This window comes from Nonomuraea solani, from assembly GCF_900108335.1.
Lineage (GTDB): Bacteria > Actinomycetota > Actinomycetes > Streptosporangiales > Streptosporangiaceae > Nonomuraea > Nonomuraea solani.
Genome location: NZ_FNVT01000018.1, coordinates 165,644 through 223,138, shown reverse-complemented (window position 1 = coordinate 223,138; position 57,495 = coordinate 165,644). Strand labels below are relative to the sequence as shown.

Annotated in this window: 49 protein-coding genes (2 of these 49 only partly in view); 24 read left to right on the top strand and 25 right to left on the bottom strand. The window is 71.0% G+C overall.

Annotation, left to right across the window (positions count from 1 at the left end):
* The 4 genes from C4V41_RS44865 to C4V41_RS44850 all read right to left on the bottom strand — a co-directional run.
* Positions 1–373, bottom strand: the start of a protein-coding gene (locus C4V41_RS44865) for a MerR family transcriptional regulator (protein WP_103962143.1). Its footprint begins 419 nt before the window's first position; only the first 373 of its 792 coding nucleotides appear in the window; its start codon is at positions 371–373; the stop codon falls past the left edge of the window.
* 4 nt (positions 374–377) lie between these two features.
* Positions 378–1,172 (bottom strand): alpha/beta fold hydrolase, encoded by a 795-nt coding sequence (locus tag C4V41_RS44860; protein WP_327537508.1) that lies wholly within the window; start codon positions 1,170–1,172, stop codon positions 378–380.
* A 63-nt stretch (positions 1,173–1,235) separates the two neighbouring features.
* Complete coding sequence (gene kynU / locus C4V41_RS44855) at positions 1,236–2,456, bottom strand: kynureninase (RefSeq protein ID WP_103962142.1); 1,221 nt, start codon at positions 2,454–2,456, stop codon at positions 1,236–1,238.
* A 14-nt stretch (positions 2,457–2,470) separates the two neighbouring features.
* Entirely contained in the window at positions 2,471–3,304 is an 834-nt protein-coding gene (locus C4V41_RS44850; protein WP_103962141.1) for a tryptophan 2,3-dioxygenase, read from the bottom strand.
* A gap of 77 nt (positions 3,305–3,381) precedes the next feature.
* Between C4V41_RS44850 and C4V41_RS44845 the strand changes: the two genes are divergently transcribed.
* Positions 3,382–3,810 carry an Lrp/AsnC family transcriptional regulator gene (locus C4V41_RS44845; protein ID WP_200824663.1) on the top strand — a complete coding sequence of 143 codons (429 nt, stop codon included), beginning with the start codon at positions 3,382–3,384 and terminating at the stop codon, positions 3,808–3,810.
* Between the two features lie 4 nt (positions 3,811–3,814).
* Here C4V41_RS44845 and C4V41_RS44840 read toward each other — a convergent pair whose 3' ends face one another.
* Positions 3,815–4,561: a class I SAM-dependent methyltransferase gene (locus C4V41_RS44840; protein WP_103962139.1), complete on the bottom strand. Its 747-nt coding sequence runs from the start codon at positions 4,559–4,561 to the stop codon at positions 3,815–3,817.
* A 100-nt stretch (positions 4,562–4,661) separates the two neighbouring features.
* On the opposite strand from C4V41_RS44840, the gene C4V41_RS44835 reads away from it, so the two are divergent.
* Positions 4,662–5,240 carry a dihydrofolate reductase family protein gene (locus C4V41_RS44835; RefSeq protein WP_103962138.1) on the top strand — a complete coding sequence of 193 codons (579 nt, stop codon included), beginning with the start codon at positions 4,662–4,664 and terminating at the stop codon, positions 5,238–5,240.
* A gap of 128 nt (positions 5,241–5,368) precedes the next feature.
* Here the strand turns inward: C4V41_RS44835 and C4V41_RS44830 are convergent, their stop codons facing one another.
* Positions 5,369–5,728: a hypothetical protein gene (locus C4V41_RS44830; protein WP_103962137.1), complete on the bottom strand. Its 360-nt coding sequence runs from the start codon at positions 5,726–5,728 to the stop codon at positions 5,369–5,371.
* A gap of 64 nt (positions 5,729–5,792) precedes the next feature.
* Between C4V41_RS44830 and C4V41_RS44825 the strand changes: the two genes are divergently transcribed.
* Positions 5,793–6,314, top strand: a complete 522-nt coding sequence (locus tag C4V41_RS44825) for a GNAT family N-acetyltransferase (RefSeq protein WP_103962136.1) — start codon at positions 5,793–5,795, stop codon at positions 6,312–6,314.
* Positions 6,311–6,871 (top strand): cysteine hydrolase, encoded by a 561-nt coding sequence (locus C4V41_RS44820; protein ID WP_103962135.1) that lies wholly within the window; start codon positions 6,311–6,313, stop codon positions 6,869–6,871. Before C4V41_RS44825 ends, C4V41_RS44820 begins: the two co-directional genes overlap by 4 nt.
* A gap of 52 nt (positions 6,872–6,923) precedes the next feature.
* On the opposite strand, the gene C4V41_RS44815 is transcribed toward C4V41_RS44820, so the two are convergent.
* Positions 6,924–8,810: a hypothetical protein gene (locus C4V41_RS44815; protein WP_200824658.1), complete on the bottom strand. Its 1,887-nt coding sequence runs from the start codon at positions 8,808–8,810 to the stop codon at positions 6,924–6,926.
* Positions 8,811–9,034: 224 nt separating this feature from the next.
* Between C4V41_RS44815 and C4V41_RS44810 the strand changes: the two genes are divergently transcribed.
* Positions 9,035–9,868: an alpha/beta fold hydrolase gene (locus C4V41_RS44810; protein ID WP_200824657.1), complete on the top strand. Its 834-nt coding sequence runs from the start codon at positions 9,035–9,037 to the stop codon at positions 9,866–9,868.
* Here C4V41_RS44810 and C4V41_RS44805 read toward each other — a convergent pair.
* The 9 genes from C4V41_RS44805 to C4V41_RS44760 all read right to left on the bottom strand — a co-directional run bounded on the left by C4V41_RS44805 (position 9,865) and on the right by C4V41_RS44760 (position 20,290).
* Positions 9,865–10,782: a 5'-nucleotidase C-terminal domain-containing protein gene (locus tag C4V41_RS44805; protein ID WP_103962134.1), complete on the bottom strand. Its 918-nt coding sequence runs from the start codon at positions 10,780–10,782 to the stop codon at positions 9,865–9,867. The genes C4V41_RS44810 and C4V41_RS44805 overlap by 4 nt on opposite strands.
* A gap of 276 nt (positions 10,783–11,058) precedes the next feature.
* Positions 11,059–11,835, bottom strand: a complete 777-nt coding sequence (locus tag C4V41_RS44800) for a MerR family transcriptional regulator (protein ID WP_103962133.1) — start codon at positions 11,833–11,835, stop codon at positions 11,059–11,061.
* A gap of 494 nt (positions 11,836–12,329) precedes the next feature.
* Positions 12,330–13,568 carry a serine hydrolase domain-containing protein gene (locus C4V41_RS44790; protein ID WP_235030772.1) on the bottom strand — a complete coding sequence of 413 codons (1,239 nt, stop codon included), beginning with the start codon at positions 13,566–13,568 and terminating at the stop codon, positions 12,330–12,332.
* A 40-nt stretch (positions 13,569–13,608) separates the two neighbouring features.
* Positions 13,609–13,980, bottom strand: coding sequence for a DUF1048 domain-containing protein (locus C4V41_RS44785; protein WP_103962131.1), 372 nt, complete (start codon positions 13,978–13,980; stop codon positions 13,609–13,611).
* 1 nt (position 13,981) lies between these two features.
* Entirely contained in the window at positions 13,982–14,311 is a 330-nt protein-coding gene (locus C4V41_RS44780; RefSeq protein WP_103962130.1) for a PadR family transcriptional regulator, read from the bottom strand.
* A 151-nt stretch (positions 14,312–14,462) separates the two neighbouring features.
* Complete coding sequence (locus C4V41_RS44775; RefSeq protein WP_103962129.1) at positions 14,463–15,083, bottom strand: L-threonylcarbamoyladenylate synthase; 621 nt, start codon at positions 15,081–15,083, stop codon at positions 14,463–14,465.
* A gap of 159 nt (positions 15,084–15,242) precedes the next feature.
* Positions 15,243–15,842: a DUF1989 domain-containing protein gene (locus tag C4V41_RS44770; RefSeq protein WP_103962128.1), complete on the bottom strand. Its 600-nt coding sequence runs from the start codon at positions 15,840–15,842 to the stop codon at positions 15,243–15,245.
* A gap of 72 nt (positions 15,843–15,914) precedes the next feature.
* The gene (locus C4V41_RS44765; protein ID WP_235030771.1) at positions 15,915–16,190 is read right to left on the bottom strand and encodes a hypothetical protein; all 276 of its coding nucleotides are present in this window, start codon (positions 16,188–16,190) and stop codon (positions 15,915–15,917) included.
* An 86-nt stretch (positions 16,191–16,276) separates the two neighbouring features.
* On the bottom strand, positions 16,277–20,290 hold the full coding sequence (locus tag C4V41_RS44760; RefSeq protein ID WP_103962127.1) for a glycosyl hydrolase 115 family protein: 4,014 nt from the start codon (positions 20,288–20,290) through the stop codon (positions 16,277–16,279).
* A 203-nt stretch (positions 20,291–20,493) separates the two neighbouring features.
* Between C4V41_RS44760 and C4V41_RS44755 the strand changes: the two genes are divergently transcribed.
* The 3 genes from C4V41_RS44755 to C4V41_RS44745 are packed head-to-tail and all read left to right on the top strand — an operon-like array spanning position 20,494 to position 23,144.
* Positions 20,494–21,504 carry a LacI family DNA-binding transcriptional regulator gene (locus C4V41_RS44755; protein WP_103962126.1) on the top strand — a complete coding sequence of 337 codons (1,011 nt, stop codon included), beginning with the start codon at positions 20,494–20,496 and terminating at the stop codon, positions 21,502–21,504.
* A 2-nt stretch (positions 21,505–21,506) separates the two neighbouring features.
* Entirely contained in the window at positions 21,507–21,842 is a 336-nt protein-coding gene (locus C4V41_RS44750; protein WP_103962125.1) for an ArsR/SmtB family transcription factor, read from the top strand.
* 12 nt (positions 21,843–21,854) lie between these two features.
* Positions 21,855–23,144 carry a GNAT family N-acetyltransferase gene (locus C4V41_RS44745; protein ID WP_103962124.1) on the top strand — a complete coding sequence of 430 codons (1,290 nt, stop codon included), beginning with the start codon at positions 21,855–21,857 and terminating at the stop codon, positions 23,142–23,144.
* A 108-nt stretch (positions 23,145–23,252) separates the two neighbouring features.
* Here C4V41_RS44745 and C4V41_RS44740 read toward each other — a convergent pair whose 3' ends face one another.
* Together C4V41_RS44740 and C4V41_RS44735 are read right to left on the bottom strand one after the other, a co-directional pair.
* Complete coding sequence (locus C4V41_RS44740) at positions 23,253–23,624, bottom strand: ArsR/SmtB family transcription factor (protein WP_103962123.1); 372 nt, start codon at positions 23,622–23,624, stop codon at positions 23,253–23,255.
* A gap of 59 nt (positions 23,625–23,683) precedes the next feature.
* Positions 23,684–25,069, bottom strand: coding sequence for an FAD-dependent oxidoreductase (locus C4V41_RS44735; RefSeq protein WP_103962122.1), 1,386 nt, complete (start codon positions 25,067–25,069; stop codon positions 23,684–23,686).
* Positions 25,070–25,324: 255 nt separating this feature from the next.
* Here C4V41_RS44735 and C4V41_RS44730 point away from each other — a divergent pair, with 255 nt between their 5' ends.
* Entirely contained in the window at positions 25,325–26,095 is a 771-nt protein-coding gene (locus C4V41_RS44730; RefSeq protein WP_103962121.1) for an enoyl-CoA hydratase-related protein, read from the top strand.
* A gap of 94 nt (positions 26,096–26,189) precedes the next feature.
* On the opposite strand, the gene C4V41_RS44720 is transcribed toward C4V41_RS44730, so the two are convergent.
* Positions 26,190–26,609, bottom strand: coding sequence for a DODA-type extradiol aromatic ring-opening family dioxygenase (locus tag C4V41_RS44720; protein ID WP_200824656.1), 420 nt, complete (start codon positions 26,607–26,609; stop codon positions 26,190–26,192).
* 98 nt (positions 26,610–26,707) lie between these two features.
* Positions 26,708–28,138 carry an FUSC family protein gene (locus C4V41_RS44715; protein ID WP_146104023.1) on the bottom strand — a complete coding sequence of 477 codons (1,431 nt, stop codon included), beginning with the start codon at positions 28,136–28,138 and terminating at the stop codon, positions 26,708–26,710.
* A gap of 72 nt (positions 28,139–28,210) precedes the next feature.
* Between C4V41_RS44715 and C4V41_RS44710 the strand changes: the two genes are divergently transcribed.
* The gene (locus tag C4V41_RS44710) at positions 28,211–28,642 is read left to right on the top strand and encodes a MarR family winged helix-turn-helix transcriptional regulator (protein ID WP_200824655.1); all 432 of its coding nucleotides are present in this window, start codon (positions 28,211–28,213) and stop codon (positions 28,640–28,642) included.
* A gap of 167 nt (positions 28,643–28,809) precedes the next feature.
* Here C4V41_RS44710 and C4V41_RS44705 read toward each other — a convergent pair whose 3' ends face one another.
* Positions 28,810–34,908 carry an RHS repeat-associated core domain-containing protein gene (locus C4V41_RS44705; protein ID WP_103962119.1) on the bottom strand — a complete coding sequence of 2,033 codons (6,099 nt, stop codon included), beginning with the start codon at positions 34,906–34,908 and terminating at the stop codon, positions 28,810–28,812.
* 87 nt (positions 34,909–34,995) lie between these two features.
* Positions 34,996–38,994, bottom strand: a complete 3,999-nt coding sequence (locus tag C4V41_RS44700) for a LamG-like jellyroll fold domain-containing protein (protein WP_146104021.1) — start codon at positions 38,992–38,994, stop codon at positions 34,996–34,998.
* Between the two features lie 276 nt (positions 38,995–39,270).
* Between C4V41_RS44700 and C4V41_RS44695 the strand changes: the two genes are divergently transcribed.
* A complete protein-coding gene (locus C4V41_RS44695) occupies positions 39,271–40,371 on the top strand; it encodes an NADH:flavin oxidoreductase/NADH oxidase (RefSeq protein WP_103962117.1) in 1,101 nt (366 codons plus the stop codon).
* A 32-nt stretch (positions 40,372–40,403) separates the two neighbouring features.
* On the opposite strand, the gene C4V41_RS44690 is transcribed toward C4V41_RS44695, so the two are convergent.
* On the bottom strand, positions 40,404–41,189 hold the full coding sequence (locus C4V41_RS44690; RefSeq protein ID WP_200824653.1) for an NAD-dependent epimerase/dehydratase family protein: 786 nt from the start codon (positions 41,187–41,189) through the stop codon (positions 40,404–40,406).
* A 157-nt stretch (positions 41,190–41,346) separates the two neighbouring features.
* Here C4V41_RS44690 and C4V41_RS44685 point away from each other — a divergent pair, with 157 nt between their 5' ends.
* Genes C4V41_RS44685 through C4V41_RS44675 form a run of 3 tightly spaced genes read left to right on the top strand, consistent with a single transcriptional unit; the run spans position 41,347 to position 44,216 of the window.
* On the top strand, positions 41,347–42,480 hold the full coding sequence (locus C4V41_RS44685) for a thiolase family protein (protein WP_103962115.1): 1,134 nt from the start codon (positions 41,347–41,349) through the stop codon (positions 42,478–42,480).
* A 35-nt stretch (positions 42,481–42,515) separates the two neighbouring features.
* Positions 42,516–43,280 (top strand): SDR family NAD(P)-dependent oxidoreductase, encoded by a 765-nt coding sequence (locus tag C4V41_RS44680; RefSeq protein ID WP_103962114.1) that lies wholly within the window; start codon positions 42,516–42,518, stop codon positions 43,278–43,280.
* Positions 43,281–43,334: 54 nt separating this feature from the next.
* Positions 43,335–44,216, top strand: a complete 882-nt coding sequence (locus C4V41_RS44675) for a LysR family transcriptional regulator (RefSeq protein ID WP_103962113.1) — start codon at positions 43,335–43,337, stop codon at positions 44,214–44,216.
* Here C4V41_RS44675 and C4V41_RS44670 read toward each other — a convergent pair.
* Positions 44,147–45,766, bottom strand: a complete 1,620-nt coding sequence (locus C4V41_RS44670; protein ID WP_235030770.1) for a long-chain-fatty-acid--CoA ligase — start codon at positions 45,764–45,766, stop codon at positions 44,147–44,149. The two genes, C4V41_RS44675 and C4V41_RS44670, sit on opposite strands and share 70 nt — an antisense overlap.
* A gap of 98 nt (positions 45,767–45,864) precedes the next feature.
* Positions 45,865–46,758, bottom strand: coding sequence for a LysR family transcriptional regulator (locus C4V41_RS44665; protein ID WP_103962111.1), 894 nt, complete (start codon positions 46,756–46,758; stop codon positions 45,865–45,867).
* Between the two features lie 147 nt (positions 46,759–46,905).
* On the opposite strand from C4V41_RS44665, the gene C4V41_RS44660 reads away from it, so the two are divergent.
* The 10 genes in view from C4V41_RS44660 to C4V41_RS44615 are tightly spaced (at most 9 nt apart) and all read left to right on the top strand, a layout consistent with a single transcriptional unit that may run on beyond the window.
* Positions 46,906–47,670, top strand: a complete 765-nt coding sequence (locus tag C4V41_RS44660) for a crotonase/enoyl-CoA hydratase family protein (RefSeq protein ID WP_103962110.1) — start codon at positions 46,906–46,908, stop codon at positions 47,668–47,670.
* Complete coding sequence (locus C4V41_RS44655; protein WP_200824652.1) at positions 47,667–48,821, top strand: CaiB/BaiF CoA transferase family protein; 1,155 nt, start codon at positions 47,667–47,669, stop codon at positions 48,819–48,821. The genes C4V41_RS44660 and C4V41_RS44655 overlap by 4 nt, the downstream gene beginning before the upstream one ends.
* On the top strand, positions 48,818–50,449 hold the full coding sequence (locus C4V41_RS44650; protein ID WP_200824651.1) for a class I adenylate-forming enzyme family protein: 1,632 nt from the start codon (positions 48,818–48,820) through the stop codon (positions 50,447–50,449). The genes C4V41_RS44655 and C4V41_RS44650 overlap by 4 nt, the downstream gene beginning before the upstream one ends.
* A 3-nt stretch (positions 50,450–50,452) precedes the next feature.
* On the top strand, positions 50,453–51,601 hold the full coding sequence (locus tag C4V41_RS44645) for an acyl-CoA dehydrogenase family protein (RefSeq protein ID WP_103962108.1): 1,149 nt from the start codon (positions 50,453–50,455) through the stop codon (positions 51,599–51,601).
* A complete protein-coding gene (locus C4V41_RS44640; protein WP_103962107.1) occupies positions 51,598–52,800 on the top strand; it encodes a CoA transferase in 1,203 nt (400 codons plus the stop codon). Before C4V41_RS44645 ends, C4V41_RS44640 begins: the two co-directional genes overlap by 4 nt.
* Positions 52,797–53,615 (top strand): HpcH/HpaI aldolase/citrate lyase family protein, encoded by an 819-nt coding sequence (locus tag C4V41_RS44635; protein WP_103962106.1) that lies wholly within the window; start codon positions 52,797–52,799, stop codon positions 53,613–53,615. The genes C4V41_RS44640 and C4V41_RS44635 overlap by 4 nt, the downstream gene beginning before the upstream one ends.
* Entirely contained in the window at positions 53,612–54,766 is a 1,155-nt protein-coding gene (locus C4V41_RS44630) for an acyl-CoA dehydrogenase family protein (protein ID WP_103962105.1), read from the top strand. The genes C4V41_RS44635 and C4V41_RS44630 overlap by 4 nt, the downstream gene beginning before the upstream one ends.
* A 9-nt stretch (positions 54,767–54,775) precedes the next feature.
* Positions 54,776–55,504, top strand: a complete 729-nt coding sequence (gene fabG, locus C4V41_RS44625; RefSeq protein ID WP_103962104.1) for a 3-oxoacyl-ACP reductase FabG — start codon at positions 54,776–54,778, stop codon at positions 55,502–55,504.
* Positions 55,501–56,361: an FAS1-like dehydratase domain-containing protein gene (locus C4V41_RS44620; RefSeq protein WP_103962103.1), complete on the top strand. Its 861-nt coding sequence runs from the start codon at positions 55,501–55,503 to the stop codon at positions 56,359–56,361. The genes fabG and C4V41_RS44620 overlap by 4 nt, the downstream gene beginning before the upstream one ends.
* Positions 56,354–57,495: the 5' portion of an acetyl-CoA C-acetyltransferase gene (locus C4V41_RS44615; protein WP_103962102.1), read on the top strand. The gene runs 46 nt beyond the window's last position; the window shows 1,142 of its 1,188 coding nt (coding positions 1–1,142); its start codon is at positions 56,354–56,356; its stop codon lies beyond the right edge, outside the window. Before C4V41_RS44620 ends, C4V41_RS44615 begins: the two co-directional genes overlap by 8 nt.

Sequence of the window (57,495 nt, the reverse complement as noted above, 5' to 3'; positions counted from 1 at the left end):
CCTCGTCCAGTTTCGTGAGAACGCGGTCGGGCAGCAGGGCCCGGTCGCCGCCGGCGAGCCGGCGCAGCATGTCACGCCGCGCGATCAGGTCGTCGATCCGATCATTGAGACGCCGTTCGACGTCCACGAGCGCGGTGGCGAACCGGCCGGGATCGGCGTCGACCATCGCCCCGATCTCGGCCAGCGGCACACCGGCGGCGGCCAGCGTCCTGATCTGGACCAGCCGCAGCAGGTCGGCCGATCCGTAGCGCCGGTAGCCGGATTTGTCGCGCCGTGGCTCGTCGATCAGCCCCCGCTTGTGGTAGTGCCGCACGGTCTTCACCGTGACGCCGGCGAAGGCCGCCGCCTGCCCGATCGTGACTCCGCCCGTCATCCGCTCAGCCGACCTCCTGGTCGCGCGCGGTGCCGGCCAGCTCGCGAACCGCGTCCGCGACGGCACGGAAGTCCTTGCGCAGCATGTTGCCGTGGTTGCCGGCGACCGTCGCGCTCACCTTGATGTTCGGGTTGCGGGCGAGCACCGGGCCGAGGGTGGCGCGCATCTCTTCCATCTCCTCCCGGCTGCCTCCGAGGTTGGCGCCCGTGGCGACGACGTACCGGACCGGGTAGGTCACAGCGTCCAGGACCGGGCCGAGGGCCCCGCAGATCTCGACGAGCTCGATGTTGCTCCGGGCATGCTCCTCGACGGACATCTTCGCGCACAAGTGCAGCGGGCGCAGCACCGGAAACAGCCAGCCCCACCGGCGGAACAGCACCCTGATCCGCTCCGGGGTGACGGTGGCGGTCCACCCCCACGGGTAGGCGCCGTCCACGGACACCACCCCCAGGACGCGGCCCGGGTTCCGGCCGGCCCAGTGCAGCGCGACCGGCGCGCCGTAGGACCAGCCGACCAGCAGCGGCCGGTCCACGCCTCTCGCCGCGAGCACGGCGCCGACGTCACGGACGTTCGCCTCGAACGAATAGTCCGCCGAACGCCTCGACCGGCCGCGGGCCCGCATGTCGTACGTGATGTGCCGGAACTCATCGCCGAGCTCGGCGATGACGCGTCGCCAGTACGTCTGAGTGGCGAACTGGCCATTGAGGTAGACCACGCAACGACCGGGCCCGCCGGTGTCGGTCACGGCCAGCGCGGTGTCGTCGACCGGAACCATGCCGGTCCAGGCGGAGTTGGTCACGCATCCAGCCTGCGCCCTGACCCAAGGTCAAGGTCAACCCCTTGGTTCGAATGCGAACGTGATCTACAATGTAAAGGCGGTCGCCAGTGCTTGAGCGGCACGCCAGCAGTCGTGATACGTCGAATAAAGCGGAACCGGCGTCAGCCGCAGGATGTCGGGCTCGCGCGCGTCCGCGATCACACCGTGCTCGACGCGCAACCGCCTGGCCAGGTCGCCCGCGCCGCCGGTGACCCGGACCGAGAGCTGGCAGCCGCGCCTTTCCGGATCGCGCGGGGAGATGTGACCGGTGCCCGCCTCGTCCAGCAGGGATTCCAGGTAGCCGGTCAACCGGATGCTGCGGGCGCGCAGCCGTTCCATGCCGATCTGGTCGAAGAGTTCCAGCGACGTACGGACCGGGCCCATGGCGAAGATCGGCGGATTGGAGATCTGCCACGCCTCCGCCGTGCCGGGGGGAGTGGCGACGGGGCGCATCAGGAAACGGGTGGTCGCCTCGGTGCTCCACCAGCCCTCGAACCGCGGCCGGTCGGTGTCCAGGTGGCGCTCGTGGACGAACACGCCGCCGAGGGCGCCAGGCCCGGAGTTGAGGTACTTGTAGGAGCACCAGGCGGCGAAGTCCGGGCCCCATTCGTGCAGGCGAAGGGGGATATTTCCGGCGGCGTGCGCTAAATCCCACCCCACGGTCGCGCCCGCCGCGTGCCCGGCCGCGGTGATGGCGGGGATGTCCAGCAGTTCGCCGGTGAGGTAGTTGACCCCGCCGAGCAGCACCAGCGCGATCCGGTCGCCGTGCCGCTCGATGTCGGCCAAGGGGTCGGCCGTCCTGATCACCGTTTCGTCCGGGTCGAGGCCGTGGAATCGGGCCTGGCTGCGTACGGCGTAGCTGTCGGAGGGGAACGCGTGCTCTTCGATCAGGATGCGGGTGCGGCCGCCGCCCGGCCGGTAGAAGGAGACCATGAGCAGGTGCAGGTTGACCGTGAGCGAGTTCATCACCACGGTCTCCTGGGGGAGCGCGCCCACGAGCCGGGCGGCCGGTTCGGTGAGCAGCGCGTGATAGGGCAGCCAGGGCCGGTCGGCGTCCAGGTGGCCCTCGACGCCGAGGCGCGCCCAGCCGTCGAGGTCGGCCAGCAGTTCGTCGCGAGTGGCCCTGGGCTGCAGCCCGAGTGAGTTGCCGGCCAGGTAGGCGGTCTCCGGGTAGGCGCCGCCCTCGGCCGGCGGGATCAGGAAGAGGTCGCGGTGCCCGGGGTCCTCCCGGTCCCTGCGTCTGGCGTCGTCCTGCGAGGTCTTCACGAGGGGCGCTCCCTTCACATGTGCGTGCGTGCCGACCACAGCTCGGGGAAGACGACCTGGGCCATGCTGCGTTCCAGCCAGGCCAGGCCGCTCGAACCGCCGCTGCCCGGTTTGTGGCCCATCGCCCGGCGGACCGCGGCCACGTGCTGGTAGCGCCACTCGCCGAACTGTTCGGCCACCTCGCTGAGCGCGTCGCCCAGCAGCCGCGTCTCCCGGTCTTCCGAGGCGTAGATCGCCACCCAGGCGCGCTCGACCGCCGCCGGATCGCAGACGTCGTGCCCCCGGCGGCCGAGCAGCGCGCCGGCCTCGTCCCAGACGCTCGGTTCGTCCAGCGCCGCGGCCAGCTCGCCGTACGTTCCGGCCTTGCGCTTGAACGGCCGGATCAGTGCCGGGTTCTTCAACCCGAGCAGAAACTCCACCCGCCGGTACATCGCCGACTGCAGCCCGCTCGCCTCGCCCAGCCGCGTGCGGAACCGGTTGAACTCCGCCGGCGTCATCCAGCGCAGCCCGCGCCAGCTCGCGTTCAGCCCTTCCAGGTGGAGTGCCGTACGGCGCAGCGTGCCCACCGCGCCCCACACGTCGTCGGCGCGGAGCCGCTCCCTGGCGCCGCGCAGCTCGAAGGCGATGAGCTTGAAGTAGAGCTCCATGACCTGGGTGATCATCAGGAAGGACATTTCGCCGGGGTCCTCGCTGAGGGGGTGTTGCAGGTCGTGCAGGGTGTCGGTCCGTACGTAGGTGTCGTAGGGGACCTGGGTGTCGAAGTCGATGGTGAAAGGTGATTCTCTGACGTCCACCAGGACATGGTGGTACGGCATGACCGGCCGAAGGAATGCCAGATCAACGGCCATGCCCGAATATGATGTGGCGATCATTACCCATCTCCCGCATATCACTTTATGAAGGAAAGGAAGCCCTGGTGGACACCATGGACTGGGCGCTGCTGCGCGAGTTGCAGGACAACGCCAGGCTCTCGTTCAACGAGCTCTCCCGGCGGGTCCACCTGTCGCCGCCCGCGGTGGCCGAGCGGGTGCGCCGGTTGGAGGAGACCGGCGTGATCACGGGCTATCACGCGGCGGTCGACCTGGGGCGGGCGGGGTGGGGGGTGTCGGCGTTCGTGCAGCTCACCTGCTATGGGCCCAGCTGTGTGCTGCGCGACCCGGAGGTGCAGGGCTGGCCGGAGATCAGGGAGATCCATCGGGTCACCGGCGACGTGTGCAGCATCCTCAAGGTGGCGGTGCCGTCCATGGCCGCCTTCGAGGTGCTCATCGACCGGCTCGCCGTGTACGGCAAACCGTCCAGCACGATGATCTTCTCGACTCCCGTACAGAACCTGCCCGTCACCGCCGTGCCGTAGGGGTTCAGGTGATCAGCAGGCGGAGGCCGAGCTCTGCCGCGTCGAGATCGGCGAGATCCCGGTTGCGTTCGGCCCACCGGCCGGAGGCGAGGTCGTCACGGAGGCCGCTCACGGCGCGCCGCTCGGCGTCCGCCCCGACCCTGGCCCAGACCGACACCCCGCGACGGACGTCCTCGTCCAGGTACGCCTCGGGCCGGCGCCAGTGGGCCTCGAAGAAGCCGTCGGCGCAGTCCCACGGGATGGGCACCGGTTCCGTCCGGGCGCCGATCGCGCCGGCCAGCTCGGTCAGCGACGGCCGGCCGGCGAGGAGGCCCGCGACCTCGGGCAGGTAGTCGCGCGTCAGCCAGAACCGATGAAGCCAACCGGCGTCATCGGTGTCGTGCGTGAACACCACCACGCGGCGAGCCACCCGCCGCATCTCCCGCAGCCCGGCGATCGGGTCCGGCCAGTGATGAACGGAGGCGATGGCCATCGCGGCGTCGAAGGACCGGTCGTCGAACGGCAGGCTCTCCGCGGATCCCACCAGGCACGGCGCCGCGTCCGGGGGGCGCTGCGAGCGCATGAGCGCCGACGGTTCCACCGCGAGGACGTATCGGTCGGAGGGCTCGTAGGAGCCGGTGCCCGCCCCGACGTTCAGCACGGTCCGGGCGTTGCCGAGCGCGGCCCAGATCTGCGCGGCGATGCGCGGTTCGGTGCGCCGCGTCACGGTGTAGGTGGCTCCGATGGTGTCGTACAACTGCGCGCTGGACATGGACGCTGCCTCTCGACTCCGCTGTTTTCATCGATCTTGCCCACGGCGATGAGTTTCGTCGAGGATCGCGGTCTGTATCGGTACACCCGAGGAGGACACCATGACCGCTACCTACACCTTCGACGTCTTCACCAGCCTCGACGGCTTCGGCGCCGCCGGTGGCGACTGGACCGGCTACTGGGGCAAGCAGGGCCCCGAACTGCTCGGCCACCGGCTCGCCCTGTACGATCAGGAGCAGCGGATGGTCTTCGGGGCTAGCACGTATCGGGCGTTCGCGGGGATGCTGGCCGAGAGCACCGAGGAGTCCGACGTCCGTGACCCGTGGGTCACCCGGATGCGGAACCTGCCGGCGACGGTGGTGTCGAGCACCCTCGAAGCGCCCCTCGACTGGCCGGACGCGACCGTCGTGAGCGGCGACGCCGTCGACGTCGTCGCCCGGCTCAAGGAGGAGTCCGATGTGCCGTTGCGTTCGCACGGCAGCCTGTCGCTGAACCGGGCGCTGATGGCCGCCGGCCTGGTCGACCGGGTCCAGGTGACGCTCTTCCCGGTGATCACCGGTCGGACCGGGATGGACCCGATCTTCCGGGGTGGCGCCGACTTCGACCTCGAACTGATCGAGAGCCGTACGCTCGACGGCCGCACCCAGGAGCTCGTCTACCGGCCCACCCTGCACGTCTGAGTTCGGGCGAGGAGGAGGCGCCCGGTCGGGTAGCGGCGGCCGTTCCGCATACCGGCCGGAGATCTCCAGCAGCCATGATGGCCCCGGCCGCGATCATCAGGGGAATGCCCGCCAGGAAGACGAAGGTCTCAAGATCGAAACTTATCCTCGGCATCATCCGGGTGAATGAGCCTCCCCGAGGCGAAAAGCGCGTTCTCCGGCCGCCATCCCGGGTGATGGCCGGGGTCGTCGGCGAACCGCAGCGTCAGGCGCAGGACATGCGCGCACGGCCATGCTTCGACGTTGAAGCCTCCTTCGGGAATGCGCGAGCACGTGCGGCACCCCGTGAACATCAGTCCTCGCTGCTCCACGCGGCCGCCGCCCGAGAAGATGTAGGGGGCGTACATTCGCCGGGGCTCATGGACGAGGAGGCGCTCGAACCCCGCCTCGTCCAGCCGCTTCAGCAGAAAGTCGAGCAGTTCCTCCACGTACGGCTCAAAGCGCGTCACCTCGGCATCATCCCAGCGGCATATCGGTTGACCAAGTGCGAAGAACTCCGGTAGGTATGGCCGGATGATCGAGTTGCGTGCGTTCGAGCCGGCCGATGCCCCCAAGGTGGTCTCGTGGATCGACAGTGCCGAAGCATTGGTCATGTGGTCGGGGAACTCCGGGTTCACCTGGCCTTTCGAACCTGGCCGGCTTGTCGCCTTCTACGCCTCCGATCCCAGCCGTCGTGCCCATCTCGCCATCGACGGCGACGGAGTACCGGTGGGTCATTTCATGCTGCGATCCGAGCCGTCCGGCCGCTCGGTGCGACTCGGCATGGTTGTGGTGTCGCCTGCGGCACGAGGGCACGGATATGGACGGGCCATGCTGGAGGCCGCCCTCGAAACGGCCTTTGCCGACCCGGCCATTGACGAGGTCAGCCTCGGCGTCTACGTACGGAACACCGGGGCGACGCGTCTCTACGAACGGCTCGGATTCCGTCATGGGCGCGTCGAGCCGGAAGCCACCCAGGTCGCCGGGGAATGGTGGGCGTCCATCACGATGAACGCGCAACGAGATGGCTCGCGTACAGACAAGGAAAACCTATGACCACCACCGCGCTCATCGTCGGCGACCTGCAGGCGGGCATCGTCGATAATTATCCCTTCGCGGCCGGCGTGATTCCCGTCATGGAGAAGGTCATTCCCGCGGCCCGTGCCGCCGGAATTCCCGTGATCTTCATTCGTTTCGGGCTCCGGGCCTCGGCCCTTGACGTGGCGGCGGGAAACCAGTTGATCAGCACCTTGCACGGGGCGGGGACGCTGTTCCACGAAGATTCCCCCGAGACGCTCGTGCACTCGCGCATCGCGCCGCTGCCGGGCGAGGCCGTCGTGCTCAAGCGCCGCGCCAGCGCGTTCGCGGGCACCGACCTCGATCGGATCCTGGGCGCGCAGCGCGTCGACTCGCTCGTGCTGACCGGTGTCGCGACCGCGGCGATGGTGGCCGCCACGCTCTACGACGCCTTCGACCGCGACTACCGCCTGACCGTGCTCAGCGACGCCTGCGCCGACGGGGAACCGGACGTGCACGACTTCCTGATCAACCGTGTCTTCCCGGCCAGGGGCGCTGAGGTCCTCACGAGCCGGGAGTGGATCGCCCGCCTGTGACCAGCACACTCCGCCGGCCGTGCTGGACGGCCGGCGGAGCTCGTCGGGCGTGTCAGCCCATGATGACCGTGAGGTCGAACGTGCCCTGGTGCGGGATGCGGAGGGCGTGGAAGCGGCGGGAGCCGTCGCGGAAATACTGCACGCTGCCGGCCGCGACCGTCGCCTGCAGGGGAGTGCCCCAGCGCAAGCGGATCGTGACGCGGCCCCGGCGCACGTCGAAGCCGTCGGCGGTGGCCGTGGTCGTGCCGCCGAACGTGGCCCGGGTGCCGTCGGTGAAGGTGAGGACGTCGCCGGGCTGGAGGATGAGGGGGATCTGCTCGATGGCGGCGGCGTTCGCCTTGACGGTACGCCGGATCGCCTGCTGGGTGATCAGGACGTCCGTGGTGACGTTCGCGTTGCCGTACCGGATGCCGAAGGCTTCGGGGGCCTGGCCGCCGGTCCACTCGTTGCCGCCGGGGGCGCCGCGGAAGTAGGTGGCCTGAAGGGGGCCGTTGGAGTCGGGGACCTGGCCGGGGAAGACGGTGGACCAGCAGGCGTGGTTGTTGTCGTTGAGCCCGCAGATGATCGTGCCGGCCGCGGGATGCCAGACGAAGGTGAGGCCGGTACGGCTCCGGGAGGCGCGGTCGCCGAAGTAGCCGCCCACGTACAGGCTGGGCTTGCGGACGTACAGGAAGTCCTGGCCCCTGTCCCTGCGCAGTTCGACGAAGTCGCGCGAGCGCAGGTAGGGCAGGCTGGAGATGGCGGCGGCCCGCGACTGCCTGTCGGGGAAGCGCTCGCCGTGCAGGCCGTGGGTGAGGATACGCGGCGAGGTGTCCTGTTTGGCGAGCGCCGTCACCGGCTCGGTGGACGCGGTCCAGGCGGCGCGGGCCTCGGTCAGGTCCTCGCGGGCGGTCATGAACGCCCCCAGCAGCGGCACCTGGCGGATGAACGTCCAGTTGAGCGCGGTCCGGTCGGGGTCGGGCCTGACCTCGTCGTACCAGCGGGTGCTGGTGCGGGTGGAGGGCGCGACGTTGACCAGGTAGCCGGAGCCGTCCGGCTCGCGCAGCAGGTTGTACGACAGGAAACCGGTGAACCTGTGGGCCATGTCCACCAGGTGCGAGTTCGGGTTGTAGTAGTGGGCGTCGGCCAGCTCCGGCAGCATGACCTCGAAGTTGTAGTTCATGTCGTGGCCGCCCTCCTCGTGGAAGAAGCCGGCGGAGCTCACACCGGTCGCGGAGATCCTGGCGAACGCCTCGGTCAGGCTTTTGGCGAGCGCGGGATCGGGGTCGAGCCTGAGCGCGAGCGAGGCCCCGGCCAGGCCGGAGGCGGTCTGGTTGGCGTAGCTGAGCGGCTCCTGCCAGACCGTGCGGTTGGCGGGGTTGAGGAACCACGTCACGGCCGTCCGCAGGGCGGCGCTGACCTGGGACTGCCGGGTGGGCAGTGCCCCGGTCGCGCGCAGGATCTGCAGGGTCTTGGCGAGGTAGCCGATGCCGAATCCGGTGGGTGCCAGGCCGTGCTCGTTGCGGCTGTACTCGGGCCAGGAGCCGTCGGCGTGCTGGAGCGACAGGTAGTGGCCGAGCGCCGCGTCGAGCGCGGCCAGCAGGTTCGCGCTCCCGGTGTACGGGTTCCACGGGCGGGCGTTGGCGTGGAACCAGGCCAGCGTGAAGACGTGTTCCTGCACACGGGCGTTGTACGGCGCTGCCGGCTTGCGCCACCAGCCACCGGCGAAGAAACCGGTGTCGTCCATGTCGTTGACCATGGGCGCCAGGGTGGCCAGGTACGGCGCGAAGCGCTGCTCCTGCGGGGCGAACAACGTGCGGTTCACGGCGGGCGGCGGCGGCAGGTCGGGGAGGGCGGCCGTGAGCGAACGGGTGGTGGCGGAGGCGGTGCCGGGCACGAGCAGGGGCGTGGCCGCGGGGAGCAGGGCGGCGGCGCGCAGGAGGGTACGGCGGGGGAGCATGGTCAGCCTTTCACACTAAACATCCGGAACAGCGGGAAGCGGCAGCACGGCCAGGAGGAGCACGCTCCGGCACGGTGCGCATCACCCGTCACGGTTGGTAATGCGTATTAGTCGGCCATTGTGCGACCCGTCGCGCGGGGGGGTCAAGAAGTAATCACTGAACTAATCCGTATTAGCAGCCTTGGGAGGTGTTGTCGCGAGGAGCCGGCGCTACGCTCACGTTCGTGATCGAGTTGGATGACGGCGCACGGCTCCGCACCTGGACCACGGGCTCGGGCCGCCCCGTGGTCATGCTGCACGGCGGCCCAGGACTCCCCGACTATCTCGCCCCGGTCGCCGGCATCATCGACGACCTGTGCCTGGTCCACCGCTACGACCAGCGCGGCACCGGCGGATCGGCCTGGCAGGGAGAGCACACCATCGGCCGCCACGTTCGCGACCTGGCGCTCCTGCTCGACGCGTGGGGACACGACCGGGTCGTCCTGGTGGGGCACTCGTACGGCACCAATCTGGCCGGCTACTTCTTGCTGGCCCATCCCGAACGCGTGGCCGGGCTGATCCAGATCGCCGGGCCCTTCCTGGAGCCCTGGCGGGAAGCCGACCGGGCGGCACAGCGGGCGCGGCGGACGGACGAGCAGCAGGCCAGGCTCGACGAACTGGAGGCGATCGGACGGCGTACGGACGCCGAGGAGATCGAGTTCCTCACGCTGAAGTGGTTCACCGACCACGCCGACCGGAGCCGGGCGTGGGATTGGGCGCTGGCCTCGGCCCGTATGCTGCGGCCCGTCAACTACGTGATGAACGCCCGGCTCAACGCGGCGGCGAAGGCCGACCCGCTCGAAGCGCGCGTGGCCGAACTTCGCGAGCGCCTGCCGCCCGGCGCGGTGATCATCGGCGGGGCCGGCGACAGCCGCCCCGCCGATGCCTTGCGACGTCTGGGACGACGCCTCGACTGTGAGGTCGTCATCATCCAGGACGCGGGGCATTTCCCCTGGCTGGAAGCACCAGACCAGTTCGCTACGGTGCTCCGCGCCGCAGTGGAGAGACGGCCCGGCTAGCGGACGGTGACGCGGTCGCCCGCCGGTGCCCGCACCGGGGAGTGGGCGACCAGGTACGTCGCGAGCGCCCCGGTGTCGTCGGGACCGCTCAGGTAGGTGGTCGTGCCCTCCCAGCGCGGCCAACCGTCGAAACCGGCGATGAGGCTCCAGCCGCCCGCGACCTTGATCTGCTGCGTGTCGGCCACCGGAACCCCGTTGAGCGTCATCGACACGACGTTCCCACCGGCGAGCGTGTAGCGCAGCCCGGCCGACGGGGTCAGCACCCAGCCCGCCTGGTTGGGTGTGGCCAGCAGCTTCTTCAGCTGGGCGCCGGTCATCGTCTGCACGTTGATGGCCAGACCGGCGGGCTGCGCGGACCACACCTGCTCGTAGCTGATCGGTCCGGCAGCCAGGTCCGCCTTGACGTCGTACCTGTTGACGAGCGCGGCCTGCGCGCCGGACCGGGCCCGCACCGACGCCAGTTGCGCGTCGGCGGCCAGTTCGGCCATCGGGCCGCCGCTCGCCGTGCGGGTGATGTCCTCGGCGGCGACACCGAACGTCTCACCGGACGGCGGACCGCCGCACTTGAAGTAGTAGAGGGTGTTGGACCGCAGGCCGCCGGCCTGGTTGACCTCGATCTGGACCGAGTAGTCGGACGAGTCAGGCGTCCATTCCCAGGAGACGGTCTCGAGGACGGCGTGATGGACGAGGTCGCGTTCGGCGGGCACGGTGAGCGTCTTCCACTCCTGGGCGCCGACGAGCCGGTATTCGATCGTCTGCGCGCCCTCGGGCAGCCCTCTGAAGTAGCCGTGGATGTCGAAGGTGACCGGGCACTTCGAGGCCGTGGTCCGCTCGAAGGCGATGTCCAGCCTGCTCACCGTGGTGGCCTGCGCCCCGGTGGCGATGCCGCCGAGAGCCAGGGCGACGACGGCCACCAGGCTCCCGAGGCGACGTCCTGCCGAAGTCCATAAACCCACAGGGATTCCTCTCATGCGAAAAGTGAGCACCTACTCGGTGCCCGATGATGTGATCAGCCTAATAATCGAACACTATATCGAGATCATTCTTGCCCGCCAGCCCTGCCGGCGATCAGATCGCGTACGGTGATAGCGGATCAAGCCACCGAAGCGTCGGGCATGATGAGGTCGACACCGAGACCACGTTGAGAAACGAGCTCCGGGGCCTGCGTACCGTCTGCCGAACCGGCGCCGTCACGGACGCGGGACGTCGATGCCGGCCGCGCGCAACTTCGCCTCGATCAGCGCGTTCAACCGGGCGATGGACGGCTCCTGGTCCTCCCGGTGGTGGTTGACCAGTCCGTAGCGCGCGGCTTTGTCGGACCGGTTGCCGAACCCGGCCGGCATCGCCAGCTCCGTACGGTCGGCCAGCAGCTTGCCGGCCAGCGCGGTGGCCAACTGCTCGATCCGTGGGTCGTCCGGGTCCCAGGAGCTCGCGTCCAGGCCGCGCTTGGTCAGCTCGACGTGCTCGGGGTCGTCCAGTGAGCGTTCGAGCCGGGTCAGGAAGCCGTCGAAGATCTCCGGGATCAGCGCCCGAGTCAGCACCAGGGCCTCCCGTTGGGCGGCCACGTAGCCGGCGTCGAAGCCGAGCTCGGCGAGCCGGTCGAGGACCGCGCAGGCCCGGTCGGGGAGCAGGACCCGGTCGCCGTGGGCGAGCCGGTGCAGCGTGTCGCGGCGCGCGCTAAGGTCCTCGATGCGTTCGGTGAGCCGGCGACGGACGTCGTCCAGCGCGGCCGCGAACGGTTCGGGATCGGCGTCGAGCAGGTCACCGATCTCGGCCAGCGGCACGCCGGCCCCGGCCAGGGTGCGGACCTGGACCAGCCGGAGCAGGTCGGCCGACCGGTAGCGCCGGTAACCGGAACCGTCGCGCTCCGGCTCGGTGACCAGGCCGAGCCGGTGATAGTGCCGCACCGTCTTGATCGTGACGCCGACGAACGCCGCCGCCTGCCCGATCGTGAGCCCGTCCGCCATCGGCTCAGCGCACCTCCACCCCGTCGGCGATCACAGGGGCGAGGATAGCGCGGGCTCGTCGCCCTGGTCGGCAGGGACGGGCAGGCGCACGTTGAGGCGATGGGGACGATGCGTCACGACGGTGGCGCGCCGTGCGCCGGGACGCGATCTTCCGGATGGCGTCCACGTCCAAGCCGGTCACGAAGGTCCTGGTGCCGGAGGTCGTTCGGCACTGCTGTGAAAGCCGTGCGGACGGTGTGCTTGGCCCGACACGGAGAAAGGGGGCCATCATGGCCGCCACCGTCAGCGGGCCCGTCAGGGAGACCGGCGCCGCCCCGTCGACTACGTCTGGGCGGTCGGCATCCGCATCGGCCTCGCCCTCGCCGGGGCCGGAGGCACGTGGGGACTCGGCGACCTGCCGATCGTCCGGCGCACTCCCTGGCCGAAGTAGTGCGATCGGCCAGGCGCCCACCTCCGGCAGCCGGGGGTGGGCGTCGGCTTGAGAGAAAGGCGGGTCAGTCGATCGCCTGGTAGAGGGTGGTCCAGAAGTCGTTGATGGCCCCCGCCGAGTCGGGGGTGGACATTCCGGTCTGGGTGAGCAGGATGCCGACGAGTCGGTTGTGCGGGTCGGCGTAGGTCGTGGTGCCGGCTCCGCCGTCCCAGCCGAACTGGCCGACGGGCGCGTAGTCGCCACGTTGCGCGCGTACCGCCATCCCGAAACCCCACCCGCCCTGCTGGCCCGTGCCGTGGGACAGATGGACGACGCTGCGGGCCCAGGTCTGCAGGGCGGCCGTCTGCTCGGGCGTGAGGCGGTTGGTGGTCATCAGCTCGACGGCGGGCCGGGACAGGATCCGCTCGCCCCGGTGCGTCCCGCCGTTCAGCAGCATCTGGAAGTAGGCGTGATAGTCGTCGGCGGTCGAGTCCAGCCCGCCGCCGCCCGACTGGAACGCCGGAGGCTTGCTGTGGTGTCCGCCTTCGGCCTCGTCCTCCACGTTGAACGCGCCGGTCTGCCAGTCGGGGGAGTACAGAGGCGGCAGCCGGTCGATCTTGCCGTCGGGCACGTGGAAACCGGTGTCCTTCATTCCGAGCGGGTCGAAGATGCGCTCACGCAGGAACTCCTCGAACGATCGGCCGCTGACCCGGGCCACCAGCACGCCGAGCACGTCGTCGCTGACGTTGTACAGCCACCGTTCGCCGGGCTGGTACATCAGCGGGAGCGTGCTCAGGCGGCGCATCCACTCATCCGGTTCCGGTTCGGGCAACATCCAGCCGTCCGCCTGGCCGTACACGCCCTGCTCGAAGAACGCGCTCATCATCGGAGCGGTCTTCGCCGTCATGTCCAGTCCGAGGCCGCAGGTGGAGGTGAGCAGGTCTCGCACGGTGATCGGCCGACGGGCCGGCACGGTGTCGTCCAGGGGACCGTCGGCCCGCTTCAGCACCTTCCGGCCGGCCAGTTCGGGCAGCCACGGGTCGACCGGGTCGTCCAGGCGCAACCGGCACTCGTCCAGCAGGACCATCGTGGCCGCCGCCGCGACCGGCTTGGTCGTCGAGGCCATCCGGAAGATCGTGTCACGGCGCATCGGCGCGCCGCCGTCATGGCGCATCGTCCCCATCGCCTCGACGTGGGTCTCACCGTCCCGGCTGACCAGGGCGACCAGCCCGGGGATCTTCCCGGACTCGACATGCCGGGCCAATACCTCACGCAGTCTGCGCAACCCCGCTTCGGAAAAACCGCTGGTGCTCTGTTCCATCATCAATCTCCTTGCACATACGAGGGTGGGGGAGGGGTGCTGGTCAGACCGTCTGTTCGCCGGCGGCGCGCGCGATGGCGTCGCTCAGCCGCTTCCGCTCACGGGCCGGGACGTAGCCACCGTCCGTGTAGTTCTTGACGAACGCCTCGGCGAACTCCACCGGGTCCGCCCCGACGATCTCGCGAATCGGCGTACCGTCCGCCACGGCCTGTTCGACCAGGTCGGCGAGGTCTTCGAACATCGACGCGGTGCTGTCACCGTCGTTCGGCACGAAGTGCGTCAGGTACCGCTCGATCGCCTCGGTCGCCGTACGGTAGTTCGGCGGAAGTTGTTTCACCCGCGCCTGATAGTCCCGCCACCGCCGCTTGGGGCCGATCACCTTGGCGAGGAAGCCACCGTTTTCAGCGTCGAACATGTCAGTTGCCTCCTTCGCGGAGCTGTTCGAGCCGTTCTGCGAGGAAGCTCCACGTCCTCCAGAATTCTTCGAGATATTCCCGTCCCTGCGCGTTCAGGGAGTACACCTTGCGCGGCGGCCCCTTGTCCGACGGGACCTTCTCCACGTCGACCAGGCCGTTCCGCTCGATCCTGACGAGCAGTGCGTAGACCGTGCCCTCGGCAATGTCGGAAAAGCCCTGATCGCGCAACCACGCCGTGATCTCATAGCCGTACGCGGGCCGGTCCGACAGGATCGCCAGGACGATGCCCTCCAGCGTTCCCTTGAGCATCTCCGTCATCTGCTTGCCCATGGAACACCCCCTTTCTGCTACTCGGTGCTGCTAGCTACCGGTACAAAGTAGCACTGACTACCGGTACTTAGCAACAACGAATAGCAACCCGTCGATGGAACGGTCCAAAATGCGGCCGCGCCACCGGCGCTGGGATGGCCGGACGGGTCGTCTACTCGAAAAGGGACGGGTCTCCCGTGCCCCGGCGGAGGATCTCGGGCTCGTCCTGGGAGAGGTCGATGACGGTCGTCGGGGTGGCGCCGCACTCGCCGGCGTCGATGACGGCGTCCACCACGTAGTCGAGCCTCTCCTTGATCTCCCAGCCCTGCGTCAGGGCCTCGCTCTCGTCGGGCAGCAGCAGCGTGCTCGACAGGAGCGGCTCGCCGAGCTCGGCCAGCAGGGCCTGCGTCACGACATGATCAGGGATCCGTACGCCGACCGTCTTCTTCCGGGGGTGCATCAACCGCCGCGGCACCTCCTTGGTCGCGGGCAGGATGAACGTGTAACCGCCGGGAGTCGCCGCCTTGATCGAGCGGAACAGCGCGTTGTTCACGTGGACGAACTGGCCGAACTGCGCGAAGTCCCTGCAGACCAGGGTGAAGTGATGGTCGCTGCCGAGGCTGCGGATCTCCCTGATCCGGTCGATGCCGTCCTTGTTGCCCAGCCGGCACCCCAGGGCATAGCCCGAGTCCGTCGGGTACGCGATCAGCCCGTCGCCGTGCAGGATCTCGACCACCTGGCCGATCAGGCGCGGCTGAGGGTTGTCCGGATGTAGATCGAAGTACTTGGCCACCCTCGGATCTTAGACGCGGACCACCTCGCCACATGCCACTGGAGATGACCCATCTGGCCGATCCGCTGGTGGGGGTGTGGCTGGGCAACACGCTCGGGGCGCACCTCGGTTCGCTGGCCGTGCTGGCCGCTCTGGCCCTGTTCGGCCTGGCAGGTGTGATCAGGGCAGGACGTCGATCGCCAGCGACGTCGGCTCGCCGCCGTTGATCTCCACGAGGTCCTGCGGGCAGGCGGACACCACGACCACGCAGTCCGTCTCCGCCCGGAAAGTGATCGCGTCGCCCGGACGGCCGGCGGCCGGCAGCCATGGGAGCCGCCCGTCGTCCTGTACGGGGATGCGCATGAACACGTTCACCGGCTGGGGAGTGAACGCGGCGGACAGCCCCATCGCGGCGAGGGCCCGGTCCAGATTGTCCGCGCAGGAGGCGTGGCCGCCCTTCACTCCCAGCGCGGCGTAGCGGGCCTGGTCGCAGGCCGGGATCAGCATGTCGTGCCAGCCGGGGGAGGTGTCGGAGACCAGGGTGAGGATGGGACGGCGGCGGTCGGTGACGAACTGCTGCCCCACCTCGGGGAAGAGCCGGTTCGTGGCGGCTCGGGTGTGGGCGGCGCTCAAATGTTCGGAGGCGGACGTGGAAACGAAGGCGAAGACGTCGCCGACCTGGCCGCCCTCCAGATCGACGACGCTGACGCGCTGCCCGGCGGTCACTCGTACGGCACGGGCTTCGCGGGCGGGCACGATCGTGCGCTTTCCGGATCTCATGACGTCAGAAGACCATCGCGGACCCCGTCCAGACCATGGATGATCGCCCAGTGAACGGGCCGATCGCTGGCGCTATCTCCAAGGGGCGAAGGCCGCGCCGGCGGCATGAGCCTGCACCAGTTCCTCCTGCACGGTCGTCCACCCGGCCGATGCGCGTAGCTCGGCGAACTCCCGCGTCAGGGTGGTCGCCGAGGTGGTGCGCGTATCGGTGCTGATGGTGATCGTCAGCCCGCCGGCCAGGAGCCGGGCCGCCGGATGTGCCGCCAGGCCGGGAACCGCGCGGGCGCCCCTGGTCATCAGACGGGGCTGCGGCTGCGGGCCACCGCGGTGCGGGGCGTTCGCCGCCACTTCGTCAGCCTGCGCGAGGCGGTCCCGTACATTCTGGCCTTCGCGTCCGGATCTGAGGAGAGCGCCTCAAACTGAGGCGCTCGCCGTCAGGGCGTCACGCTCGCTTTGCGGTCGCTCGGGGTCTGGAAGCCGGTGAGGCCGGGTGTGTCGTCCGTGGTCAGGACGATCTGGTTGAGCACCAGCCCGGCCTCGCGAGGCGCCAGCGAGATCGTGTGCTCGCCCGGCCCGAGCGCCAGCGCGGCCGCCGCGACGCTCGTGCTGCCGTACCAGGTCTCGAACCCGGTCTCCGGCCCGGACTTGCTCGACGGGTATCGCCACTGCCCGTCGACGAGCACATGGTAGGAGTCGGCGTCGGCGTTCGGGTTGCTGGTGTTGGCGAACAGGTAGTACGTGCCGCCGGTCCGGATATCGACGGTGAAGTCGAGGCGCGGTGGTGTTCCCGCCGCGGAGCCGCCGTTGACCTTCTCCGTCGGGCCCGCCTTGAACAGCGCCTCGGCCTGGGCCGCCGTGGTCGCCGGCCACTGTGCCTTCGCGCTGGCGTCGGCCGGCGGCACGGCCTGGAGCCCGTTGCGGGCCAGCGCCCAGTCGTGCGTGCCGTTGTTGCTGCCGATCGCGTTGGCGGAGGTGCTCTTCTCCAGCGCGTCGGCCGCGTCGAAGACGACCGAACCGTCCCGTTCCAGATAGGCGCCGGTCGGCGCCCCGGCGGCGCGGCCCACCGTGACGGGCGCGACCCAGGCGTCGCCGCCGGCGGTGATGGAGAGTTCGGCTTTCCCGGCCCGGTGTCCGGTGACCCGTACCTGGCCGTCCTTCACCTCGACCGACGCGGCCGTCTCGTTGTCGGACTCCGCGGCCGTCACATCCCGTACGCCCTCGATCGTGCTCGTCGCGCCCGCCGACGCCTGGATCGCGGGCAGCCGCCGGAGCTTCGGCATCGTGTCAGGACCGGGTGCCACGGTGGCCCTCTGGGGTGCGGCGATGTTGTTCGGGCTCTCCGGCGGGCCGGTCAGGCCGTCACCGGCCGCGCCCGCGCGGGTCTCGATGATGATCCGGTCGAAGAGGATCGCCGCGTCCGAGCGGTAGACCACGAGGTCGTGCCATCCCGGTGTGGTCACGTCGATGGTGAAGGTCAGGGGTTCGATCCCGCGCATGACGTTGAATCCCCACGGGCTGGTGCTCGTACCGGCGACGGAGTTGCCGCGCAGCAGGCCGGGGGCCTGGCCGTCGAGCCCGATCGCCGTGCGCGCGGTTCGCGGCGTGCCGTCGTCCTCCGTGCCCTCGTTCAGCGTCGGGATGCGGTAGAAGGTCCCGGTGAACTTCCCGGTGGAGGTGAAGTGGACCCGGTATTTCAGGCGGGCGGTCGTCTCGAAGCCGGAGTCGACCCGGGGCGCGATCTCCGGGAAGGCGCCCATCGAGGCACCACGCTGGCCGACGGCCTGGAGGGGGGCCCAGCGGCTGCCGTCGGCGCCGGGCAGGTTCTCGGAGAAGTGCTCGGCCTCGACGGCCACGTATCCGTTCGCCTCCAGGTGCGACGGCTCGGTGACACGGCTCAGCTCCACGGCCGCCCGCTTGGCGTCGACCGTGAACGTCGCGACCGGGTCGCCGGTCTTGACGCCGCCGGCGGCGTTGTAGACCCGGATCGTGCCGGTCGCGGCCGGGTGGTTCTTGGCCACCGTCACCGTGACGCGCTGCTCTGTCGCGGTCGTGCCCGACCGCTGCGAAAGGGTGATCCAGCGGGCGTCCGCCTCGGCGGCCCATTCCTGCGGCCTGGCCACGTCGTCGCGGGAGAACACGTCGAAGAAGCGCTGGTCATCGGGCGCGGCCGAGTCGAACGTCAGCGTGCCGCGGCCCGGCTCCTTGCTCCCTTCGGCGGCGGCGCCCACCGCGTCGGCCGGTGTGGCCACCCGGGCGTACCGGTCGTTGGTGAGCATGACGGCGCCCTCGTTCGGGAAGCCTTCGGGATGGCTGTGGCCGATGGCGTCGGCCCACTTGCCGCCGCTGATCGTGTTCCAGTGGTCCTCGTCGGTGTGGATGCGCTCGCGGGCCCGCTTGGAGAGCAGTTCGTAGCTTCCCGCGGCGGCGTAGCGGCCCTGGGCGGCGGCGAGCCGGTTCTTCCAGTAGTAGCCGATCTGCTCCGCCATGTTGCGGTAGGACTGGATGCGGTGGAGCGCCTGCTGGTGGAACGCGGAGCGATAGCGCGGGTCGAGCTTGGCGGAAACGCCCTGGAGAATCGTGACCAGCTCGTTGGCCTCGTTGATGTGGCGCTGGAGCTCATCGCCGTCCGAGGTGGCGCTGAACGGGAAGACCTGTCCGTTGTGAACGCGTCCCGAGTTCGCGTTGGAGGAGTTGATCTCGCCCCAGAACTCGGCGCGCTTGGTGTTCTCGAGCACGTCGAACCTTTTCAGCGCGCCGGCGACCACGGCGGCGTTTCTGCCGCTCAGCCGGAAGTCCCGCCGTACGTGCTCGGTGAGGAAATCGTCATGGTCTTCGACGTCCCACGCGAGTTTCGCGAACAGGTCGAGCTTGATCTCGCCGGGCTTGATGTCCCCGACATTGAGCACCCAGTAGCGTCCCGCGCCGGAATTCCACGCCCGCCGCAACTGCTGCACCATCAACGACATCGGCGTCGAGTTCAGCCACAGATAACTCTTCGGCTCGCCCCAGTAGGAGATGTGGTAGTAGACGCCGTTCCCGCCGGGCCGGGCGGCCTCGGCCCGGGTCGGCACCTGGCGCAGGTAGCCCTGGTTGTCCTCGGCCCACATCAGGTTCACGTCGGCGGGGATGTGGTTCTTCAGCCCGGCGTTGTAGAGGTCGTTCATCTCCTTGTAGGGAATGAACACCTGCGGCACGGCGTCGGTGCTGCCGTAGACCTCCGCGATCACCTTGCGCTGCTCGCGAATGACGTCGGCCAGCATGTCGACCTTGTCCTTGAACCCGTACGGATTGCCGGGGGTGAACAGCGGATCGCTGTCGTGCACCCCGCGGATGCCCAGGGCGAGAATGTTCTCGAAGGCGGCGTTGGCGACCACCCGCTGACGCCAATACTCCAGGATCGCGGGCTTGTTGATCGAATAGTTGAAGGCCGCCACGGCGTCCGGGCCCTTGATGTCGAGCGCGTCCTTGTTGCGGGCGTACCATTGCCGCCATTCGCCCTCGTTGTTGCGCAGCATCAGCTCCGCGTGCGAGGAGGAGGCCACCACGCCGTACGCCGACGCCTCGCGGGCGTTGACCGGTGTCCCGTTGTCGTACGTCCCGGTGTCGGTGACCGCGTTGAACGCCCTCGACGCCAAATGCATCGCCGGCCATAACGTGTTCAGCCTGAGCCGCAGCATCAGCTCATAAACGTGCCGGTAATAGTTGACGTCGGGCGTGCCGTCGCCGGTGGGGAACTTCTTCTTCGCCCACACGACGGTGCGTTCTTCGTCATTGATGAAGATTCCGCGGTATTTGACGTCCGGCCCGTCGTCGATTCGGGTCTTGCCTTCGACCTCGATGGAGCCGCGCCGCTCGATCGGCACGTCGCTGTACCAGTACCACGGCGAGACGCCGATCTCCTCGGAGATCGAGTAGAGGCCGTAGATCGTGCCGCGGGCGTCGCTGCCCGCGATCACCAGTGCGCTGCCGACCCCCGGGAGCGGGTTCTTGACGACCTTGGTCGCGTACGCCTCCCACCGGCCCTTGATCCCGGTGGCCTCGTCGAACTTGCCGGCGGCGACGATCCGGTCGATCAGCCGGCTCTGCCCGACCTGGCCGACGATGATCGCGCTGTTCTGGCCCGCGGCCTCGGTCAGCAGGGCCGGCAGCCTGCGCTGGTCGGCCTTCGCCAGCCGCGCCTCCTTGGCCGGCTCGTCGTCGGCGAACAGGCTCTGCACCTGACCGGCATCGATCGCCCCGGTCACCATGGCGACGTCCTGGCGCAGGTCCTGGACCGCCCGGCGTACCTGCTTGTAGTCCCGATCGCCGTGATCGCCGCCATAGGACGGGTCGATCAGGATCGGAGCGGTCGTACGACCGTTGAAAACGGTGAAACCGGCCGATGACGCCCGCGCCGGCGTCACTCCCACCGACGTCAGCAACCCGGCCAGCAGAACGCCGGTCGTCACAGCCGCGGACCATCGCCTGGCACGGCCCCGCGATATCGCTCTCGTCGTGCTGCTCATCTGGACCTCTTTATCCGGGCTGCGACACCCTTCGCCCCTCTCGCCCGACACGTCATCGTGTGGCCGGCATGATCGCAAAGTAGGTATGTCACGACAACTTCTGCAAGAGGTTGCCAAAATTTCCATTTTCGTGGCTAGATGCGTTCGTGGAGCCCCCCACCATTTTTGATGTCGCGTACGCCGCCGGTGTGGCCGCGTCGACGGTCTCCCGGGCGTTCAACAAGCCCGGCCGGGTCAACGAGGCGACGCGGCAGCGGATCGTCGCCGCCGCCGCGAAGCTCGGCTACCAGCACCGGCCGCAGAACCGCGCCCTTGCCGGTCTGCGCCACCGCACCATCGCGATGGTGCTCTCCGACATCACCAATCCGCACTTCTTCGAGCTGATCCGCGGCGCTGAGCAGCGCGCGAAGGCGTCCGACGCCACCCTGGTGATCGTCAACGCCGAGGAGTCCCGGCGCATCGAGGAGAACCAGATTCGCGACCTGGCCACCGGCGTGGACGGGTTCGTGCTGGCCTCCAGCCGGCTCGACGACGAGGTGCTGCGCGACCTGGCCAGAGCGCACCGGATCGTCCTGTTCAACCGGGAGCTGGCCGGGCTGACCAGCGTGACGTTCGACGCCGTCGCCGGCTGCCGGCAGATCCTGGAACACCTGGCCTCGCTCGGGCACCAGGGCTTCACCTACTGCGCCGGGCCGCCGAACTCCTGGATGGGGGCGGCGCGCTGGGCGGCGCTGAGCTCCGGCGCCGAGGCACGCGGCCTGACGGCGCACCGGATCGGCCCGTACGTCCCCAACGTCACAGGCGGCGGGGCCGCCGCCGACGGGGCGCTGCGTACCGGGGTGACGGCGGTCGTGGCGCACAACGACCTCCTGGCGATCGGCATCATCCGGCGTCTCGCGCAGCGCGGTGTCCGCGTCCCGGAGGACATCAGCGTGATCGGGTTCGACGACATCTTCGCCGCCGACTTCGTCCATCCCTCGCTGACCACGCTGGCCGGGCCCGGCTCGCACGCCGGCCGGCTGGCGGTGGAGCTGCTGATCGAGCGGCTCGGCGCCCGATCGCCGCGCGAGGGGGAGGCGATCCGCCTGCCCACCGAGCTGGTGCTGCGCGAGTCGTCCGGCTTCCGTCCCGCCACTTCATCGACTATCGTCGATTGACGATGAACGATGAGAAGGGGCCGCTGCCGCGCGTGGCGGCCGAAGAGTACGCGAGCTGGTTCAAGGCCTTGGCGGACGCGACGCGGATCCAGATCGTGTCGCTGCTGGCCCGGCGGCGCGCGCCGATGAGCGTGGGCGAGATCGTGACCGCCTCCGGCGTGGGCCAGTCCACGGTCTCGCACCACCTGAAGATCCTGGCCGAGGTGCGGTTCGTGCTGGTCGACAAGCAGGGCACCTCCAGCCTGTACCGGATCAACGAGAACTGCGTGAGCTGTTTCCCGACCGCCGCCGACGTGGTCATGGGCAACCCCGCGCCGCTCGCGCCCACCTGCGAGTGAGGGAGCTTCGCCATGGCGTACGACGAGATCATCGACCACTACTCGGCCCTGGCCCGCGCGGCGGGCGCCGGCCGGGTCGTCGCGGACTGCGGGCAGGACGCGTTCGAGCGGGGCGGCTTCGGCGCGGCCGGTTATGACGAGCTCGATGTGCTGCCCGAAGACGCGGTACGGGCCAGCCTGGGGTGCGGCAACCCGGTGGCCGTCGCCGAACTGCGCGACGGTGAGACCGTCCTGGATCTGGGCTCGGGCGGCGGCATCGACGTGCTGCTGTCGGCACGCCGGGTCGGCCCGGCCGGAAAGGCGTACGGGCTGGACGCCAGCGCGGACATGCTGGCGCTGGCCCGGCGCAACGCCGAGCAGGCGGGCGCGACCAACGTCGAGTTCCTGCACGGGCGCATCGAGCGGGTGCCGCTACCGGACCGGTCGGTGGACGTGGTCATCTCCAACTGCGTGATCAACCTGTCCGGGGACAAGGCGGCGGTGCTGGCCGAGGCGTTCCGGGTGCTGCGGCCGGGCGGCCGCTTCGGCGTCGGCGACGTCGTGGTCGACGGCGAGGTCGACAGCCTGATCGACGGCGTGGTCGACGGCGTGGTCGACGGCGTGGTCGACGGCGAGGTCGACGGCGAGCCGGACATGGCGCGGCGGGCGTCGGCCGAGCAGCGGATCGGCTGCGTGGCCGGGGCCCTGCCGGTGGCCGAGTACCGCGAGTCGCTGGCGGCGGCCGGGTTCACCGGGGTGCGCGTCACGCTGACCGCCGATCACGGCGACGGGGTGCACTCGGCGATCGTCCAGGCCGCCAAGCCCGCCGCCGGGCCCGGGGTGGAGGTCCGGCCGATGCGCCCGGACGACGCCGATCAGGTGCTGGCCATCTACCAGGCCGGGCTGGACACCGGCCAGGCCGGCTTCGAGACCGTCGCCCCGATTTGGGAGGGCTTCGACGCGGCCAGGCTGCCGCACCTGCGTTACGTCGCCTGCGACACCGGCACCGGCCAGGTGCTCGGCTGGGTGGCCGCCTCGGCGGTGTCGGCCCGGCCGGTCTACGCCGGGGTCGTCGAGCACAGCATCTACGTCCACCCCGGCTGCCAGGCCCAGGGCATCGGCCGGGCCCTGCTGGCGGCGTTCATCGCCGCCGCCGAGGACGCCGGCGTCTGGACGATCCAGTCCGGCGTCTTCGGCGAGAACACCGCCAGCCTGGCCCTGCACCAGGCGCTCGGTTTCCGGGTGGTCGGCACCCGCGAGCGCATCGGCCGCCATCACGGCCTCTGGCGGGACGTGCTGCTCATCGAGCGGCGGGCGGAATGATGGAGATGACCCGCGAGCCGCTGGGGTGGCGCGCGGGTTCAAGGCGCTGGGCGATCCGTACGCCTGCGCCCGCTCAGTGAGCTGCCGCCCGGCTGAAAGGCCCGTGCCTCATCCGGTGGCCAGCGGGGTGAACAGCGCGCCGAGCCTGGCCACCTGCGCGGGGATGACCCAGTAGTAGACCCAGGTGCCGCGCCGTTCGCTGCCGATCAGCCCGGCGGTGCGCAGCACCTTCAGGTGGTGGCTGATGGTGGGTGCGGTCAGGTCGAAGGCGTCGGTCAGGTCGCACACGCACGCCTCGCCGCCGGCGTGGGAGCCGATCATGGACAGCAGCCGCAGCCGTACCGGGTCGGCCACCGCCTTCAGCAGCGCGGCCAGTTCGGCAGCCTCGCTTTCGCCGAGCGGCTGGCGGGCGATCGGCGCGCAGCAGACCGCATCCTGCGCGTCCTTGCCTTTCGGGACGAGGGGCAGGGTGGTGGTCATGCGGGTGCCTCCGGACCTGGCTGGTGCTTCGATGCCTGTCTAAATGATAGGCGCTCAGGTCAGCAGCATGGAGAGGCCCCGGCGGTCGCCGGCGGCAGCGGGGTGGTCAGCAGGCCGCCGCTGATCCCGGTGGCCAGGCCGACTCGTTGTTCCTGGGCTTCGGCCAGGCCGGAGGAGCACACGCCGGTCTCGGGCAGGTCCAGCCGTACGTCGCGGGCGGCCTCCCAGTCGCCGGCCAGGGCGGCCACGACCGAGCGGGCCTGCTCGTAGCCGGTGGCCAGCAGGAACGTGGGGGCGCGGCCGTAGCTCTTGACGCCGATCGCGTAGTAGCCGGGTTCGGGGTGGGCCAGCTCGTCGGCGCCGTGCGGCGGGACGGTGCCGCAGGAGTGCGCGTTGGGGTCGATCAGCGGCGCGAGCGTACGGGTGGAGCCCAGGATCGGGTCGAGGTCGAGGCGCAGTTCGCCGGCGATGGCGTGGTCGGGACGGTAGCCGGTGGCGGCCACGATGCGCTCGGCCGTGATGGTCTGCTCGGCGCCGGACGGGTCGCGGCTGATCACGCGTATCTGATCGCCGTCGCGTTCGATGGCGTGGGTGAAGAAGCCGGTCACCAGGCGGATGCGGCCGCTTTCGACGTGGGCGTGCAGACGGGTGCCGAGCGCGCCGCGAGCGGGCAGCGCGTCGGCCTCGCCACCGCCATAGGTGCGGCTCGCGTCGCCGGCGCGGATGGCCCAGGTGATCGGGGTGCCCTCCAACTGGGCGAGGGCGAGCAGCGTGGTGGCGGCCGAATGACCCGCGCCGACCACCAGGACGTGCTTGCCGGCGTACCGGTCGCGGTCGGCGCCGAGCACGTCGGGCAGCGCGTGGTCGACCAGGTCCGCCGCGTCGGCCTCGCCGTGGGCGGGCAGGCCGCTGGCGCCGAGCACGCTCGGGGTGGCGTAGGTGCCGGAGGCGTCGATGACGGCGCGGGCGTGCGACTCGGTGCCGTCGGCCAGGCGGATCAGGAACGGCGCCGCCTCACGTCCGGCGGTGCGGACCCGGTCGTAGCCGAGCCTGCTGATCGCGGTCACCTTCGCGCCCGTACGAACCCGGTCGCCGAACAGCTTGGCCAGCGGCGCCAGGTAGTCATCGATCAACTCGGCCCCGGTCGGCAGCCACTCGGCGTCCGGCGCGCTCCAGCCGTCGGCTTGTAGGAGACGACCGGCCGCTGCGTCGATGTTGTACCTCCACGGGCTGAACACCCGCACGTGGCCCCACTTGGCCACCGACGAGCCCGCCTGCTCACCCGCCTCCAGCACCACGAAGTCGAGGCCTCGTTCGGCCAGATGGGCGGCGGCGGCCAGCCCGACGGGGCCGCCGCCGATCACCGCGATGGGCAGTTCGTCGGGGTGTGTGGCCTGCGTGCTGGGCTGGAGTTCGACGGCGGTAGGACCGCAGCATCCGCTCATGGCGCGTCTCCTTGCTGTTTTGAAGTTTATCTAAGTACGCAGGATGCCCGACGGATTCGATGGATGTCAAATTAGAGAAATATCTAATCAGTCGCTGCCCCTTCTCGCGAGCGCAGCCCGGATGTTCGCGGCGTACCTCGTCGTACCACCCCCGGAGCGGACGCCGGCGCATGCTGACAGACGCGGCGCTGAAGGGGAACAGTCTCTACGTGGCCGATCGCGGTCACGCCTTGCGCAATCATCAGGAGTTCACCCATGAACCTCGATCATGTACTGGTCAACCGCGACGCCGACTTCGTGACGATCACCATGAACCGGCCGCAGCGGCGCAACGCCCTGTCGCTGGCCCATCTGCGTGATCTGATCAACGCGTTCGAAGCCGCCGGTGACAGCGACGCCTCGGGAATCATCCTGGCCGGGGAAGGCCCGGTCTTCAGCGCCGGTCACGACTTCGCCGACGTCGCCGAGGCCGACTCGGACGCCGTACGCACCCTGCTGGACACCTGTCTCCGCCTCATGGAACTGATCGAATCGGTGCCGCAACCGGTCATCGCCCGAGTCCACGGCCTGGCGACCGCGGCAGGCTGTCAGCTGGTCGCCACCTGCGATCTCGCCATCGCCGCCGACTCCGCAGGCTTCGCCGCGCCCGGTGGGAAGGGCGGCTGGTTCTGCCACACCCCGATGGTCGCCATCGCCCGAAATATCGGCCGCAAACGGGCTGCCGAGCTGGCCTACACCGGCGACACCATCACCGCCGCGCAGGCTCTTGAATGGGGGCTCGTCAACCGGGTGGTGCCCGCCGCGGACCTCGATGCCGCCGTCCACGACCTGCTCGGCCGGGCCACCCGCGGTAGCCGCGCCTCGAAGGCCCTCGGCAAGCGCACGTTGTACCAGCAGTTGTCCCTGCCGCAGGCGGATGCGTACGAGCTCGCCACCAAGATCATGGCCGAGTCCTCGCAATCCGGCGCGGCCCGCGAAGGAATGTCGGCGTTCCTGAGCAAACGCCAGCCGAAGTGGAGCGACTGACACGTCCATCCACTTCCACATCGGCGCAGCGACGGGATCACCCGCCGCCACGCACAGCCGCCGTGCCAGGCGCCGTGCAGCAGGACGAACGTGCTCATGCTTCTCCCAGGTCTTCGAACAGGGCGAGCGCCGTCGCCGTGTTGGAGGCGGGCACGTGATAGGTGTCGTGGATCCGCGTGATCCGGTCGCTGAGCGCGCCGCGCATGACCAGCCACATGATCAGCTCGATGCCCTCGGTCCCGGCTTCGCGGATGTAGTCCTCGCGCGTGAGCGCGGCCAGTTTCTCCGGCTCGGACTCGATCGCCCGCAGGAACATGCGGTCGAACTCAGGGTTGATGAGCCCGGCCCGCGCGCCGGCGAGCCGGTGCGACATGCCGCCCGTACCGAACACCGCCACTTTCACATCCTGCGGGTACGACCCGATCGCCCGGCCCAGCGCAAGACAGCGGGCCGCCGTCAGCCCGTGGTCGATGTCGAGCCGGTGAAAGGTCGCGAGGTCGAACCCGTCGTCCATGAGCGCACCCACGAGGCGGCCGGCTTCCTGCGTAGGGCGGAGCACGTCAACGCCGCTTCGCCGGCCGATCTCGCCGCTCCGGCTGATCGGTATTGGTTCTACGGACTTCCCGAGGGCCGGGTCGTGCAAGGCGGCTGGCTACGTGGTGCGGCCGTTTCGGCCAGGTGCTCGCTCGTCCGGCGTAAGGTCGCGTGCAGGTCGGCGCCGTCCGTGCGCAGGGCGCCGAGTTCCTTCCTGGCCTGGCCGATCAGTGCCGCCATGCCGGGCTCCGGACGGGCGCCCGGTGACGCTTCGACGTGCTCGGTGATCCGGCGCAGGGAGCGGGCGCTGTCCCGGAGGGTGTCGAAGACGTCGGCGTGCCGCCGGGCGCCGGCCCGCCAGCGGCCCAGCAGCCGCCGCCGGGCCTCGAAGGGCGGGGCGATCTCCGCCACGCGGCCGACGGCCTGTTCGAAGCGGGCGCGGTGCTCGGGCAGCCGCTCGTCCGCGCCGCCCTCCTGCAGGCTCTGGAGGAGGGCGGCCAGCGCACGTACGGACTCGGCCACGCGCAGCCTGGCCACGGCCGTACTGCGTACCGGGAGCACATACCACGAGACCGCGATAGCCACCGCGCCGCCGAGCAGGATCCCCGCCAGGCGGACGGTCAGCATCGACGCGACGCTCTGCCCGAAATAGGCGGAGGTGAAGGCCAGCGCGGCGGTGATGCTCGCGGCCCAGTACGCGTAGTTGAACGGTCGCAGCCACACTCCGGCCACCAGAACGGCGCAGATGGCGGCGAGTTGTGCCGCCGGGCCGCCCGCGAGCAGCGGCAGCAGCAGCGTCGCGCCGCCCGTGCCCACCGCCGCGCCGGCGACCCGCAGGATCCCCTTGTACACGACGTCGGCCCGCCCCCTGTTGCCGCTGAACACGAGGAAGGTCGTCAGCACCATCCACTGCCAGTGCTCGCCCAGGACGAGCCGGCCGCAGACGAAGGCGAGCGACAGGGCCACGCCGAGCTGGATCGCCATCTTGGTGCTCGCCGGCAGCCGCCCCCGAGGTGAACCGTCCGCGCGCCGTGGCGGCGGCGGGCCGGTCAGCAGGTGGATCGCCAGCACCACGCCGCACGTCACCAGGGCTATCAGCGCCGTCCACCCGAGGTCCGGCATGCCGACCGGCGCCACCAGCACCACGACGAGCAGCGGCATGGACGCCTGGGCCCCGGCGGCGGTCGCGCGCCCGCCCCAGCGGCGTACATAGACGGTGGCGCTCATGGCGAGGACGAACAGGGCCGCGCCGAGCACGGCGTACGGGCCGGCCAGCAACGCGTGCGTCACGACGGCCGCCGCCGCGGCGATCGGCAGCACGGTGAGGGCGGTGAGACGGTCCGGCCAGTCCTCGTCACGCCGCTCCCTGCCCATGGACAGGCCCAGCGCGGCGGCCACGACGAGAAGACCGGGGTTCAGCCGCGCGACATGCACGATGGCCCCCGCGACACCGAGGCTGGCCGTCGTGGCCGCCAGGGTGACCGCGGCGGCCTTCACTCGATGGTTCATACGTGAAAGCTTAGTACTTTTGGCTAAAATGCGTGATTGTATCCGTATAGATATAAGTGATAGCGTAGCAATATGAGAGAACAGGTGGCGGCGGAGACCCGTCGGGCGGTCATGAGCCTGGCTCGGCGGCTGCGGGCCGAGCGCCCGGCCGACGCGCTCAGCAGCAACAAGGTGAGCGTCCTCGGGCACCTGTATCGCCGTGGCCCCAGCACCCCGACGCAGATCGCCGTGGCCGAGCACCAGCAGCCCCAGTCGCTGACCCGCGTGTTCGCCGAACTGGAGGACGAAGGGCTGATCGCCCGCACGCCGAGCCCCCACGACCGGCGCGCGTCGGTGCTGGAGCTCACGCCCGCCGGCCGCGAGGTGCTGGCCCGTGACGTGGCCGTGCGCGATCACTGGCTCGCCACCGCGATGGAGGGGCTGAACGAGACCGAGGTTCAGGTGATCGGCCTGGCGGCGGCCCTGCTGACGGAGCTGGCCGAGCGTGACCAGGCGGTCAGCTGAAGGGGACGCCGTCGAAGGTGCCGGACAGAGCCGGCCGGGTGGAGAAGGCCGCCCAGGACAGCTGGCCTCGCCTGCCGTGCACCCGAGTTCTTCGGCCTGCCGGAGGATTCGGCTCTGGGAGCAGGCTCCCAGAGCCGAATGCGACCGTAGGACTCACCGAGCGGGGATCACCCGGATCCCAGCGGGTCGTGCCATTGCTCGCCGGTCGAGATTCCCCAGGTGGATCCGACCATCCAGCCACCCATCTGACGCCCGGTGACCGTCACCATGTGCGCGCCCACCGCGCTGCGATAGTCGGGCCTTCGAGCGGCCTGACCGAAGGGCAGTTGCCTGGCGCCCGTGTGGGGGTTCGGGCTCTTCACCGGGCTCCTCATCGCCGGGCCGCCCATGCGCCAGGACACGACGTCGACCAGGATATGAGCCCCGTCCTGGAGACATCGGCCCCAACTGGGATCGCTGGCGCAGTCATAGGCGTTGCCCATGAAGCTGATGCCCATGGTGACCGCGCCCGCGACCGTGCACAGGCCCGCGGTCGCGAAAATACAGATGCCGAAGCCGGCCACACCTATCACGGTGCCGAAATTCTGGCCGACCCACTTCGCGGCCGACCCGAGCGCCATCGCGCCGTCGTGCATCGCCCCGCCCAGCGCCTCCAGGCCGCTGCCGATGCAGCCCCAGAAGCCGTGGCAGCCCTCGTCCTTCGGCTTCGGCTTGGTGTAGGGAATCGGCTTGGAGTTGTAGCCGCCGATGCGGCCGCGGGGACCCCCGGCCCCGTTCCAGTCGTGTTGCGCGGCGCGGCTGCGGGCGGCCCGCTTCTGGGCCACGATCCGGGGCAGGTTCCTGCAGTAGTCGCGGCCGCCCTCGCACCGCGCTCCGAAGTCCCTGAGGTGCGCGATCGGCTTCTTGGGCTTCTTCGGCTTCTTCGGTTTGGGCTTGGGCTTGTTGTAGATTGTCTTCCGGCCGTGGTCGCCCTCCAGGTAGATCTGCCCGTCGGGGTCGCTCATCGTGGCGGGGTTGTTGTTGGCGTAGGCGTAGGCGTTCATCTGCTGTGGGTCGTACGGATCGATGATCGGATCGACCGAGACGAACGTGCCGCTCGCCGGGTCGTACTCGCGGGCCCCCAGCCGGGTCAGGCCGGTGCCGGGGTTGAGCGTGCCGCCGACGAAGCCGCGGCTGCCGGCGGGCCAGTTCGAGATCGTGCCGCGCGGGTTGCCGAACAGGTCCATCCGGCGCGTGGTGACCGCCAGCGTGGTGGCGTTGACGGCGACCTGCGAGGTGCCATGGTGGTCGTCCACCGTCCAGATGAGGCCGTCGCCGGTACGCGTGCCCAGCCCGTCGTAGTAACGGGTCCCGGTCTTCGAACCCGTCGCGAGGTTCAGCTTCACCTCGCCGTCGCCGACGAACAACGTCTCCGAGCCCGGATCGCGGCGGATCAGCTGTTCGCCCCCGGCGTCGTACAGGTAGGACGTGGTCCTGCCGCCGGCGGTGACGGACGTCAGCAAGCCCTCGTCGTCCCAGGCCAGAGTCTGGGTGCCGCCGGGTCCCGGCCTGCCGGTGGCGTTGCCGGCGGCGTCGTAGGCGTGGCTTCCGCCCGTCGCGCCGCTGGTGGCCGTCACGGCGTGCGGCCGGACCACGCCGTCGCCGGGCTGGGGGTAGGAGTAGGTGGTCGTGACGTCGGCGGCGCCGGCCACGCCCTTGACCGTCTTGGCCTTGCGGTTGCCGATCAGGTCGTAGGTGTACTGGTGCCAGTACGGCGCGGGCCCGCCGATGGCCGACGGCGTGGCGGGGCAGGTGTCATCGGTCTGGGTCCAGGCCTCGGTGACGCGGCGCAGGTGGTCGACGTTGAAACACTGCGTGTCCTTGGCCTGGCCCGCGGTGCTGTCGGTGATCCGCCTGACGTTGCCCGCGTCGTCGTAACCGTAGGTCAGATCGTTGACCGCGACCCGGCCCGCCTGCTCACGCTCGGTCAGCGTCTCGGAGACCCGGCGGGTGCCCTCCTCGTAGTAGGTGGTGCGCCACAGCTTCTTGGCGCCGGCGCCGAGCTGCTGCTGGGAGGTCTCACCGAGCTGCGTGTACGTCGTGCCGGAGAGGTAGAAGGTCTCCTCATCGTTCTTCAGCGTGGTCAGCCGGCCCAGCTCGTTGTAGTCGTAGTCGAGGGTCTCGGCATCCAGATCGCCCAGCTTCGGCACGGTCTTGGTGTCCAGGCTGCCGTCGGCCGCGTACGTCATCGTCGTCGTGTACTCCGCGGCGAGCCCTTCCACGCCCGGGATGGTCACCTTGGTGCCCTTGGGCCGCCCGGCCGCGTCGAAGCCGGTGATCTCACTCGTGTACGCGTGCCCGCCGACATACCTGGTCGAGGACACCAGGTCGTCCTTGTCGTAGACCACCTTGGTCAGCAGTGTCCCGGTCGCCGACCCCAGCCGCGTCTCCACGACCCGCCCGAGCCGGTCGTACACCGACGCGACGGTCTTGCCGCGCGCGTCCGTGGTGGTCAGCAACTGGTCGGCTTCGTCGTAGGTCATCGTCGACGTGCCCTTGTCCGGGTCCTCCGACTTGATCCGGCGGCCCAGCACGTCGTAGGTGTGGCGCCACACGTTGCCCGCCGCGTCGGTGACCTTCGCCAGGTCGCCGCCCTTGGTGTAGGCGTACCGCGTGACCTCCGGAGCACCCGAGCCCGGGTGCTGCTCCAGCGCGATCACCCGGTCGCGGACGTCGGTCCGCTTGGTGGTCACCGTCCCGCCCCGCGGCGGGATCGTGGTGACCCAGTCGGGACCGTGGGACGTGGTGGTGCGCCAGCGCTCGGCGTTGTGCTCGAAGTAGATCTCCGCGGTCTTACGTTCCGCGCCGTCGTAGGTGGTGACGTTCGCGGGCGGCAGTTTGGCGGCGTCCGTGTTCACCAGCGAGTGCAGCGCCGTCCCCGGGTCGCCGGTGGCGTGGTAGGCGGGACGGGTGACGCTGACCAGGCCGCGCGAGTCGTACAGGGTGTCGGTCACGATCCGGCCGCCGCCCGGGCTGGGCTCCTGCGTCTGCCGGGGCCGCAGGAACCCGTCCAGCAACTGGTAGCCGACGACCTGGTTGCCGTTGGCCCTCAGCGTGCTGGTGCGGGTCCAGTTCGGGCCGCCGCCGCGGTTCACGCCGTACTCGTACGCGACGTTCGGGTCGCCGTCCGCCTCCGTCCGGCCCGGCTTGTACACCTTCACCAACCGGCCGAGAGCGTCGTACGTCAGCGACGTCTTGCGGCCGCCCCTGTCGACCTCCGCGAGGGGGCTGCCCCAGGCGGGGTCGAAGGTGGTGGTGGCCACCTGACCGGCCGCGTTGGTCGCCGCGGCCTCGGTGGTCAGGCCGTTGACCTCCTTGTACGCGGTGCTCGTCGCCCGCTCCAGCTTGTCCTTCGACTCCGTCTTCCGGCCGTAGCCGTCGAAGACCGAGACCTCGGTGACCAGGTAGCCGGGCGTGCCGCCGGTGTACGCCTTGGCCTCCTCCGACCGGGTCACGTCGCCCTTGAGCGGCGGCTCGCCGGCCGCCCGGCCGTCGTAGGACAGCCGGGTGTCGGAGATGACGTCATCCGGGTACGACGGGGTCGCGCCGCAGGCCACGCCCACGGTCGTGGCCGTACTCGGGAACCCGAAGAGTGATTTTTCAGGATTGTGGACGTACGTGGTGGTCGTGCACTGGTCGTCGTCCGTCTTGGTGATGTCGCCGTGGTCGTGGACCTGGGTCTCGTTGCCGTACTGGTCGTAGGTCTTGTCCTGCCGGGTGACCAGCTCGGTGCCATCGGCCCGCCGCTCCCGGGTCTCCACCCGCTTGGTCTCCACCTGATAGGCCTTGAACGTGCCCTGGGTGGCGGTCAGCCGGGTGACCGGCTCGTTGATCTCGGTGGTCAGCGGGGTGTCGCCGTCGTAGGTGATCTCCTCGCGCAGGAAGCCCGACAGCGGCTCGTCGTCGTCGATCTCCACGCCGGTGGAGTCCTCGACCTTCACCGGCTTGGTGCCGCCCGCCGGGTTGAGCCGGTCGCCGTTCATCCCGCGGAAGTGCAGGTACTCGGTCCTGGTCACCGGCTTGTTCTCGTCGTTGGCCGGGTCGCCCTGCCGGACCACGACCCGCTCGTAGCCGCGCCAGTCCGACCAGGTCCGCTTCTTCTCCTCGACCAGCGGGTCGTCGCCGTACGCCCAGGCGCCGCCCTTGACCTCGTCGTACTCGTACCTGGTCACCATGTCCTTGGCGTCGGTCAGCAGGTCGTCCTCGACCACCGTGGCCACCACGTACTTGTGGAACCAGTCGTTGACCGGCTCACTCGCCGGCGGCATCGCCCATTTGACCGGGAAGCAACGCTTCGTGTTGGTCTCCGCAGCGGCCGGCAGATTGCCCTGGGCGCACTCCGCCGGCATGTAGGACACATCGGTCGCGCTGCCCGACTCGGAGGTGATCCGGGTGATGCGCGGCTTGTTCAGCGCGGGCAGGCCGCCGTCGGTGGAGTAGTTGACCCGGTTGGGCATCATCGTGCCGTCGAAACCCACCGCGCCCAGCGCGATCTGGGGGCTCTTGGCCAGGCCGGTGTGAGTGATGCCGTTCAGCCACAGCGACCGGTCCTCGGTCCCGTCGTTGGCCGGCGGGTAGACGTGGGCGAAGTCCCACCGATCCACGTCACGGTAGGCGCCGCCGCCGGAGGATACCTGCGTGGTGATCTTCGACAGGCGCTTGGTGGACCAGAACGTCGGCGACTGCTTGTCCCCGCACGTGGCGGTCGCGCAATCGGCGTCCCAGGGCACGTCCGGCCAGACCGCGGAGGTGTGGGTGGCGCAGGTCTGGTCGGGCAGGCAGCGGTCGGCCGGCTCGAACATCACCCGCGCCGGGGCGTGCCCTGAATACTCCTGGCCGGTGCGGGTGCCGTACTCGATGCGGGCCAGGGTGCCGCCGCGCTCGTAGGTGGCCGTGGTCTGGCCCTTGTTCTGGGCGTACTTGTTGGTCTCCGGGCTGTAGAAGTAGGTCATCGAGTTGCCGTGCGCGTCCACGACGTAGTCGAGGTTCCACCGGTAGGCCTGCTTGCAGGCCGAGGCGGCGAACGTGGCCGCGCGGCAGGGCTCGTCGGTGTCGTTGCCGAACACCGGCATGGTCCAGGTCGACTGCGTGGTGGCCCGCCCCGTCGCCCAGCCCGGCAGCCGGTTGAGGCCGAAGAAGTATTGCGTGCCGTCGGTCGTGGTGACCTTCCAGTACTCACCGTTGTCGTCGCCGTTGACCTGGGGGTCGTTCCTGACCAGATGCTCGACCCGGGTGCCGTCGTCGCTCTTGGGCCGCCACACATTGTTCGCGAACACCATCCGGCCGGAGATCTTGCCGAACGACATGGTGGCGTTGTCGGTCTCCCAGCACATGTCGCCGGTCTTGGTCTTGCCGTTGTTGCCGTCGAGGTCCTCCGCGCAGCTCTTGTACGACCGCTCGATGTACCCGGGCGTCAGATTCCAGCCCTCTCCGATCCAGGACGGCTGGTTGTTGGTCGAGACGGTGCGCCCGTCCACCGCGCCGGAGGAGTACGACAGTGAGAGCCCGGGGGCGAGCTCCCCCGGCACGGGCGGCGTGCGGATCGGATACGACCAGGAGAAGTCGCCGCTCTGGGTGGAGACCTGCCACATTCCCGAGGGGGCCAGCGACGTGGCCTTGTAGTCGCCCTTCGAACCCTCCGCCGCCGCGGACAGCGCCAGCGTGCTCGCCGTGCCGCCGATCGTCACCTGCGCCGAGACCGTACCGGCCTTGACGTCGTTACGCACCGCCGTGACCGGGGTCGTGTCGCCTGGAGCGGGGGAGAGCCTCAGGCGCGAGGCCCAGTCACCGCCGTACGCGCCTCTGAAGGCCGAATAGTCCACGGTCACCGTCACCGGACCGCGCCCGGCCCGGCCGTCGGCGCGTTCGACGGACAGGAGCAGCCCGGCCACGCCCGCCTTCTCGGCGACGGCCCGATCCTGGATCGCGACCTTCACCTTCGCGGGGCCCGGCTGTCCGGTCGGCGCCACCCACACCGGCAGCGACCCGGCGCGGCGAGTCTGGGCGGCGGGCAGCGTCACCTCGGCCGCTCCCGCCGCCGGCCAGTCCGCCTTCGCGGCCGGCCGGCGCGCGAACTTCGCCTCGGGGTCGGGCCGGGCGGCCGGGGGCACGAAGTCCTCGCCCGGCACCGGTTCGACCTCGTCCGGGTCGCTCGGCCTGACCGGCGCCGCCAGGGCCATGGCGTCCACGATCTGGGCGGGTGTCGCCCCGGCCGGCGTGGAGGCCATCAACACGATGAATAAGCCACTCAAGATCGCGATCGACCACGATCGCCAACGGGTTTGAGGCATGGGTTGCTCGAGTTCCTTCCCGGGTCACAGGCCGGTGGCGACGAAGCCGAGAGAGCGGTCCAGTTGCTGGTCTTCGCAGTTGCGGTCGAGCGAGTCGAAGAGGTCACCCCAGCTCGCGCGGCAGCGGAACAGTTCGGCGCCGACCGCCCCCGGCGCGCCCGGCACGCTCTGCGGCGGGGCGGTCCAGATGTAGCCGAGCGGGCGCACCACCGTCTTGTTGTCGCAGGTGGCGTCGGTCGAGGTGAAGAAGTCGGTGCCGTCGCGGCAGTCCATCAGCGCGGTGGTGCCGGGCAGCCGGGTCATCGACAGGGCGCCGATGGCGCGCTCCGGGCGGTAGTTCGCCGCCAGCCGTCCGGTGTCGCTCGCGTGGTCGTACGGGTAGCCGGTCGCCAGATGCCTGATCAGGTGGGTGTACGCGCGGGTGTGACCGAGCGGGGTCGCCTCCGTGGTCTGGCCCTCACAGCCGGGATCGACGGACACGAAGTGCCCCACATTGGGGATCAGGCACCGATACAGGCGCAGCGTGGGCACACCGGCCGGCGGCGTGGTGTACGTGCGCCCGATGGCGCCGAGGTTGGTGAAGGTGCCGCAGTCGAGGTCGAGGAAATAGTCGGCCGCGCCGTTGCGGCAGGAATAGACGGTCTGGGTGCCGGGCGCGTCGGCCGGCGCCGGCATGCCGAGGGAGAACTCGAAGTGCGAGCCCAGCGGCACCGGCCCCGTCGTCACGATATGCCGTCCTGACAGGTTGAAGAACCGCCCGAGCTGGCCAGCGTAGGCCGTGGAACGCTGGGTGACCGGGTTGCGGCGCTCCTCCGCGATCTGGGCCGGCGTGCGGACGCCGGTCCACGCGTGCACGTCGTCGATCACCCCGGCGAACGGCGTGGCCGGGGCGCCGTTCTGCCGCCCCCGCCCGACCTGGAACGCGCCGGTGGCGTTCACCGTGGCCGTCGCCGTCGTCCTGCTCGTCTTCGTGGTGTCGACGTAGACGTGGAGACGGATCTCCTTGGCGGCCGCGTCGTAGACCCCGGCCAGATGGGTCCACACGCCGGCCTGCGCGTCGTCGGCCGAGTCGGCGCTGACGGTCAGTTGGGTGTCGCTCGCCGAGCCCGGCAGCGCGAACGACCACTTGCGCGTGTCGCCGCGGTAACGCAACTGGAAGCCGCTGCCCTGGCCGGCGTCCTGACTGAGGACCGTACGCGTCTGGCCGTCGGCGGCGTCCAGCTTGACCCAGGCGGCGACGGTGAGGCTCGCGTCGGTGCGCACCGCGGGACCGCCGGTCGACACGGAGCCGCCGCTGAGCCGCACCGCCCCGGTGCCCACCTGGCCGGTGGTCCAGGAGGCGCCACCGGCGAGCGTGCCGATCCGGTAGTTGCCGGAGACCTCCTGCGCCGTGGTGCCCGATCCGTCGTCCAGCGGCAGGAACAGCTCCTCGGTGGCCGGGGCGGCGGCCAGGTCGTGGATCTCGCCGGCCGTCAGCAGCCGGTCGTAGATCCGCACCTCGTCCAGCGCGCCCGGCCAGTATTCCACCGGCCCGCCCGCCGCCTGGGCGCGGCCGAGCTGCACCGTCCCGGTGCCCTTCCACGGCGTGGTGTGGCCGGTGGTGGTGCCGGGCACGCCGTCCACATAGATCCTCAGCTGTCCGGCGGCCGCGTCGTACGTGCCCAGCAGGTGCGTCCAGCGGCCGGCGACCGCCGTCGTCGCCGACTCGGCGCTGCGCCGCTCCGCGCCGGAGCCGTTGGCGGCCGGCATCGTGAAGTTCCACTTCTGGGTGGCCGGGTCGTAGCGCAGCGAGAAGGCGCTGACCTGGCCGCCGTCCTGGCTGACCGCCGTCCGGGCAGTGGAGTCCAGGCGATCGAGCTTCACCCAGGCCGAGACGGTGAACGTCTTGTCCGTCTCCACGGTGGGCCCGCCGCCGGTGCCGGCGTAGCCGGTGGACCCGTTCAGCCACAGCGCGTCCCCGTGCCGGCCGGCCTGCCACTGCGCCGCCGGCCCGAGGGCGACCGTCGCGTCGTGGCCGTTCGGCGAGTCGTCGACCACGGCAGGTTCGACGTATCCGTCCAGCTTCCAGTGTCCCTTGGGGGGCGTGCCGGAGCCGACCCAGAAGCTGTAGCGGTATTCGGGGCCCGCGTTGCCCGCCCGGTCCACGCTGCGGACGTACAGGTCTCTGCGGGCGTCCTCAGGGGGAGTGACCAGCACGTTCGCGGTGCCCGACTCGGCGGCGACGTACGATCTGCCCTGGAAGCCCAGCAGGTAGTACTCGAACCCCGCGACGTCCGCCACGCCGTTCGCCTCGAAGGCGAACCCGCCGGTGAACCCGATCGCACCGCCTCCGGGGCAGGGGTCGTAGTCCGGCGGCGCGCACTCGGGGTAGGTCACCGAGCTCACCTTGGGCGTCTTGTCCGGGCCCGTCCTGTCGACGGTGACGTCGCACCACGGACCCCACGGGCCGGAGTCGATCCCGTCGGTGCCGCGCACCCGGTACGCCAGCTCGGCCCCGTCGGCGGCGTACGCGGACGGCACCTCGGCGGTGAAGGTCGAACCCGACTGCTTGGGGTCGGTGACGACCCCGCCCAGCCGCGCGCCGCCCCTCGCGTACCACTCGAACTCGGCCCGCACCAGCCCACCGTCGAGGTCGGAGACCGCCGCCGCGAGCCGCGGCCCGCGCATCCCGTGGTTGGGGTCGCCGTCGACGTACGGGTTGACCCGCGGCTCGTCCGGCGCCAGCGCGCACGTCCTGCCCTCCACCGTCTGACCGGACGGCGCGGCGGGGACGGTGTTGTAGGTGACGACCAGGTCCGGCTGGGCCTTGTCGCCCTCCTTGTTCTGCGTCTTGAACTTCTTCCAGGCGTACTTGTCGCGCGCGTTCTCATCCTGGTCGGACGCCTTCAGCAGGATCGCCGTATGGCCGCCGTGCGAGGTCAGCCCCTTGCGGACCGCCGCCATGGCGTCGAACGAGACCCACGATCCCGGGCAGGTCGCGCTGTAGCCGTGGGCGATGTTCTGCGTGCCCAGATGGACCGGCTCGCCTCCCGGGTACGGCTGGGTGGCCCAGGTGGTCCCGGAGTTGACCGGGTTGGTGCCGTACGCCTCCAGGTCCTTCTTGGCGCACGACGGCGAGTAGTCCTCGAACACGTTGAACTCGGCGCTCAGCACGTGCTTGCCGATCAGGAACGACGCGTCGTACTGGAAGTAGGTCCTGGCGATCCCGACGCCGTTGCAGCCGCTCCAGCCGCAGTAGCCGACCTTGGCCAGCTTCTCCGTGTCGCCGCCCCAGAAGTGGCCGGCGTCGGAGTACAGCAGCGACCACCCCGTGAACGCGGCCGGGTAGTCCGTCATGATCTGCACCGGGAACGTCGTCGCCGCATCCCGTAGCGCCGGCGAGTCCTCGCCCGGCGTGAGCCGTCGCACGGTGGCCGACGGCGCCGAGTCCCACATCGTCGTGGTTCCGGCTCCGAGTAGCTTCTCGCCGGCCGGCTCGGTCAGCTTCGGATTCGCCGCCGCGGCCCTGTTCTTGACCACCAGCGTCCGCGAGAAGCTCTGGGCCGTCGCCGTCATGCGCAGGTCCACACCCGGGAGGACCTCGGGATAGGTCGCCGTGTCGCCGCTCAGCACCGGCTTCGGCAAGGGGCCAGGCCAGCGCAACTCGGCGACCTGCCCCTTGCCCTGCCCTTTACCCTGCCCGAGCCGGGCCAGGGGCTGGTCGCCGCCGCCGGAGAAGACGACCGGAACCGTGCTCGCGACCGGTTCCACGCCGCCGTCGGGGCGCTGCCGTAACGTCGCGTCCACCGGTACCCATCCCGTGCCGCGCCGCACGCGGACCGGGACGGTGTGCAGCTCGGCCGTGAACGACCCGTCGGGGTTGGCGTAGACGTCGCGGACCTCGGTCCGCTCCGACGGAACCGGGACCCGCTCGCCGGTCCGCCTCGCCTCCTGGACGGCCCAGGGCGCCGATCCTGCCGGATCCACCGCCGCCTGCGCCTGCGCCTGCGTCGAAACCGGTAACAAGCCTGACAGGAGGGTCATCGCTCCCATGACGAGAGCACACAGACGCCAGCGCACCGCGCCTCCTAGAAACTTGGGTAGGCCGTTCCAGGTGGCGATCGGCCAGGCTCAGTGTGAGCCGCCGGAGACTCTTGATCCAGGGCATTCAGCGGACATATGGCGGGCCTTTCTCATTGCGTACGCTGGTTACCGGATGGAATAAATAGCAAGCGTGTGCAATTATCTTCATCGTCGTGTGCGAGCGACGCGCCTCTCGCCCCGGCGGCCGACCCGTCAGGCGCGTACGGGAGTTCCGAGATGCCCACCCTGTTCACCCCGGTCACCTTCAGGTCGCTGACCATCCCCAACCGGATCTGGATGGCGGCGATGTGCCAGTACAGCGCCGAGCCGGAGGGTGAGACGGCAGGCGTTCCGACGGACTGGCACTTCGCCCACCTCGCCGCACGCGCCTCCGGAGGGACCGGCCTGATCGTCACCGAGGCCACCGCCGTCAGCCCCGAGGGCCGGATCTCCCCTTATGACCTCGGCATCTGGAACGACGTCCAGGTGGCGGCGTTCCAGCGCATCACGGCGTTCCTGAAGTCGCAGGGCACCGTCCCCGCCATCCAGCTCGCCCACGCCGGGCGCAAGGCGTCCACCGAGCGCACCTGGGTCGACGGCGGGCGCCCGATCACTCCGGACGAGCCGTACGGCTGGACGCCGCTGGGCCCCAGCGCGGTCTCCTTCGCCCCCGCGTCGACCACGCCCGAGGAACTCTCCGCGGAGCGCATCCGTGAGATCGTCCAGGAGTTCGCCGACGCCGCCCGGCGGGCGCTCGAAGCCGGATTCGAGGTCGTCGAGATTCACGGCGCCCACGGTTACCTGATCCACGAGTTCCTCTCCCCGCACAGCAACCACCGCACCGACGAGTACGGCGGCTCGTTCGAGGGCCGGATCCGCTTCGCGCTGGAGATCGTCGACGCCGTACGCGCGGTGTGGCCCGAGGACCTGCCGCTCTTCTTCCGCGTCTCCGCCACCGACTGGCTCACCGAGAACCCCGAGGACGACCGCGACGGCTGGACCGCGGACGACACCGTCCGCCTCGCCAAGGAGCTCCACGCCCGCGGCGTGGACCTGCTCGACGTCTCCACCGGCGGCAACGCTCCCGGCGCCAAGATCGTGGCCGAGCCCCACTACCAGGTGCCGTTCGCCGCGCGGGTACGCGACGAAGCCGGTGTCCCCGCCGCGGCCGTCGGCCTGATCACCGAGCCCGCCCAGGCGCAGCAGGTCATCACCTCGGGCCAGGCGGACGCCGTCCTGCTGGGCCGCGAACTCCTGCGCAACCCCTCCTGGGCGCGCCGGGCCGCCGAGGAGCTCGGGGGCCAGGTCGGCACCCCCGTCCAGTATCACCGCGCCTGATCGTCACCTGCGTGAGCGGCCCTCGTGGCCGCTCACAGGTGCCGGAGCGTGTATTCCGCGCCGGCGAACGCGCCGCCCTGCACGTCGTGCTCCGCCTCTTCCGGGGGTATGCGCGCCGCGAAGGCTTCCGCGTCGTCCACGGGCGTGTATCCCAGGGCCGGCTCCACGTCCCAGAACCGGCGCGTGTTGGCGGACACGGCATAGGCGGCCGTGAAGTCGATGCCGGGGGCGGTGAGAGCGGCGCGGACGAAGCCGAGGCAGTCGCGCGGGCTCAGCCAGGTGGCCAGATGCCGTCGATCGGCCGGTTCGTCCTCGAAGCTGCCGATGCGCAGGCACACCACGGACAGGCCGAACTTGTCCGCGTACAGACGCCCCAGTGCCTCGACCGCCACCTTGCTCACCCCGTACAGGCCGTCCGGGCGCGGCGGCATGTCGGCCGTGACGGTGGTCGAGACCGGATAGAAGCCGGTGAGCCGGTTACTGCTGGCGAGCACGACCCGTCCGACCCCTTGCCGGCGCGCACCCTCCAGCACGTTGTGCGTCCCCCGCACATTGCCTTCCAGCAGGTCCGGCAGCGGCGCCTCATCCGGCACGCCCGCCAGGTGCACCACCGCGTCCGCCCCTTCCAAGGCCGCCGTCACCGCGCCGGCGTCGCGCAGATCGAGCCGCCGCACCTCCTCGGCCGGCGACTGCGCGACGAGGCCGACCCGATCGACGAGCACCAGACGTTCCGCCTCACCGCGCAGACCGGCCCGCACCACCGACCCGATACGCCCGGCCGCACCGGTGACCACCACAGTTCCAAGACTCGTTCCCATGACGGCCACTCTGCCGCACACCACCCGTCATATAGGTATCGGTGATAGCCCTGATCGCCATCCGGGCTTTGTGCCGGGTCCGTGGCGTGTGGTTGATTCGAGACGCTCCGAGCGGCGAATCCCATTCCATGGCACCAGTGAGTACGAGGAGGAGCGCGTGAGGGACGCGGTCATCGTCGATGCGGTTCGCACCCCCATCGGAAAACGCAACGGCGCCCTGTCCGGCATTCACCCCGTGACCCTTTCCGCACACGTGCTGAAGGCGCTCGCCGGGCGTACCGGAGTGGAGCCGGGCGAGATCGACGACGTCGTCTGGGGTTGCGTCAGCCAGGTCGGCGACCAGTCCGGCAACGTCGGACGGGCCGCCGTGCTGGCGGCCGGATGGCCGGAATCCGTTCCCGGCACCACGGTCGACCGCCGGTGCGGCTCCAGCCAGCAAGCGGTCCACTTCGCGGCCGCGGGGGTCGTCGCCGGACACTACGACTTCGTGATCGCCGGTGGGGCCGAGTCGATGAGCCGCGTGCCCATGGGCTCGGCCGCGCGGGACGGCCGGCCGTACCCGGACGAGGTGCTCGAACGGTACGGCGTGTCCGGGTTCAACCAGGGCATCGGCGCGGAGATGATGGCCGGACGGTGGGCCCTGTCCCGGCGGCGGCTCGACGCGTACGCGGCCCGCTCCCATGAGAGGGCGGCGGCGGCCGTCGACTCGGGCGCGCTCGACGGACAACTCACCTCGATACCGGGAACGCTGCGAGCCGATGAAGGCATTCGCCGTGGCTCGTCGGTGGAGACGCTGGGCGGGCTGAAGACCGCGTTCCGCGAGGACGGCGTGATCACCGCCGGGAACGCCTCGCAGATCTCCGACGGCGCGGGCGCCCTGCTCATCACCTCGGGCGAGCTCGCCCGGGCGCGCGGGCTGCGGCCGATCGCCCGGGTGCACACCGCCGTGCTGGCCGCCGATGATCCGGTCATCATGCTGACCGCGCCCATCGAGGCCACGGCCAAGGCGCTGAAGAGGTCCGGCCTGCGGATCGACGACATCGGGGCTTTCGAGGTGAACGAGGCCTTCGCGCCGGTCCCGCTGGCCTGGCAGGCCGAGACCGGGGCCTCCGAAGAGCGGCTCAACCCCCTCGGCGGGGCGATCGCCGTGGGGCATCCGCTGGGCGGCTCGGGCGCCGTCCTGATGACGCGTCTCGTCCACCACATGAAGGACCAGGGCCTTCGCTTCGGGCTGCAGACCATGTGCGAAGCGGGCGGCATGGCCAACGCGACCATCCTCGAACTGCTCTGAACCGCTCCGAACCGCTCCGAAGAGAGGGCTGACCCATGCGTCTGGAAGGACTGTGCACCGCCGTCACGGGAGGCGCGTCCGGCCTCGGGCTGGCGACGGCCCGGCGGCTGATCGAGGCGGGCGGCAAGGTCGTCATCATCGACCTGCCCGGCTCCGCCGGCGCCGGCGTCGTCAAGGAGTTCGGCGCGGCGGCGAGGTTCGCCGCCGCGGACGTCACCGACGCCGGCGAGTTCGCGGCGGCGCTCGACGTGGCGGACGAGTTCGGCGGCCTGCGGGGGCTCGTGCACTGCGCGGGCGCCGGTCGCCGCCTGAGGCTGCTGGACAAGGAGGGCGAGCCGGGGTCCCTGGAGGACTTCGAATGGGTGATCAGGCTCAACCTGATCGGCTCGTTCAACGCCCTGCGTCTTGCCGCCGCCCGCATGGCCCGCCAGGACGAGAGGGACGGCGAGCGCGGCGCCATCGTGCTGACCGCGTCGGTCGCCGCCTATGAGGGACAGATCGGTCAGATCCCGTACACCGCCGCGAAGGCCGGCATCGTCGGCATGACCCTGACGGCGGCCCGTGACCTGGCGAGCCGGTCGATCCGGGTGTGCACGATCGCGCCGGGGATCATGGACACGCCCCTGCTGGCCCGCCTGCGGGAGGACGTGCGCGCCTCCCTGGAGGCCACCGTCCCCAACCCGGCCCGGCTCGGCCGGCCGGAGGAGTTCGCCGGGCTCGCGTGCCAGATCCTGGAGAACGGCTACCTCAACGGCGAGACCATCCGGCTCGACGGCGCCATCCGCATGGCGCCGCGCTGAAGGCGTCGTATGTCCGGAGCTGGATGTACGTCCGGAGCTGGATACAGTCAGGCCGTGGACCTGCACCAGATCAAGTACTTCCTGGCGGTCGTCGACCACAACGGCATCAACGCCGCGGCGACCGTGCTCGACGTCGCCCAGCCCACGATCTCGCAGGCCGTCCAGGGGCTGGAGCGCGAGCTCGGCGTCCCGCTCTTCCACCGGATCCGCCGCGGCATGGTGCTCACCTCGGCCGGGCACAGCCTGGTCGGGCCCGCGCGCCGCATCCTGCGCGACGTCGTCGCCGCGGAGGGCTCGCTCGTCGACGCGGCCGGGCGGCCCCGGGGGCGGCTGGACGTCTTCGCCATGCCCGCCCTGTCCGCGGATCCGGTGGCCCGCCTGGCCGGCACCTTCCGCAGGGAGTTCCCGAAGGTCTCCATCCGCATCGGGGACCTGCGCGACGAGACGATGGCGGCCTCCCTGATCAGGGAGGGACACTGCGAGATCGTGTTCTGCCATCTGCCCGCGAAGGACTGCGCGGGCCTGAAGGTACGCGAGCTCGGGGTGCAGGAATACTGGCTCGTCCTGCCTCCCGGCTCCGCGCCGCCGCCGGATCCGCTGCCGCTCGCCGAGCTGCCGGACATGCCGCACGTGACCGTACCGCAGGGCAGCTCCCTGGCGGTCGGCGAGATCGAGCAGGCGATCGCGGCCGCGGGCCGGGCCGTCAGACCGGCCGTCGTGGTGGAGCACCGCGAGGCGCGGCTGCCGTTCGTGCTCGCCGGGGTGGGCGCCACATTCCTCGAACGGTCGATGGCCGAGGCCGCCGCGGCCCGGGGGGCCGTGGTCCGCTCATTGGAACCGCGGATCAGCCGGGCGTACGGGCTGGTCTACGACCCCGAGGCGCTCTCACCGGCGGGCCGGGCGTTCGTCGGCGTGGCCGAGGCGGCCGGCCCGTAGGCCTGGCGCAGCTCGTGCTTGCGCACCTTCCCGCTCGCGTTACGCGGCAGCTCGGCGACCACGGCGACACGCCGCGGCACCTTGTACGCCGCCAGCCGCCCCCGGCACCACTCACCGACCTCCTCAGCGGTCAGCGAACCGGCCGTGGAGGTGGGCACCACGATGGCCAGCGGCGTTTCGCCCCACCGCTCGTCCGGCACGCCCACCACGGCCACCTCGGCCACCCCCGGATGCGCGGCGATGGCCTCCTCCACCTCGGCGGAGTAGATGTTCTCACCACCCGAGATGATCATGTCCTTGAGACGGTCGACCACGTAGATGTAGCCGTCCTCGTCCTGGCGCACGAGATCACCGGAGTGGAACCAGCCGCCAGCGAAGGCCGCCGCGGTCTCGGCCGGCTTGTTCCAGTAGCCCGTCATGATCGTCGGCCCCCGGTAGACGATCTCCCCGATCTCGCCCCGCGGCACGTCGTTCATCTGCTCGTCCACGATCCGCACCTCGACGTTGACCAGCGGGGTCCCCACCGACCCGATCTTGCGGAGCGCGTCCTCACCGAGAAGCACGGTCGACACCGCACTCGATTCCGTCTGCCCGAACACGCTCAGCAACCGGGCACCGGGAAACGTCTCGATCATCAGGTGCAGCAACGCCTTCGTCGCGGGCGCGGCGCCCCACGAGATGAGCCGCAGGGCGGACAGATCCCGGTCCGCGATCCCCGGGACGTCACAGACCGCCTGCCACTGGGCGGGGACGAGGAAGCAGTAGCCGATACGTTCGCGTTCGAGCAGCTCCACGGTCCCCGCCGGGTCGAACCGGCCCGACCTGGCGATCACCGTCCGCCCGCCGACCATGACGCTGGACAGCAGCGCGGCCAGGCCGCCGATGTGGAACAGCGGGGTGCTGATCAGCCACACCCGGCAGTCGCTCGGCACACCGATGTGGGCGAACCTGCTCATGGTCTGGACGGCCAGGTTGTAGTGCGTGAGCACCGCGCCCTTGGGGCGCCCGGTCGTGCCGGAGGTGTACATGACGAAGGCGGGCGCGTGGAGGTCGACCGCCACCCCGGGATCCGTTTCGGGCGCGGCGCGCAGCGCGTCGTCATAGCGTTCCATGCCGGCGACCGGTACGGAGTCCGCCCCCGTCACCAGGCAGTGCCGCACCGTCGGCACGTCCTTCCACGCCCGGGCGAACGTGGCGGCCAGCCCGGACTCGACGACGGCCACCACGGCCCCGCTGTCGGCCAGCTGGTAGGCCACCTCGTCGGCGTGCAGCCGGAAGTTCACCGGCACGCAGATGGCCCCCAGCCTGGCGCAGGCGAAGAAGACCTCCGCCATCTCCAGGCCGTTGTACGTCATCACCACGACCCGCTCGCCCGGCCCCGCCCCGCGCGCCCCAAGGGCATGAGCCAGCCGGTTGACCCGCACGTCCAGCTCACCGTACGTGCGATCCACCCCGTCCATGCGCAGCGCCACGGCGCCGGGGACGGAGCGGGCGTGCCGGGCGAGCTGGTCGCTGATCGTCATCCCCGAGTAGACCGGTGGCGGGTTCACGTCTTCTCCTTCGCATCCGGGTGACACGCTGCTGAGAGTCGACCATCACAGCGGGCGCGGCGCAAAGAGCGAACGCCGCATCGTCCGATAGGCCGAACCTATGAGAGGCGGTCCCGGCTCATCTCCGCCGCCACGTCCAGGAACGCCGTGGCCGCGGGGGAGAGCGGTCCCGGCCGGAACACCAGCCGCACCGTCCGCCGGACCGGCGGCGACGTGGACCGTACGACCACGTCGCGCAGCTCCGTCTCGGCGATGCGCCGGGGGAGGAACGTGGCGCCCGCGCCGTGCGTGACCAGGTCCCAGATCGCCTGCCGGTGCGCGCATTCGACGGCCACGAAAGCGCCGGCCTGCCCGAGGATACCGTCGATGGCGGGGTCGATGGCGGCCCGGCCGCCCGCCTGCGAGGACTCCAGGACCAGGGGAACGCCGGCGATCGCCGTGAGCGGGACGGGGTCGGGCAGCGTGGCGGCCAGGTCGGGTGGGAGGACGAGGACGATCTCCTCCTCCCAGAGCTCGCGGGTGCGCACCATGTCGCTCTTCACCGGAAAGTCCGTCAGCCCCAGCTCGGCCTCGCCCTGGCGGACCTGGCTCAGAATCCCGGACGAGCTGCCCGGATCGCGTACGGTGACCAGAATGCCCGGATGCCGCCGGTGTAAGGCGCTGGTCAGCCGCGGCAGCGGGTCGGCGGACAACGCCGACAGCACGGCGATCTCCAGCCGCCCGGTGACCAGATCCCGGACCGCGTGCACGCGCCGCTTGGCGGCCTCGATGTCGGCCAGGATCTGCCGCGCCGGCCCGACGAACGCACGGCCGTCGGTGGTCAGGGTGAGCCCGCGGCCGGACCGGTCGAACAACTGGGCGCCGAGCTGGCGTTCGAGGCTGCGGATCGCCAGGGACAGCGACGGCTGCGCGAGGTAGAGCGCCCGGGCGGCCTTGGTGACGCCGCCGTGGTCGACGACCGCTACGAAGTACGCCACGAGTCGCAGGTCCATGGCCTGAACTCTACTCATAGGCATCGCCGATAGATCCAATCGCACCTTGGTCTTTGCGCGTACGGGCGCGGTGATGATGCAGTCGGGGTACGCCGGGACACCCACCACACCAGGAGCACGATGACAACGGGAAGCAGCTCGACCGCCGTGGGCGACGACGTGCTGGTGCGCCACGAGTCGCGCGTCGCGGTGATCACCATCAACCGGCCGCACGCCAAGAACGCCGTCACCCGGGCGGTGTCCGAGGGCATCGCCGCCGCGCTCGACGAGCTCGACCGGCGCGACGACCTCTCCGTCGGCGTTCTCACCGGGGCCGGCGGCTCCTTCTGCGCGGGGATGGACCTGAAGGGGTTCCTGCGCGGCGAGCGGCCGAGCATCGAGGGCCGGGGATTCGCGGGCCTCACCGAGGCGCCGCCCAGGAAGCCGCTGATCGCGGCGGTCGAGGGGTACGCGCTCGCGGGCGGCTGCGAGATCGTCCTCGCGTGCGATCTCGTGGTGGCGGCGCGGACGGCGAAGTTCGGCATCCCGGAGGTCAAGCGGGGGCTGGTGGCCGCCGCCGGCGGTCTGCTGCGCCTGCCGCATCGCGTACCCCGGCAGATCGCGATGGAGCTCGCGCTGACCGGCGACCTCGTCACGGCGGCTCGGGCGTACGAGATCGGCCTGGTCAACCGGCTCACCGAGGACGGCGAGGCGCTGGACGCGGCGCTCGGGCTCGCCGCCCGCATCGCGGAGAACGGCCCGCTCGCCATCCTCGCCACCAAGCGGGTGATCGAGGAGCACGAGCAGTGGCCGGAGGCGGAGCGGTTCGCCCGCCAGCGCCGGATCATCGAGCCCGTCTTCGCCTCGGAGGACGCCAAGGAAGGCGCCCGCGCCTTCGCCGAGAAGCGCCGTCCGGAATGGCAGGGCCGATGACCGGCCGCGAACCCGGCGAGGGGCCCCTTGCCGGAGTGCGCGTCGTCGAGCTGGGCGGCATCGGCCCCGTCCCCTTCGCCGCGATGATGCTGGCCGACCTGGGCGCGGAGGTGATCCGCGTGCACCGCCCCGCCGATCGGGACACGCGCCCCAACCCGGTGCTCGACCGCGGACGCCGCTCGCTGGTCGCCGACCTGAAGAACCCCCGTGGCGCCGCCGTCGTGCGGGCCGTGATCGACACGGCGGACGCGGTGCTGGAGGGCTTCCGGCCCGGCGTGGCCGAGCGGCTGGGGTTCGATCCCGCGATGCTGGCCGAGCGCAACCCGCGACTGGTGTACGGCCGCATGACCGGCTTCGGCCAGGACGGCCCGCTGGCGGCGCGGGCCGGCCACGACATCAACTACATCGCCCTCTCCGGCGCGCTGGCCGCGATCGGCCGCCCCGATCACCCGCCCACACCCCCGCTCAACCTGGTCGGCGACTTCGGCGGCGGCGGCATGCTGCTGGCACTCGGCGTGCTGGCCGCGGTGCTGAACGCGCGCACGTCCGGACGCGGCCAGGTCGTGGACGCGGCGATGGTGGAGGGCTCGGGCCTGCTGATGGCGATGATCTACGGCCGATACGCCCAGGGCGCCTGGACCATCGAGCGCGGCGCGAACGTGCTCGACGGCGGCGCCCCCTTCTACGACACCTACGAGTGCGCCGACGGACGGCACGTGGCCGTGGGCGCCATCGAACCCGCCTTCTTCGCCCGGCTGGCCGACGTCCTCGGCGTCGCCGATGAGATCGACCTCGCCGCCCAGCGGGACCCGGACACGTGGCCGGCGACGCGGGAGACGTTCGCCAAGGCGTTCATGAACGCCACCCGCGACGAGTGGGCGGAGCGCTTCGCCGACGTCGACGCCTGCGTGACACCGGTCCTGACCATGGACGAGGTCGTCACGCACCCCCACAACGCCGCCCGGGGCAGCTTCACCGCCGACGCGTCGGGCGCGATCCACCCCGCGCCCGCGCCCCGGTTCGCCGGCACCCCCTGCGGCGGCCCGGCGGCCGCGCCGGTCCCGGGCCGGGACACCCGCGCGATCCTCGCCGAACTGGGGCATACCTCCGAGGAGATCGAGAGTCTTCTCGTGGAGGGGGCGGTGCGGTGAACGCGTACTGGCCGGCGGGAATGCCGGTCTCGCTCGACTACCCCGAGTTGACCGTGGGGGAACTGCTCACCACCGCGGCGCGCCTGCACGGCGACCGGACGGCCGTCATCGACGGGCCGGAGCGGCTCACCTTCACTCAGCTCCACGCGCGGGCGGTCGCGTTCGCGCACGCCGCCCGCGACGCCGGCGTGCGTGACGGCGACGCCGTCCTGCTCCACCTGCCCAACAGCGTCTGGTTCCTGGCCGGCTACTACGGAGCGCTGCTCGCCGGCGCGACCGTGGTGCTGGCCGACCCCCGGCAGCCGGCCCCGGCCCTGCGTGCCCAGCTGCTCGACAGCGGCGCGGTCCTCACCGCCAGCCACCCCGACCACGTCGCCACCCTGCGGGCCGCCGCGCCGGAGAGCGCCCTGCGCACTATCGTGCTCGTCCCGCCTGTCGCCGACGTCATCACGGGCCAGGCCACGGCCCCCGAGACCGCCGTCACCCCGGACGACGTGGCCCACATCGCCTACACGGGCGGCACCACCGGAGAGCCGAAGGGCGTGCGGGTCCTGCACCGCAACGTCGTCGCCAACGTCACCCAGATGACCGCCTGGCGCGCCGCCCACCTGCTCACCACCGACGACGGCGTCCCCCGGCTGCGCCCGATCCCCGGCCTGCACGATGCGGGAGTGAGCCCGGGAAACGCGGTCACGGTGTCGGTGGCGCCCCTGTTCCACGCGCACGCGCTCATCAACGTGAACTTCCTGCTGCTGTGCGGCACCACCATCGTGCTGCCAGGCCGCTTCCACCCGGAGCGCCTCCTGACGGCCATCGAAGACCACCGCGCCACCTACGTCACCGGCAGCCCGGCGATGTGGCACGCGCTGCTCGACAGCCCCGGCCTCGGCATCCGGGACCTGTCCTCGGTCCAGGTGATCTCCTCGGGCGCCGCCCCGATGGACCCGGCCACCCTGCGCGCGCTCGCCGCCGCCTTCCCCAACGCGATCATCAGCGAGGGGTACGGCCTCACCGAGGCGACCTGCCTGGTCACCGCCGCACCCCTGCTGCGCGGCGCCCGCCGCAAACCGGGCAGCGCCGGCCTGCCGATCTTCGACACCACGGTGCAGATCCGCTCGCCCGGCGACGGCGCGGCCGTACTCGGCCCGGACGAGCCCGGCGAACTCTGGGTACGCGGCCCGCAGGTCACGGCCGGCTACCTGAACCGGCCGGCGGACACCGCCGGGCAGTTCGCCGGCGGCTGGCTGCGCACCGGCGACCTCGGCCGCATCGACGAGGAGGGCTTCGTCTTCATCACCGGCCGGGCCAAGGACATGCTCATCTACAAGGGCTACAACGTCTACCCGCGCGAGCTGGAGGACATCCTGCACGCCCATCCCGACGTGGGCGCGGCCGCGGTCGTCGCCCGTCCCGTGCCGGAGGTGGGGGAGGAGCCGGTCGCATTCGTCGTGCCGCGGCGGGGCGCGGACGTCGACCCGGAGGCGGTCATGGCGTTCGTCGCCGAGCGCGTGCTGCCGTACAAGAAGGTCCGGGAAGTTCACGTCGTCGGCGCGCTGCCCACCTCGCCCGCCGGAAAGATCCTCAAGGCCGAGCTGCGCGCCCGGCTCGCTACGATCATCAGGAGCTGAACAGTGGAGACCGAAGCGTTCCAGGCGGTGCTGGCCGCCGTGCGCACCTTCGTACGCAAGGAGGTCGTGCCCGCGGAAGACGTCATCGAGCAGACCGACGAGATCCCCGAGGCCATCCGCGCCAAGGCGGCCGGCATGGGGCTGTTCGGCTTCGCGCTGCCGGAGGAGCACGGCGGGCTCGGGTTCACCATGACCGAGGACGTGCGACTGGCGATGGAGCTCGGCTACACCACGCCGGCCTTCCGCTCGATGGTCGGCACCAACAACGGCATCGCCGGCCAGGTGCTGGTCAACTTCGGCACCGACGAACAGCGGCGGCGGCACCTGCCCGAGCTGGCCGCCGGCACCAAGATCGCGTCGTTCGCGCTGACCGAGTCCGAGGCCGGCTCGGACCCGAGCGGGCTGCGGACCCGGGCGGTCCGGGCCGAGGGAGGCTACCGGATCACCGGCCAGAAACGCTTCATCACCAACGCCGACCGGGCCGACCTGTTCATGGTCTTCGCCAGGACCAACGCCGACACCGAGGGGACCAAGGGCATCTCGGTCTTCGTGGTCGAGTCCGGCGCGGAAGGACTGCGGGTCGGCCCCAAGGACGAGAAGATGGGCCAGCGCGGCGCGCACACCGCGGAGGTCTTTCTCGACGACGTCTTCGTGCCCGAGTCCGCGCTGGTCGGCGGGGTCGAGGGCGAGGGCTTCGCGGCCGCCATGCGCTCGCTGGCACGTGGCCGGCTGCACATCGCGGCGATCTGCGTCGGGCTCGCCCAGCGGCTGGTCGAGGAGAGCGTCGCCCACGCGGCGGCCAGCCGGCAGGGCGGGCGTCCCATCGCGGAGTTCCAGCAGGTGCAGGCGATGCTCGCGGAGTCGCAGACCGAGCTCATGGCCGGGCGGGCGATGGTGATGGAGGCGGCGCGCGCCTACGACGACGGCGGCGACCGGCGCATGGCGCCCTCGTGCGCGAAATTGTTCTGCTCGGAGATGGTCGGCCGGGTGGCCGACCGCGCCGTCCAGATCCACGGCGGCCTGGGCTACATGCGGTCGGTCCCGGTCGAGCGGTTCTACCGCGACGCCCGCCTGTTCCGGCTGTACGAGGGCACGAGCGAGGTGCAGAAGGTCATCATCGCCAAGCAGTTGCTCAAGGGGGCGCACCGGTGACCCGGCCGCTGCGGGGCCTGCGGATCGTCGAGATCTCCAGCTACGTGGCGACGCCGCTCAGCGGGATGACCCTCGCGCAGCTCGGCGCGGACGTGATCCGGGTCGAGCCGATCGGCGGGGCGGTGGACCGTACACGTGCGCCGCTGGCCGAGAGCGGGACGAGCCTGTACTGGTCCGGGCTGAACAAGGGCAAGCGCGCCATCGAGGTGGACCTGTCCGCCGAGCAGGGCCGCCGGCTCGCCGCCGACCTGGTCGTCGGCGGTGGCGGGATCGTGATCGCCAACACCGGCCGCTACCCGGAGCTGACCTTCGAGGCGTTGCGGGCACGCCGCCCCGACGTGATCCACGTGCTGCTCACCGGCCGCCGCGACGGCGGGGCCGCGGTCGACTACACCGTCCAGGCGGCGACCGGATTCCCGCTGCTCACCGGCCCGGAGAACGCCTCCGGCCCGATCAACACCGTGGTGCCCGCCTGGGACGTCGCCGCCGGGCTCTACCTGGCCGCCGGCCTGCTCGCCGCCGAACGGGACCGCCTGCTCACGGGGGAGGGGCGGCAGGTGCGGGTCGCGCTGGAGGACGTCGCCCTGGCGACCGCGGGCAACCTCGGCTACCTGGCCGAGGCGCAATTGAGCGGCCCTTCGCGGGAACGCGACGGCAACCACGTCTACGGCACGTTCGGCCGCGACTTCGGCACCGCCGACGGCGGGCGGCTGATGATCGTGGCGCTCACCGCCCGCCACTGGCGCGACCTCCTGGCCGCCACCGGCCTCACCGAGGTGGTGTCCGCGCTGGGCACCGCGCTCGGGGCCGACCTGGCGGAGGAGTCGCAGCGTTTCCGGCACCGCAAGGTGCTCGGTGACCTGGTCGCGGGCTGGTTCGAGACGCGGACGCTCGCCGAGGCCGAAGAGGCTCTGCGCTCCACGAGCGTGCTGTGGTCGAGGTACCGCAACCTCGCCGAGCTGGCCGAACTGCTGCCCGGAATGCCGCTGATGGGGGAGATCCGGCAGCCCGGGGTGGGCACGCACTGGGCGCCCGGATCGCCCGTGGTGATCGACGGCGAGCAGTCACCCCCGCTCCCGGCCCCGCCGGTGGGCCGCGACACCGACGAGGTGCTCCGGAACGAGCTGGGACTGTCCGACGACGACCTGGCGGCGCTGCGCAAGAACGGCGTCATCCGGACGACCGAGGACGCGGGATGACGCCGCTCGCCCATCGTGTACGCGACGCGCGTACCCTCCTGTTCGTCCCCGGCGACCGCCCGGAGCGCTTCGCCAAGGCCCACGCCGCGGCGCCCGGCCTCGTCGTCCTCGACCTGGAGGACGCGGTGCCCGCCGGGCACAAGCCCGAGGCCCGTGAGCACGTGGCCGCCTGGCTGGCCGCCGGCCACACGTGCGCGGTGCGGATCAATCCGCCCGGCACCCCCTGGCACGACGCGGACGTGTGGGCGATCGCCGGGTTCGCGTGCGCGGTCATGGTGCCCAAGGCCGAGGACACCGCCGCGCTGCGGGGCCTGGCCGGCCGCCTCACCTGCCTGATCGCCCTGATCGAGACCGCCGCCGGCGTGATCGGGGCGCCCGCCATCGCCGCCGTGCCCGGAGTGGAGCGGCTCGCGTTCGGCGCCTTCGACCTGGCCGCGCAGCTCGGCGTCGCCCCGGACGACCGAACGGCCCTGGCCGCGGCGCGCGCCGCCCTGGTGCTCGCCTCCGCCGCCGCGGGCCTCGCCCCGCCGGTGGACGGCGTGACCGGCGACGTACGGAACCCGGAGCCGGTACGCGACGACGCCCGCCACGCCCGCCGGCTCGGCTTCACCGGGAAGTTGTGCGTCCACCCGAACCAGGTCCCCGTCGCCGAGGAGGCCCTGCGCCCCGGCGACGACGAGGTGCGCTGGGCCCGATCGATCGTCGAAGGCGCGGGCGGCGGCGTCGCCGTCATCGACGGGCACATGGTGGACAAACCCGTGGCCGACCGCGCCCACCGGATCCTGCGAACAGAACGAAGCGGAGAGCGATCATGAGCGCACTGACCGAGGACGAACGGGAGATCGTCGCCCTGGCCGGCGAATTCGTCGACGAGCGGGTGCGACCCCGGGTTCGGGACTACGAGTCCGTGGACGCCTACCCCGCCGAGTTCATCGAGGAGATGAAGAAGCTCGGCTTCTTCGGCCTGCTCGCCCCCGCCGAGCACGGCGGCGTGGATGTGAGCACCGAGTGCTTCGCCCGGGTGACCGAGGAGCTGGCCCGCGGCTGGATGAGCCTGGCCGGCGCCATCGGCGGGCACTCGGTGATCACCTACCTGATTCGTACGTTCGGCACCCCTGACCAGCGCGAACGCTACCTTCCCGGCATGGCCGACGGCACGATCAGGGCGGCGATGGCGCTCACCGAGCCCGGCGGCGGCAGCGACCTGCAGGCGATGCGCACGCACGCCCGCCGGGACGGCGGCGACCTGGTGATCACCGGGTCGAAGACCTGGATCACCAACGCCCGCCACTCCGGCCTCCTCGGCCTGCTCTGCCTGACCGACCCGGACGCGAAGCCGGCGCACCGGGGCATGAGCGTGCTCCTCGTCGAGCCCGGCGACGGCCTGACCGTCTCCAAGAACCTGCCCAAGCTCGGCTACCGCGGCGTCGAGTCCTGCGAGCTCGTCTTCGACGAGATGCGGGTCCCCGCCTCCGCCGTGCTCGGCGGCGAGCCGGACCAGGGCTGGACGCACATGATGCGCGGCCTGGAGGTCGGCAGGATCCAGGTCGCCGCCCGCGCGGTCGGCGTCGCCCAGGCCGCGCTCGACGACGCGGTGCGGTACGCGCAGGAACGCGAGTCGTTCGGCAAGCCGATCTGGAGACACCAGTCGGTGGGCAACCTGCTGGCCGACATGGCGACCAAGGTCCAGGCGGCCCGGCTGCTGACCTCGGACGCCGCCCGCCGGCTCGACGAGGGCGCCCGCGCCGACATGGAGGCCGGCATGGCCAAGCTGTTCGCCTCCGAGGCCGCCATGCAGGTGGCGCTGGACGCGATGCGCGTGCACGGCGGCTACGGCTACTCCAAGGAGTTCGACGTCGAGCGCTACTTCCGGGACGCCCCGCTGATGATCCTCGGCGAGGGCACCAACGAGATCCAGCGCAACGTCATCGCGGCCCAGCTGATCGCCCGCAACCCCATCACCTGAGGGAACAAGATGCTGCTCAACGGCAAGACCGCGGTCGTCACCGGCGCCGCCCAGGGCATCGGGCTCGCCATCGCGGAGCTCTTCGCCGGCCACGGAGCCCGGGTCGTCATCGGCGACCTCAACCTGGAGGCCGCCGAAGCCGCGGCCGAGAAGCTCGGCCCCGCCCGGGCGGCCCGGTGCGACGTCACCCGCGCCGCCGACGTGGACGCCCTGATCGCGACGGCGCTGGAGGCGTTCGGCTCGCTGGACGTCATGGTCAACAACGCCGGGATCACCCGGGACGCGACCCTGCGCACGATGACCGAGGAGCAGTTCGACCAGGTCATCGACGTGCACCTCAAGGGCACCTGGAACGGCACCCGCAAGGCCGCCGCCGTCATGCGCGAGCAGAAGAGCGGCGCGATCGTGAACATCTCCTCCCTGTCGGGGAAGGTCGGCATGGTCGGCCAGACCAACTACTCCGCCGCCAAGGCCGGCATCGTCGGCCTGTCCAAGGCCGCCGCCAAGGAGCTGGCCCACCACGGCGTGCGGGTCAACGCCATCCAGCCGGGCCTGATCCGCTCGGCCATGACCGAGGCGATGCCGCGGAAGGCGTGGGACCAGAAGCTGGCCGAGATCCCGATGGGACGGGCGGGCGAGGTGCACGAGGTCGCCTCGGTGGCCCTGTTCCTGGCCTGCGACCTGTCCTCGTACATGACCGGCACCGTGCTCGAAGTCACCGGCGGACGGTTCATGTGAGCTGGCGACCGCACACCGTCGTCACGACCGAGACGGTCGACCCCCAGCCCGTGGTGGCCCTGTCGGCGCTGTTCGACGACGGCACGCCCGCGATCGGCCCGGGAGACGTCCTCCCGCCGCTGTGGCACTGGCTCGCCCTGGCCCGCTGGCCCCGCTCGTCCGCGCTCGGCGCCGACGGCCACCCGGCGCGCGGGTCGTTCCTGCCGCCGGTGGAGCTGCCGCGCCGGATGTTCGCCGGTGGCGAGGTCGTCTTCCACGCCCCGCTCACGGTCGGCGGCACGGTCCGCCGCGAGGCGCGCGTGGAGTCGGTCACCGAGAAGTCCGGCCGCTCGGGCCTCCTCGTCGTCGTGACCGTCGTCACCAGCCTGTACGACGAGCACGACAAGCTCGCGATCGAGGAACGCCAGGACCTCATCTACCGGGACGCCGGACCCGCCGCGTCTCCCTTCCCAGACCCGCCGGACGCGACCCCCGCCGGAGCGCCCTTCACCCGAGTGGGGGAGTGGGCGTGGCGTTTCGCCACGGATCCGACCCTTCTGATGCGCTTCAGCGCGGCGACCGCGAACCCCCATCGCATCCACTACGACTGGCCGTACGCCACCCGCGTCGAGGGCTACCCCGGCCTGGTCGTGCACGGCCCCCTGATGACGCTCGCCCTCGCGGAGGTGCTCCGCCTCGAAGGACACCAGGGCGGGGTCGTCCGCGTGCGGCACCGGAACCGGGGACCCCTGTTCTGCGGCCAGAGCGCCGAACTCCGGCGCGTCGAGGACCCCCCGCTCACTCTGGGCGTGTACGGCGCCGACTCCGAGCCCCGCAGCACCTTGACGATCGAACTGGAAGGGGCCGGCCATGCGTGAGGCGGTCATCTGCGAGCCCGTCCGCACCCCGATAGGCCGCTACGGCGGGATGTTCAGGAGCCTGACGGCGGCCGACCTCGGCGTCATCGCGCTCAAGGGCCTCATCGAGCGCACCGGCCTGGCGCCGGACGCGATCGAGGACGTCGTCCTGGGCCACTGCAACGCCAGCAGCGAGGCCCCCGCGATCGGCCGCGTCGTCGCGCTCGACGCCGGCCTGCCCGCCCACGTGCCCGGCCTCCACCTCGACCGCCGGTGCGGCTCGGGCCTGCAGGCCGTCATCCACGCCGCCATGCAGGTGCAGACCGGGGTCCACGAGGTCGTCGTCGCGGGCGGCACGGAGAGCATGAGCAACGCCACGTTCTACTCCACCGACATGCGATGGGGCGCGCGGAACGGCGTCACCGTGCACGACAGCCTCGTACGCGCCCGGCAGACCGCCGGCGGGCGCGGCCACCCGATCCCCGGCGGCATGATCGAGACGGCCGAGAACCTGCGCCGCGCGTACGCGATCTCGCGCCGCGAACAGGACGAACTGGCCCTCCTGTCCCACCAGCGCGCGGTCAAGGCCCAGGCCGGCGGCGTCCTGGCGGAGGAGATCATCCCCACCGGGAGCGGCGACGCCGACGAGCATCCCCGCGCCGACACCTCCGTGGAGTCCCTGTCCAGGCTCAAGCCGCTGCTCCTCGGCTCCGACCCGGACGCGACCGTCACGGCGGGCAACGCCAGCGGGCAGAACGACGCCGCCGCCATGTGCCTCGTCACCACCCCCGAGGCCGCCGACCGGCTCGGCCTGCGACCGCTGGTCCGCCTGGTGTCCTGGGCCGTGGCCGGCGTCGCGCCGGAAACCATGGGCATCGGCCCGGTGCCCGCCACCGCGGCCGCCCTGGGCCGGGCCGGCCTCTCGCTGGCCGACATGGACCTCATCGAGCTCAACGAGGCGTTCGCGGCCCAGGCGCTGGCGGTCATGAGGGAGTGGAAGTTCGGCGAGAAGGACCTGGAGCGTACGAACGTGCACGGCTCCGGCATCTCGCTCGGCCACCCGGTCGGCGCCACCGGCGTGCGGATGCTGGCGACGCTCTCCCGCGAGCTGTGCCGGCGCGAGGCCAGGTACGGCCTGGAGACCATGTGCATCGG

What these genes read in the sequence shown, in the direction of transcription:
- C4V41_RS44850 (WP_103962141.1), bottom strand. Translation starts at nt 3,304, where the DNA reads ATGGCCGTTGATCTGGCATTCCTTCGGCCGGTCATGCCGTACCACCAT.
- C4V41_RS44845 (WP_200824663.1), top strand. Translation starts at nt 3,382, where the DNA reads ATGGACTGGGCGCTGCTGCGCGAGTTGCAGGACAACGCCAGGCTCTCG.
- C4V41_RS44840 (WP_103962139.1), bottom strand. Translation starts at nt 4,561, where the DNA reads ATGTCCAGCGCGCAGTTGTACGACACCATCGGAGCCACCTACACCGTG.
- C4V41_RS44835 (WP_103962138.1), top strand. Translation starts at nt 4,662, where the DNA reads ATGACCGCTACCTACACCTTCGACGTCTTCACCAGCCTCGACGGCTTC.
- C4V41_RS44825 (WP_103962136.1), top strand. Translation starts at nt 5,793, where the DNA reads ATGATCGAGTTGCGTGCGTTCGAGCCGGCCGATGCCCCCAAGGTGGTC.
- C4V41_RS44820 (WP_103962135.1), top strand. Translation starts at nt 6,311, where the DNA reads ATGACCACCACCGCGCTCATCGTCGGCGACCTGCAGGCGGGCATCGTC.
- C4V41_RS44815 (WP_200824658.1), bottom strand. Translation starts at nt 8,810, where the DNA reads ATGCTCCCCCGCCGTACCCTCCTGCGCGCCGCCGCCCTGCTCCCCGCG.
- C4V41_RS44800 (WP_103962133.1), bottom strand. Translation starts at nt 11,835, where the DNA reads ATGGCGGACGGGCTCACGATCGGGCAGGCGGCGGCGTTCGTCGGCGTC.
- C4V41_RS44790 (WP_235030772.1), bottom strand. Translation starts at nt 13,568, where the DNA reads ATGATGGAACAGAGCACCAGCGGTTTTTCCGAAGCGGGGTTGCGCAGA.
- C4V41_RS44785 (WP_103962131.1), bottom strand. Translation starts at nt 13,980, where the DNA reads ATGTTCGACGCTGAAAACGGTGGCTTCCTCGCCAAGGTGATCGGCCCC.
- C4V41_RS44780 (WP_103962130.1), bottom strand. Translation starts at nt 14,311, where the DNA reads ATGGGCAAGCAGATGACGGAGATGCTCAAGGGAACGCTGGAGGGCATC.
- C4V41_RS44770 (WP_103962128.1), bottom strand. Translation starts at nt 15,842, where the DNA reads ATGAGATCCGGAAAGCGCACGATCGTGCCCGCCCGCGAAGCCCGTGCC.
- C4V41_RS44750 (WP_103962125.1), top strand. Translation starts at nt 21,507, where the DNA reads ATGAACGATGAGAAGGGGCCGCTGCCGCGCGTGGCGGCCGAAGAGTAC.
- C4V41_RS44745 (WP_103962124.1), top strand. Translation starts at nt 21,855, where the DNA reads ATGGCGTACGACGAGATCATCGACCACTACTCGGCCCTGGCCCGCGCG.
- C4V41_RS44740 (WP_103962123.1), bottom strand. Translation starts at nt 23,624, where the DNA reads ATGACCACCACCCTGCCCCTCGTCCCGAAAGGCAAGGACGCGCAGGAT.
- C4V41_RS44735 (WP_103962122.1), bottom strand. Translation starts at nt 25,069, where the DNA reads ATGAGCGGATGCTGCGGTCCTACCGCCGTCGAACTCCAGCCCAGCACG.
- C4V41_RS44730 (WP_103962121.1), top strand. Translation starts at nt 25,325, where the DNA reads ATGAACCTCGATCATGTACTGGTCAACCGCGACGCCGACTTCGTGACG.
- C4V41_RS44720 (WP_200824656.1), bottom strand. Translation starts at nt 26,609, where the DNA reads ATGGACGACGGGTTCGACCTCGCGACCTTTCACCGGCTCGACATCGAC.
- C4V41_RS44715 (WP_146104023.1), bottom strand. Translation starts at nt 28,138, where the DNA reads ATGAACCATCGAGTGAAGGCCGCCGCGGTCACCCTGGCGGCCACGACG.
- C4V41_RS44710 (WP_200824655.1), top strand. Translation starts at nt 28,211, where the DNA reads ATGAGAGAACAGGTGGCGGCGGAGACCCGTCGGGCGGTCATGAGCCTG.
- C4V41_RS44705 (WP_103962119.1), bottom strand. Translation starts at nt 34,908, where the DNA reads ATGGCCTCCACGCCGGCCGGGGCGACACCCGCCCAGATCGTGGACGCC.
- C4V41_RS44700 (WP_146104021.1), bottom strand. Translation starts at nt 38,994, where the DNA reads ATGACCCTCCTGTCAGGCTTGTTACCGGTTTCGACGCAGGCGCAGGCG.
- C4V41_RS44695 (WP_103962117.1), top strand. Translation starts at nt 39,271, where the DNA reads ATGCCCACCCTGTTCACCCCGGTCACCTTCAGGTCGCTGACCATCCCC.
- C4V41_RS44690 (WP_200824653.1), bottom strand. Translation starts at nt 41,189, where the DNA reads ATGGGAACGAGTCTTGGAACTGTGGTGGTCACCGGTGCGGCCGGGCGT.
- C4V41_RS44680 (WP_103962114.1), top strand. Translation starts at nt 42,516, where the DNA reads ATGCGTCTGGAAGGACTGTGCACCGCCGTCACGGGAGGCGCGTCCGGC.
- C4V41_RS44665 (WP_103962111.1), bottom strand. Translation starts at nt 46,758, where the DNA reads ATGGACCTGCGACTCGTGGCGTACTTCGTAGCGGTCGTCGACCACGGC.
- C4V41_RS44655 (WP_200824652.1), top strand. Translation starts at nt 47,667, where the DNA reads ATGACCGGCCGCGAACCCGGCGAGGGGCCCCTTGCCGGAGTGCGCGTC.
- C4V41_RS44635 (WP_103962106.1), top strand. Translation starts at nt 52,797, where the DNA reads ATGACGCCGCTCGCCCATCGTGTACGCGACGCGCGTACCCTCCTGTTC.
- C4V41_RS44630 (WP_103962105.1), top strand. Translation starts at nt 53,612, where the DNA reads ATGAGCGCACTGACCGAGGACGAACGGGAGATCGTCGCCCTGGCCGGC.
- fabG (WP_103962104.1), top strand. Translation starts at nt 54,776, where the DNA reads ATGCTGCTCAACGGCAAGACCGCGGTCGTCACCGGCGCCGCCCAGGGC.